The 53,850-nt window shown below is 59.0% G+C and carries 65 protein-coding genes (2 of these 65 cut by a window edge); 21 read left to right on the forward strand and 44 right to left on the reverse strand.

The genetic code is table 11. The annotated features are described in order from the left end of the window. The 12 genes from queA to glmM form a co-directional block, all read left to right on the forward strand. Positions 1-1,069 carry the 3' portion of a tRNA preQ1(34) S-adenosylmethionine ribosyltransferase-isomerase QueA gene (gene queA / locus IEW09_RS11480; protein ID WP_188554253.1) on the forward strand. It extends 35 nt beyond the left edge of the window, so 1,069 of the gene's 1,104 nt are visible here — the last part of the coding sequence; the start codon falls outside the window, past its left edge; it ends in the stop codon at positions 1,067-1,069. 50 nt (positions 1,070-1,119) lie between these two features. Then, complete coding sequence (gene polA / locus IEW09_RS11485) at positions 1,120-3,999, forward strand: DNA polymerase I (protein WP_188554254.1); 2,880 nt, start codon at positions 1,120-1,122, stop codon at positions 3,997-3,999. 5 nt (positions 4,000-4,004) lie between these two features. Next, a complete protein-coding gene (locus IEW09_RS11490; protein WP_188554255.1) occupies positions 4,005-4,751 on the forward strand; it encodes an endonuclease/exonuclease/phosphatase family protein in 747 nt (248 codons plus the stop codon). 98 nt (positions 4,752-4,849) lie between these two features. Further along, the gene (locus IEW09_RS11495; protein ID WP_188554256.1) at positions 4,850-5,581 is read left to right on the forward strand and encodes a hypothetical protein; all 732 of its coding nucleotides are present in this window, start codon (positions 4,850-4,852) and stop codon (positions 5,579-5,581) included. 52 nt (positions 5,582-5,633) lie between these two features. Next, on the forward strand, positions 5,634-6,023 hold the full coding sequence (locus IEW09_RS11500) for a hypothetical protein (RefSeq protein WP_188554257.1): 390 nt from the start codon (positions 5,634-5,636) through the stop codon (positions 6,021-6,023). A gap of 114 nt (positions 6,024-6,137) precedes the next feature. Next, positions 6,138-7,493 carry an FAD-binding protein gene (locus IEW09_RS11505; protein WP_188554258.1) on the forward strand — a complete coding sequence of 452 codons (1,356 nt, stop codon included), beginning with the start codon at positions 6,138-6,140 and terminating at the stop codon, positions 7,491-7,493. Positions 7,494-7,645: 152 nt separating this feature from the next. After that, positions 7,646-9,244, forward strand: a complete 1,599-nt coding sequence (locus IEW09_RS11510; protein WP_188554259.1) for a carboxylesterase/lipase family protein — start codon at positions 7,646-7,648, stop codon at positions 9,242-9,244. Between the two features lie 511 nt (positions 9,245-9,755). After that, positions 9,756-10,490 (forward strand): tetratricopeptide repeat protein, encoded by a 735-nt coding sequence (locus IEW09_RS11515; protein WP_188554260.1) that lies wholly within the window; start codon positions 9,756-9,758, stop codon positions 10,488-10,490. 154 nt (positions 10,491-10,644) lie between these two features. Then, positions 10,645-11,019, forward strand: a complete 375-nt coding sequence (locus IEW09_RS11520) for a response regulator (RefSeq protein ID WP_188554261.1) — start codon at positions 10,645-10,647, stop codon at positions 11,017-11,019. A gap of 19 nt (positions 11,020-11,038) precedes the next feature. Then, positions 11,039-11,263, forward strand: a complete 225-nt coding sequence (locus IEW09_RS11525) for a DUF2905 family protein (protein WP_188554262.1) — start codon at positions 11,039-11,041, stop codon at positions 11,261-11,263. A 37-nt stretch (positions 11,264-11,300) separates the two neighbouring features. After that, positions 11,301-12,854: an exodeoxyribonuclease VII large subunit gene (gene xseA / locus IEW09_RS11530; protein WP_188554263.1), complete on the forward strand. Its 1,554-nt coding sequence runs from the start codon at positions 11,301-11,303 to the stop codon at positions 12,852-12,854. A 29-nt stretch (positions 12,855-12,883) separates the two neighbouring features. Beyond that, complete coding sequence (gene glmM / locus IEW09_RS11535; protein WP_188554264.1) at positions 12,884-14,233, forward strand: phosphoglucosamine mutase; 1,350 nt, start codon at positions 12,884-12,886, stop codon at positions 14,231-14,233. Between the two features lie 94 nt (positions 14,234-14,327). Here glmM and IEW09_RS11540 read toward each other — a convergent pair whose 3' ends face one another. Then, positions 14,328-14,804: a hypothetical protein gene (locus IEW09_RS11540; RefSeq protein ID WP_188554265.1), complete on the reverse strand. Its 477-nt coding sequence runs from the start codon at positions 14,802-14,804 to the stop codon at positions 14,328-14,330. Positions 14,805-15,086: 282 nt separating this feature from the next. Between IEW09_RS11540 and IEW09_RS11545 the strand changes: the two genes are divergently transcribed. The 4 genes from IEW09_RS11545 to IEW09_RS11560 are packed head-to-tail and all read left to right on the forward strand — an operon-like array spanning position 15,087 to position 17,486. After that, positions 15,087-15,551 (forward strand): hypothetical protein, encoded by a 465-nt coding sequence (locus tag IEW09_RS11545; protein WP_188554266.1) that lies wholly within the window; start codon positions 15,087-15,089, stop codon positions 15,549-15,551. 5 nt (positions 15,552-15,556) lie between these two features. After that, entirely contained in the window at positions 15,557-15,838 is a 282-nt protein-coding gene (locus IEW09_RS11550) for an acylphosphatase (protein WP_188554267.1), read from the forward strand. 51 nt (positions 15,839-15,889) lie between these two features. Next, positions 15,890-16,423 (forward strand): adenine phosphoribosyltransferase, encoded by a 534-nt coding sequence (locus tag IEW09_RS11555; protein WP_188554268.1) that lies wholly within the window; start codon positions 15,890-15,892, stop codon positions 16,421-16,423. A 16-nt stretch (positions 16,424-16,439) separates the two neighbouring features. After that, entirely contained in the window at positions 16,440-17,486 is a 1,047-nt protein-coding gene (locus tag IEW09_RS11560) for an NAD(P)-dependent alcohol dehydrogenase (protein ID WP_188554269.1), read from the forward strand. 96 nt (positions 17,487-17,582) lie between these two features. Here IEW09_RS11560 and efp read toward each other — a convergent pair whose 3' ends face one another. The 3 genes from efp to IEW09_RS11575 form a co-directional block, all read right to left on the reverse strand. Continuing rightward, positions 17,583-18,140, reverse strand: coding sequence for an elongation factor P (gene efp / locus IEW09_RS11565; RefSeq protein WP_188554270.1), 558 nt, complete (start codon positions 18,138-18,140; stop codon positions 17,583-17,585). Positions 18,141-18,253: 113 nt separating this feature from the next. Continuing rightward, positions 18,254-19,192, reverse strand: coding sequence for a nuclease (locus IEW09_RS11570; protein ID WP_188554271.1), 939 nt, complete (start codon positions 19,190-19,192; stop codon positions 18,254-18,256). A gap of 10 nt (positions 19,193-19,202) precedes the next feature. Further along, positions 19,203-19,778 (reverse strand): anthranilate synthase component II, encoded by a 576-nt coding sequence (locus tag IEW09_RS11575; RefSeq protein ID WP_188554272.1) that lies wholly within the window; start codon positions 19,776-19,778, stop codon positions 19,203-19,205. 157 nt (positions 19,779-19,935) lie between these two features. Between IEW09_RS11575 and IEW09_RS11580 the strand changes: the two genes are divergently transcribed. Next, a complete protein-coding gene (locus IEW09_RS11580) occupies positions 19,936-20,229 on the forward strand; it encodes a hypothetical protein (RefSeq protein ID WP_188554273.1) in 294 nt (97 codons plus the stop codon). Between the two features lie 70 nt (positions 20,230-20,299). On the opposite strand, the gene infB is transcribed toward IEW09_RS11580, so the two are convergent. The 3 genes from infB to rimP form a co-directional block, all read right to left on the reverse strand. Further along, positions 20,300-23,476, reverse strand: a complete 3,177-nt coding sequence (infB, locus tag IEW09_RS11585) for a translation initiation factor IF-2 (protein ID WP_188554274.1) — start codon at positions 23,474-23,476, stop codon at positions 20,300-20,302. Positions 23,477-23,612: 136 nt separating this feature from the next. Next, positions 23,613-25,211 carry a transcription termination factor NusA gene (nusA, locus tag IEW09_RS11590; protein ID WP_188554275.1) on the reverse strand — a complete coding sequence of 533 codons (1,599 nt, stop codon included), beginning with the start codon at positions 25,209-25,211 and terminating at the stop codon, positions 23,613-23,615. 69 nt (positions 25,212-25,280) lie between these two features. Beyond that, a complete protein-coding gene (rimP, locus tag IEW09_RS11595) occupies positions 25,281-25,853 on the reverse strand; it encodes a ribosome maturation factor RimP (protein ID WP_188554276.1) in 573 nt (190 codons plus the stop codon). Between the two features lie 172 nt (positions 25,854-26,025). On the opposite strand from rimP, the gene IEW09_RS11600 reads away from it, so the two are divergent. Further along, entirely contained in the window at positions 26,026-26,844 is an 819-nt protein-coding gene (locus IEW09_RS11600) for a TIGR03435 family protein (RefSeq protein WP_229739251.1), read from the forward strand. A gap of 10 nt (positions 26,845-26,854) precedes the next feature. On the opposite strand, the gene IEW09_RS11605 is transcribed toward IEW09_RS11600, so the two are convergent. Next, positions 26,855-27,748: an alpha/beta fold hydrolase gene (locus IEW09_RS11605; RefSeq protein WP_229739252.1), complete on the reverse strand. Its 894-nt coding sequence runs from the start codon at positions 27,746-27,748 to the stop codon at positions 26,855-26,857. Between the two features lie 376 nt (positions 27,749-28,124). Between IEW09_RS11605 and guaB the strand changes: the two genes are divergently transcribed. Together guaB and IEW09_RS11615 are read left to right on the forward strand one after the other, a co-directional pair. Further along, positions 28,125-29,651, forward strand: a complete 1,527-nt coding sequence (gene guaB / locus IEW09_RS11610; protein ID WP_188554277.1) for an IMP dehydrogenase — start codon at positions 28,125-28,127, stop codon at positions 29,649-29,651. Positions 29,652-29,805: 154 nt separating this feature from the next. Further along, positions 29,806-30,312, forward strand: a complete 507-nt coding sequence (locus tag IEW09_RS11615) for a VanZ family protein (protein ID WP_188554278.1) — start codon at positions 29,806-29,808, stop codon at positions 30,310-30,312. Positions 30,313-30,322: 10 nt separating this feature from the next. On the opposite strand, the gene IEW09_RS11620 is transcribed toward IEW09_RS11615, so the two are convergent. The 5 genes from IEW09_RS11620 to IEW09_RS11640 all read right to left on the reverse strand — a co-directional run bounded on the left by IEW09_RS11620 (position 30,323) and on the right by IEW09_RS11640 (position 35,001). After that, entirely contained in the window at positions 30,323-31,297 is a 975-nt protein-coding gene (locus tag IEW09_RS11620; RefSeq protein WP_188554279.1) for a GNAT family N-acetyltransferase, read from the reverse strand. 95 nt (positions 31,298-31,392) lie between these two features. After that, positions 31,393-33,219, reverse strand: a complete 1,827-nt coding sequence (locus tag IEW09_RS11625; protein ID WP_188554280.1) for an ArnT family glycosyltransferase — start codon at positions 33,217-33,219, stop codon at positions 31,393-31,395. A 23-nt stretch (positions 33,220-33,242) separates the two neighbouring features. Next, complete coding sequence (locus IEW09_RS11630; RefSeq protein WP_188554281.1) at positions 33,243-34,238, reverse strand: DHH family phosphoesterase; 996 nt, start codon at positions 34,236-34,238, stop codon at positions 33,243-33,245. Continuing rightward, positions 34,235-34,621 carry a 30S ribosome-binding factor RbfA gene (gene rbfA / locus IEW09_RS11635; protein WP_188554282.1) on the reverse strand — a complete coding sequence of 129 codons (387 nt, stop codon included), beginning with the start codon at positions 34,619-34,621 and terminating at the stop codon, positions 34,235-34,237. The genes IEW09_RS11630 and rbfA overlap by 4 nt, the downstream gene beginning before the upstream one ends. 83 nt (positions 34,622-34,704) lie before the next feature. Next, positions 34,705-35,001 carry a DUF503 domain-containing protein gene (locus IEW09_RS11640; protein WP_188554283.1) on the reverse strand — a complete coding sequence of 99 codons (297 nt, stop codon included), beginning with the start codon at positions 34,999-35,001 and terminating at the stop codon, positions 34,705-34,707. Positions 35,002-35,247: 246 nt separating this feature from the next. Here IEW09_RS11640 and IEW09_RS11645 point away from each other — a divergent pair, with 246 nt between their 5' ends. After that, the gene (locus IEW09_RS11645) at positions 35,248-36,696 is read left to right on the forward strand and encodes a sensor domain-containing diguanylate cyclase (protein ID WP_188554284.1); all 1,449 of its coding nucleotides are present in this window, start codon (positions 35,248-35,250) and stop codon (positions 36,694-36,696) included. 40 nt (positions 36,697-36,736) lie between these two features. Here the strand turns inward: IEW09_RS11645 and IEW09_RS11650 are convergent, their stop codons facing one another. From IEW09_RS11650 to rplD, 31 genes are all read right to left on the reverse strand, one after another. Next, entirely contained in the window at positions 36,737-37,030 is a 294-nt protein-coding gene (locus IEW09_RS11650; RefSeq protein ID WP_229739253.1) for an ArsR/SmtB family transcription factor, read from the reverse strand. A 147-nt stretch (positions 37,031-37,177) separates the two neighbouring features. Beyond that, a complete protein-coding gene (gene rplQ / locus IEW09_RS11655; protein WP_188554285.1) occupies positions 37,178-37,657 on the reverse strand; it encodes a 50S ribosomal protein L17 in 480 nt (159 codons plus the stop codon). Positions 37,658-37,754: 97 nt separating this feature from the next. After that, positions 37,755-38,852, reverse strand: coding sequence for a DNA-directed RNA polymerase subunit alpha (locus tag IEW09_RS11660; protein WP_188554286.1), 1,098 nt, complete (start codon positions 38,850-38,852; stop codon positions 37,755-37,757). A 147-nt stretch (positions 38,853-38,999) separates the two neighbouring features. Next, positions 39,000-39,632, reverse strand: coding sequence for a 30S ribosomal protein S4 (rpsD, locus tag IEW09_RS11665; protein WP_188554287.1), 633 nt, complete (start codon positions 39,630-39,632; stop codon positions 39,000-39,002). A gap of 10 nt (positions 39,633-39,642) precedes the next feature. Further along, complete coding sequence (locus tag IEW09_RS11670; protein WP_188554288.1) at positions 39,643-39,918, reverse strand: hypothetical protein; 276 nt, start codon at positions 39,916-39,918, stop codon at positions 39,643-39,645. A gap of 2 nt (positions 39,919-39,920) precedes the next feature. After that, positions 39,921-40,343: a 30S ribosomal protein S11 gene (gene rpsK, locus IEW09_RS11675; protein WP_188554289.1), complete on the reverse strand. Its 423-nt coding sequence runs from the start codon at positions 40,341-40,343 to the stop codon at positions 39,921-39,923. After that, the gene (gene rpsM, locus IEW09_RS11680) at positions 40,344-40,724 is read right to left on the reverse strand and encodes a 30S ribosomal protein S13 (protein WP_188554290.1); all 381 of its coding nucleotides are present in this window, start codon (positions 40,722-40,724) and stop codon (positions 40,344-40,346) included. A 141-nt stretch (positions 40,725-40,865) separates the two neighbouring features. Next, positions 40,866-40,979 carry a 50S ribosomal protein L36 gene (gene rpmJ, locus IEW09_RS11685; protein ID WP_013581269.1) on the reverse strand — a complete coding sequence of 38 codons (114 nt, stop codon included), beginning with the start codon at positions 40,977-40,979 and terminating at the stop codon, positions 40,866-40,868. A 117-nt stretch (positions 40,980-41,096) separates the two neighbouring features. Continuing rightward, a complete protein-coding gene (gene infA, locus IEW09_RS11690; RefSeq protein ID WP_013581270.1) occupies positions 41,097-41,315 on the reverse strand; it encodes a translation initiation factor IF-1 in 219 nt (72 codons plus the stop codon). Between the two features lie 168 nt (positions 41,316-41,483). Then, positions 41,484-42,233 (reverse strand): type I methionyl aminopeptidase, encoded by a 750-nt coding sequence (gene map / locus IEW09_RS11695; RefSeq protein WP_188554291.1) that lies wholly within the window; start codon positions 42,231-42,233, stop codon positions 41,484-41,486. A gap of 2 nt (positions 42,234-42,235) precedes the next feature. Further along, positions 42,236-42,976 (reverse strand): adenylate kinase, encoded by a 741-nt coding sequence (locus IEW09_RS11700; protein WP_229739254.1) that lies wholly within the window; start codon positions 42,974-42,976, stop codon positions 42,236-42,238. Positions 42,977-42,980: 4 nt separating this feature from the next. Further along, positions 42,981-44,390, reverse strand: coding sequence for a preprotein translocase subunit SecY (gene secY, locus IEW09_RS11705; RefSeq protein WP_188554292.1), 1,410 nt, complete (start codon positions 44,388-44,390; stop codon positions 42,981-42,983). A 90-nt stretch (positions 44,391-44,480) separates the two neighbouring features. Then, on the reverse strand, positions 44,481-44,942 hold the full coding sequence (rplO, locus tag IEW09_RS11710) for a 50S ribosomal protein L15 (protein ID WP_188554293.1): 462 nt from the start codon (positions 44,940-44,942) through the stop codon (positions 44,481-44,483). A gap of 102 nt (positions 44,943-45,044) precedes the next feature. Then, entirely contained in the window at positions 45,045-45,239 is a 195-nt protein-coding gene (rpmD, locus tag IEW09_RS11715) for a 50S ribosomal protein L30 (protein ID WP_188554294.1), read from the reverse strand. A 4-nt stretch (positions 45,240-45,243) separates the two neighbouring features. Further along, positions 45,244-45,750: a 30S ribosomal protein S5 gene (gene rpsE / locus IEW09_RS11720; RefSeq protein ID WP_308420548.1), complete on the reverse strand. Its 507-nt coding sequence runs from the start codon at positions 45,748-45,750 to the stop codon at positions 45,244-45,246. A gap of 45 nt (positions 45,751-45,795) precedes the next feature. Next, the gene (gene rplR / locus IEW09_RS11725; protein ID WP_188554296.1) at positions 45,796-46,161 is read right to left on the reverse strand and encodes a 50S ribosomal protein L18; all 366 of its coding nucleotides are present in this window, start codon (positions 46,159-46,161) and stop codon (positions 45,796-45,798) included. A gap of 104 nt (positions 46,162-46,265) precedes the next feature. Next, positions 46,266-46,805 (reverse strand): 50S ribosomal protein L6, encoded by a 540-nt coding sequence (gene rplF, locus IEW09_RS11730; RefSeq protein ID WP_188554297.1) that lies wholly within the window; start codon positions 46,803-46,805, stop codon positions 46,266-46,268. 109 nt (positions 46,806-46,914) lie between these two features. Continuing rightward, positions 46,915-47,313 carry a 30S ribosomal protein S8 gene (gene rpsH, locus IEW09_RS11735; RefSeq protein ID WP_188554298.1) on the reverse strand — a complete coding sequence of 133 codons (399 nt, stop codon included), beginning with the start codon at positions 47,311-47,313 and terminating at the stop codon, positions 46,915-46,917. A 166-nt stretch (positions 47,314-47,479) separates the two neighbouring features. After that, positions 47,480-47,665 (reverse strand): type Z 30S ribosomal protein S14, encoded by a 186-nt coding sequence (locus tag IEW09_RS11740; protein WP_179489546.1) that lies wholly within the window; start codon positions 47,663-47,665, stop codon positions 47,480-47,482. A gap of 57 nt (positions 47,666-47,722) precedes the next feature. After that, a complete protein-coding gene (rplE, locus tag IEW09_RS11745; RefSeq protein ID WP_188554299.1) occupies positions 47,723-48,271 on the reverse strand; it encodes a 50S ribosomal protein L5 in 549 nt (182 codons plus the stop codon). A 96-nt stretch (positions 48,272-48,367) separates the two neighbouring features. Further along, positions 48,368-48,697 carry a 50S ribosomal protein L24 gene (gene rplX / locus IEW09_RS11750; RefSeq protein WP_188554300.1) on the reverse strand — a complete coding sequence of 110 codons (330 nt, stop codon included), beginning with the start codon at positions 48,695-48,697 and terminating at the stop codon, positions 48,368-48,370. Between the two features lie 90 nt (positions 48,698-48,787). Further along, positions 48,788-49,159 carry a 50S ribosomal protein L14 gene (gene rplN / locus IEW09_RS11755; protein WP_188554301.1) on the reverse strand — a complete coding sequence of 124 codons (372 nt, stop codon included), beginning with the start codon at positions 49,157-49,159 and terminating at the stop codon, positions 48,788-48,790. Between the two features lie 83 nt (positions 49,160-49,242). Then, positions 49,243-49,587, reverse strand: coding sequence for a 30S ribosomal protein S17 (gene rpsQ, locus IEW09_RS11760; protein ID WP_188554302.1), 345 nt, complete (start codon positions 49,585-49,587; stop codon positions 49,243-49,245). 3 nt (positions 49,588-49,590) lie between these two features. Beyond that, on the reverse strand, positions 49,591-49,866 hold the full coding sequence (gene rpmC / locus IEW09_RS11765) for a 50S ribosomal protein L29 (protein WP_188554303.1): 276 nt from the start codon (positions 49,864-49,866) through the stop codon (positions 49,591-49,593). Between the two features lie 24 nt (positions 49,867-49,890). Beyond that, entirely contained in the window at positions 49,891-50,325 is a 435-nt protein-coding gene (gene rplP / locus IEW09_RS11770) for a 50S ribosomal protein L16 (RefSeq protein ID WP_188554304.1), read from the reverse strand. Positions 50,326-50,411: 86 nt separating this feature from the next. After that, entirely contained in the window at positions 50,412-51,086 is a 675-nt protein-coding gene (gene rpsC / locus IEW09_RS11775) for a 30S ribosomal protein S3 (RefSeq protein ID WP_158910038.1), read from the reverse strand. 91 nt (positions 51,087-51,177) lie between these two features. Further along, complete coding sequence (rplV, locus tag IEW09_RS11780; protein WP_188554305.1) at positions 51,178-51,705, reverse strand: 50S ribosomal protein L22; 528 nt, start codon at positions 51,703-51,705, stop codon at positions 51,178-51,180. Positions 51,706-51,749: 44 nt separating this feature from the next. After that, positions 51,750-52,037, reverse strand: coding sequence for a 30S ribosomal protein S19 (rpsS, locus tag IEW09_RS11785; protein ID WP_188554306.1), 288 nt, complete (start codon positions 52,035-52,037; stop codon positions 51,750-51,752). A gap of 86 nt (positions 52,038-52,123) precedes the next feature. After that, on the reverse strand, positions 52,124-52,948 hold the full coding sequence (rplB, locus tag IEW09_RS11790) for a 50S ribosomal protein L2 (RefSeq protein WP_188554307.1): 825 nt from the start codon (positions 52,946-52,948) through the stop codon (positions 52,124-52,126). A gap of 99 nt (positions 52,949-53,047) precedes the next feature. Beyond that, positions 53,048-53,341 carry a 50S ribosomal protein L23 gene (locus IEW09_RS11795; RefSeq protein WP_188554308.1) on the reverse strand — a complete coding sequence of 98 codons (294 nt, stop codon included), beginning with the start codon at positions 53,339-53,341 and terminating at the stop codon, positions 53,048-53,050. After that, positions 53,341-53,850 carry the 3' portion of a 50S ribosomal protein L4 gene (gene rplD / locus IEW09_RS11800; RefSeq protein ID WP_188554309.1) on the reverse strand. It continues 168 nt past the right edge of the window, so only the last 510 of its 678 coding nucleotides appear in the window; its start codon lies beyond the right edge, outside the window; the stop codon is at positions 53,341-53,343. The genes IEW09_RS11795 and rplD overlap by 1 nt, the downstream gene beginning before the upstream one ends.

Raw genomic sequence — 53,850 nt, forward strand, 5'->3', positions numbered from 1 at the left:
AGAGCTCATCGCCCAATCGCCGCCACCGGTTCGCGGCACCAGCCGCATGCTCCGCCTCGACCGCCGCAGCGGCGAACACAGCGACGACTTCTTCCGCAATCTCCCTGACATCCTTCGTCCGGGCGACCTCCTCATCCTCAACGACAGCCGCGTCATTCCTGCGCGCCTCTACGCTACCCGAGTCGGTTTACATACCCAGCAAAGCTCACCAAGCCCCAGCGGATGCATCGAAGTTCTGCTAACACAGCACCTCGGCGGCGATGACTGGTCAGCCCTCGTTCGCCCGAGCCGCAAAGTCCAACCCGGTGAGCATCTCCACTTCCACGCCGCCAACGAAACCGAGCCACTACTCTCCGCCGAAATCCTCACCGCCGGAGAGTTCGGCGAACGCACCCTGCGCTTCGCCCCCACACCAAATTTTCAAGCCGTCCTCGAAAAGATCGGCCACATGCCGCTGCCCCCTTACATCCACCGCAGCGATACGTCCGAGGACCGCGACCGCTACCAAACCGTGTTCTCGCACGAACCCGGCTCTGCCGCCGCCCCCACCGCAGGCCTCCACTTCACACCCGAAATCCTCGCGCAGCTCAAACAAAACGGCATCCAGATCGAGACCATCACCCTCCACGTAGGCCTCGGCACCTTCCAGCCCGTCCGCGCCCAAGACCTCGCCGACATCCACCTCCACGCCGAGCACTACACCCTCCACGCCGCCACCGCCACAGCCATCAACGCCGCACTGGCAGAGGGCCGCCGCATCATCGCCGCCGGAACCACCACCACCCGCACGCTCGAGCACTGCGCTCAACTCGCTAACACCGACCCCTTCGAGCCGCACACAGGCCTCCGCCTTCACCCCCACTCCGGCTCAACCGAAATCTTCATCAGCCCCGGCCACAAATTCCGTGTCGTCAGCGGCCTGCTCACCAACTTCCACCTTCCGCAGTCCACGCTGCTCATGCTGGTAAGCGCCTTCGCCGGAAGAGAACAAGTCCTCGCCGCCTACGCTCACGCCGTCCGCGAGCGCTACCGCTTCTTCTCCTACGGCGACTGTATGCTGCTGCTCTAAATCTTCACAAAAGCACGAACCCCACCCCAACGCGCTACCATCAAACCATCATGTCCGACGCGAAAACAGAGAAGACCACCGCCGAAAAGCCGCCCATCTACCTCCTCGACAGCATGGCCTTCATCTTCCGCGCCTATCACGCCATGCAGCGCCAGCGACCCATGTCCACGCGCACCGGCATCCCCACCGCGGCGACGTATGTCTTCGTCAATATGATCAACAAGCTGCGCAAGGACTTCCAGCCCCACTACCTCGCAGCCGTCTATGACCTCTCCGGCCCCGTCTTCCGCGACGAGCGCGCCAAGGAGATGAAAGGCGTCAAAAAGTTCAACATCAAGACCCAGCAGTTCGAGGTCATCGACTACGCAGGCTACAAGGCCAACCGCGCCGAGATGCCGCAGGACCTCGCCCAGCAGCTTCCCTTCATCCGCCGCGCCCTCGAAGCCTTCCGCATCCCCATCCTCAGCTACGAGGGCTTCGAGGCCGACGACGTCATCGGCACGCTCTCCTCGAAGCTCTCCGAGCTCGGCCACAAGGTCTTCGTCGTCTCCTCCGACAAGGACATGATGCAGCTCGTCAACAACGGCGTCTCCATCCTCAACCCCACGAAAGACAACCTCATCCTCGACCCCGCCGGAGTCGAAAACATTCTCGGCGTCCCTCCCGAGCGAGTCATCGACGTGATGGCACTGCGCGGCGATGCCATCGACAACATCCCCGGCGCACCCGGCATCGGCGACAAAGGCTCGGTCGAACTCATCCAGCAGTTCGGCACCGTCGAAGCCGCGCTCGACCGCGCCGAAGAGGTCAAGAAAAAAACGTATCGCGAATCGTTACAAAATAATCGCGAAAATATTCTGCTCTCCAAAGAGCTCGTCACCATCCACACCGGCGTCCCCATCGAATTCAGCATCGAGGACATGCTCACCCAGCCTATCGACAACGCCGCCAGCCGCGAGCTCTTCTCCGAGCTAGAATTCACCACGCTGCTCAAAGAGCTGGCCCCCGCCGTCGACAACACGCCCATCGCATACATCACCAAACCAACACACGAGCAGATAGCCTCTCTCCTCACCGAAGCCCGCACCATCGACAAGGTCACCGGCAAACCCCACGGTCTCGCACTGGCCATCTTTGAAGACGCCCGAGCCATCGCCGAAGAGATCGCCGCCGAACCCAGCGAAGACTCCGCCGAACCCGAACCACCGCCCGCCGAAAACCTCTCCCTCTTCGGCGCACCCGAAGCCACAAAACCGGGTGCCCCAGGTCCCGATTCTGAGACCTGGGTTTCCACCGAGGCATCCACCGACGCAGCCTGCCAACTGGGCCTAGCCGTCGACTCACACACCGCCATCGAAGTCCCCCTCGACGCTCCCGGCATCAAGGAAGCCCTCCTCGACGCCGAGCTTCCCAAAGACGTTCACGACCTCAAAGCCGTCCACCGCGCACTCCAACCCCACGGCATCACGCTCGCCGGAGTCCGCGACGACGTCATGCTGCTCAGCTACCTCGTCAATCCAACCCACGGATCGCACACTCTCGCCGACGTCACCGCCCGCTTCACCAACCGCGCCCTCGCGCAGGTCACCAAAGGTGTCGTCTCCAAAGACCTCCTGCCCGAAGCCTCCAACGCCGTCCAACGCCTCGCTCCCATTCTCCGCGCCGAAATTGAAACCTCAAACGTTACAAATGTCTACGACACCATCGACCTCCCTCTCGTAGCCGTTCTCCTCCGCATGGAGCAAGCCGGAGTCCGCATCGATCCCACCGTCCTCAACGACATGTCCAACCGCCTCGTCATTGAGATCGACAACCTCGCCGAGCGCATCTACGCCGAGGCAGGCTCCGCCATGGGCAGCGACTCCCCGCATCGCTTCAACATCAACTCCCCCAAACAGCTAGGCGACGTCCTCTTCAACAAGATGAACCTCCCCAAGCCGATGAAGTATGGCAAGGGCAAGGTAGTCTCCACAGCACAAGACGTCTTGGAAGAACTGGCCGAAAGCCACACCACCCCGGCCCTCGTCCTCGAATACCGTCAGTTCGCCAAGCTGAAGAGCACCTATCTCGACCAGCTCCCCAACCTCGCCGATCGCGAAGGCCGCATCCACACCACCTTCAACCAGGTAGGCACAGCCACCGGACGCCTCTCGTCCACCAATCCCAATCTGCAAAATATTCCCGTCCGCACCGCTGTCGGTCGCGAGATCCGCGCCGCCTTCATCGCCGCGCCCGGCAACGTCCTCATGTCGGCGGACTACTCACAAATAGAACTTCGCCTCATGGCGCACTTCTCGCAAGACCCCCTTCTGCTCGACGCCTACCGCACCGGCAAGGACATCCACACTCTCACCGCAGCCGAGGTCTTCGGCGTCGATGCCGCGACCATGGACAAAGAAACCCGCAACCGCGCCAAGGCCGTCAACTTCGGCATCGTCTACGGCATCAGCCCCTTCGGTCTCGCCGCTCAACTTGGCATCGACCAGAAGACCGCGAAGCAATACATCGAAACCTACTTCGAGCGCTACGCCGGTGTCCGCCGCTTCATCGACGAGACCCTCGAAACCGTCCGCCGCGACCAAGCCGTTCGCACCTACTTCGGACGCGTCCGCCCCATCCCCGACATCCAATCGCGCAATCCCAACATGCGCGGCTTCGCCGAGCGCACTGCCGTCAACACGCCGCTGCAAGGCACCGCAGCCGACCTCATCAAACTAGCCATGCTCCGCATCGACCAGGCTCTCCGCGACCGCAAGCTCAAATCGCAGATGACCCTTCAGGTCCACGACGAACTCCTGTTCGACGTAGTCCCCGAAGAAGCCGAGGAGCTGCAAAAGCTGGTCAAGCACGAGATGGAACACGTGGCCGAATTCACCGTCCCCATCATCGCCGATGTAGGCATCGGCCAGAACTGGCGCGACATCAAGTAGCCGCCATGAGAATAATTACTTGGAACTGCCAAGGTGGCTTTGTAAATAAGAAGAAGGCAGCAGAGGTCTTTGCAACAGATCCTGACATTGCGATTATTCAGGAATGTTCGGAAGGAGACGCCAAACCGATTCATCATAAAGGCTATTCGAGCTTATGGTTTGGCGACGCCTCGACAAAAGGTCTAGCGGTTTTCTACAAATCTCAGTGGAAACTTCATCCACTGCCGCAGCCGAGCCATCAATGGATTGCTCCCATTGATGTAAGAGGTCCCGAAAACTTTACCTTGATCGCGATTTGGGCTTGTGCGGTAAAAGGCAATGCACGGGAGAGTTATATAGGAGTGATCCATCGCGCACTGACCGCCCATCCAGAATGGTTTGATCGTGGCCCAGTCGTTATGGCTGGTGACTTCAACAGCAATAGCCAGTTGGACAGGAAACATTCAGGCAACAATCATTCTTCTTTAGTTGCGCTGCTGGAAACTCATCAACTAATAAGTACCTATCATTTTCATCATAAGGAAGAACAAGGAAGAGAATCGCGACCTACTTTCTACCTGTACAGGCAAAGTAATACGACTCTTCATCTCGACTATATTTTTATGCCCAGCGCATGGACGGAGCGACTGAACTACTTCGAGCTGGGCGATTTTGCTCTATGGTCCAACCACAGCGACCATAGCCCGCTACTGATCGACATTGCTCCATCCGAATCTCCGAGCATCGGCCAGAACTGGCGCGACATCAAGTAAGGCCGTCGATAAAAATATTTGCTCCGTCAAAATTTCACGGGCGTCTCTGAGCAAGCCAGAGTAAGATGCTTGCCTAACAGACACCGTGAGGCGATGCCTTGGGCAACTGGAACAACTTCTCGAATACGCTGAACGGATACGGCTACTCCGTACAGATGCCGCCCGGTTTTATGTCGACGCCGCTCGACCCCATGAGCGGCGGATGCTTCGCGTGGCCTCTGGGATCAACGCCGCCGCCCGGCAGTCCTGCGCTGGTCTGGCTTCTGCCCATCATGCCCGGTTACCTGCCCGGTCTGATACAGCACTACTACAACTTCGACAACCCGATGATCGCCAACTTCAACGCGCAGAGCCTTGGCCTGATGAGCGTGACCCGCATCGCTCCCCTGCGTCAGACCACTCTGAACGGTGCCTCGGCGCTGATCCGAGAGTTCGATGCCATGTCCCTCGGTGCAGAACCCATTCGCATGAGCGCCATGCTGTTGCAGGGGCCTTACTCTGCGCTGCAATGCATCGCTGGCGTCAATCTCTATCGCTGGGTCGAGTTCGCCGGTCCTACCCTTCAGTTCGTCGCGAACGTTCAGATGAACGGAACCTATGCCACTCCGAGCCAGGTACGCACCCTCATCGATAAAAACAACCTGAACCATGTAGAGATGCAGGTGGTCAACGCCGACCAATCCCAGGTGACGCCCATCATGAACCTGCCAACCTCGGTCGGAGGAGCGCAGGTCTTCGAGATACACGTGCAGGCTGGCGGCACCATCTCCTTCGGCGACGTCAAAGGAACCAACGTTCAGATTGGCGATCACAATAGCCAGCCGCACTAGCCATACCCGGGCCCACACACAAAAAGAGAGCTGCAAAAAGGAGATCTCGATTATGTCGAACATCAAAATGGGCAACGTCTCCGGAACCAATCTTCAGGTTGGCGACAACAACACGCAGAACATCACCATCAACCAACAGGACCGCGACCAGATCGCCAGCCTGCTCAACTCCCTCCATCAGCAGATTCAGCAAGCCCCCATCCCCGAGCAGGCGAAGCAGGCGATCACGCAACAAGTGCTGCCCACCATGCAGGAGGCCGTCAAACAGCCCGATCCCAAACCCGGGCTGACACAAGGGCTGGAGCATCTCAACGCCAATCTGCAAAAGGCCAACACCGCAGCGAGTTCCGTCTCCGAAATCGTAGGAACCGTATCGAAGATCGCAGGCATCATCGGCATCGGCGTAAAGGTAGTCGCACCATTTTTAGCTGGCCTCTTGTAGATATTTCCGCGCTCACGTGCGAACTCTTCGATCGTTCCTCTATACTGGCCCACTCCTCGCAGAGATGGATGGACGGAGTCCGCAATTTAATCCCGCAACGCATTGGACAGGTGCATGAACAAGAGAGAATTCCTCAAGAGCACAGGCGCTATCATTACCGGAACCATGTTGTCTCGCATCGCCCCAGCCGAAACTACAGCCCCCGACGCCGCGCACCGCACCAACTGGTCCGGCAACCTCACGTATCACACAGATCATCTGCTCCAGCCCAAAACCGTCGAAGAGACCCAACAGGCTGTCAAGAGCTGCACCAAGCTCCGAGCCCTCGGCGCGCGCCACTCCTTCAACACCATCGCCGACAGCAACTTCAATCAGATCTCTGTCAAAGCCCTTCAGAATATGTCGGTCGATGCCAAGGCCCGCACCGTCACCGTCGGCGGCGGAGTCACCTACGGCGCACTCTCGCCGTGGCTCGACGCGCAGGGCTTTGCTGTCCACAATCTCGCCTCGCTGCCCCACGTCTCGGTCGCCGGAGCCTGCGCCACCGCGACTCACGGCTCGGGAAACAAGAATGGCAACCTCTCCACCGCCGTCGCCGCCGTAGAGATCGTCACCGCCGACGGCAACATCGTCCACATCTCCCGCGCAACGGACGGCGATCAACTCCTCGGTGCAGCCGTCGCGCTCGGCGGCCTCGGCGTCATCACCAACACCACGCTCAACGTGATCCCGCGCTTCGATATGGCGCAGGTCGTCTACGAAAATCTCTCCTTCGACCAGCTCGAGCACAACCTCGAAGCCATCTTCGGCAGCGGCTACAGCGTCAGCCTCTTCACCGACTGGCAAAAAAATCGCGCCACCCAGGTCTGGATCAAGAGCCGCCTCGCCCCCGGCGGCAAGGCCGACATGCCCGCCGAATTCTACGGCGCAACCCTCGCCAAACAAAAGCTCCACCCCATCACCGGAGCCTCCGCCATCAACTGCACCGAGCAGCAAGGCATCCCCGGCCCCTGGTACGAGCGCATGCCGCACTTCCGCATGAACTTCACCCCCAGCAGCGGCAACGAGCTGCAGACCGAATACTTCGTCCCTCGCGACAAAGGCTACGCCGCCATCCGCTCCGTCGAAGAACTTCGCGACCACATCACGCCGCATCTCTTCGTCACCGAGTTCCGCACCATCGCCTCCGACAACATCTGGATGAGCACCTGCCACAACCGCGACGCCATGACCATCCACTTCACCTGGAAACCGGAATGGCCCGCCGTCAAAAAAATCCTTCCGCTCATCGAAGCCAAGCTAGCGCCCTTCGACGCCCGCCCGCACTGGGCCAAGATGTTCACCATGCAGCCCTCGCACATCCAGAAGCTCTACGAGAAGCTGCCCGACTATCAGGCCATGCTCAAGCACTACGACCCCAACGGAAAATTCCGCAACGACTTCCTCAACACCAACCTCTTCAGTGCCTGAGCATCTCTGCCGCCAAGAATCATCTCTACCTCAAACGATCGGGTGCCCCATCCTTCGCAGCAGCATCGCGAAGGGTGGGAGCGTAGACGTTCCATCCGGCAAACACAAAGCTAAACCGTTTCTGTGGTAAGTTGGGCAGCGGAGAAAAACCGATGCCCTTGCTGCAACTGAACCGCACCCTCGCGTCTTTTGCCACCCTCCTGCTCTTTTCTCTTCCCGCCCTCGCCGCCAACCCGCTTCAGGTAAAAACCGACAAAGGAAAAGTCGAAGGCGCATACACCACCGACAAACAGGTCATCGCCTTCAAAGGCATCCCCTACGCCGCGCCTCCCGTCGGAGATCTTCGCTGGCAGCCGCCACAACCCGCCGCCAAATGGAAGGGCGTCCGCTCCGCCGCAAACTTCGGCTCGCACTGCGTCCAGTCCGGCGGCTATCCCGACATGGTCTTCCACGACCCCGGCCCCAGCGAGGACTGCCTCACCCTCAACGTCTGGGCCCCCGCCAACGCCAAGCCCGATAGCAAGCTCCCCGTCATGGTCTGGATCTACGGCGGCGGCTTCACCACCGGCGGCACCTCCGAGAACCGTCAGGACGGCCAGTTCCTCGCCCACCGCAACACCATCATCGTCTCCATGAACTATCGCCTCGGCATCTTCGGCTTCTTCGTCCATCCCGAGCTCACCGCCGAATCACCCCACCACGCCTCCGGCAACTACGGCCTCATGGACCAGACCGCCGCCGTCGAGTGGACCAAGCGCAACATCGCTGCCTTCGGTGGAGACCCATCCAACATCACCATCTTCGGCGAGTCCGCCGGTTCCTTCGCCGTCAGCACCCTCATGGCTTCCCCGCAAAGCCGCGGCCTCATCTCCAAGGCCATCGGCGAAAGCGGCGGAGCCCTCTACAGCGCTGGCCTGAGCTACCCCTCTCGCGAATCCCTCGAGCAGCGTAACGTCGAGTTCGCCCAAACCGCCTTCGGCACCTCCAAGCTCGCCGACCTGCGCAAGCTCTCCGCCGACGATCTCGTCAAAGCCGCCACCGCCAAAACCACACCGCCGCCACCGCGCTTCGGACCCGACGTCGACGGCTACTTCCTGCCCGAATCCGTCCCTGCCATCTACGCCGCAGGCCAGCAGGCCCACGTTCCTCTCCTCGCCGGTTGGAACGCCGACGAAGCTCGCGGTGCAGTTCTCTTCGCCAAGCCACCCGTCACCGCCGAAAGCTTCACCGCCCAGGCCGACAAGGAGTTCGGCGACCGCGCCAAGGACTTCCTCGCCGTCTATCCCGCCACCACCGATGCCGAAGCGCTCGCCTCCGCCGGAGACTTCGCCAGCGATCGCTTCATCGCCTTCTCCACCTGGCGCTGGATCGAGGCGCAGATCCTGACCGGCAACGCTCCCGTCTATCGCTACTTCTTCACCCTCGGCAACCCCGGCGACCAGAACCACAAGGCGGCCCTGGGAGCCTTCCATTCCGACGACATCGAGTACGTCTTCGGCACCCTCGACTCCCGCCCCGGAGCCGTCTGGCGGCCAGAAGATCGCAAGCTCTCCGACCAGATGGGTCAGTACTGGACCAACTTCGCCCGCACCGGCAACCCCAACGGTCCCGGCCTGCCCAACTGGCCCACCAGCACAGCCGACGACCAGTACCAGGTCATGCACCTCAACGCCAACCCCGAAGCTCAACCCGACACCCTGCGCCCCCGCTACCTCTTCCTCGACTCCGTCTGGGGCAAGCCAAAACCCTGATAGCTCTTTTGGTCGAGATGACGGTCATAGCGCCCCGTCATCTCGACCGCAGCGCAGCGAAGGGGGAGAATTCCTCTATTTCGCCCTTGTCTCTATATTGTCTCTTGATTCAATAACTTACGAGAATATCCTTCCAAAACACCGACAAATTTCCTGTCAAGACCCATACCCCCTTCAAATCTCACATAATAAAAGGGATAATGTTTGCAAAAGAGTTATCCTTCACCAGATAGACTGGAAGTAGTGGGAAAGATCTGGCGTCGGCAAACGGACCTAACTCTTTTCGATTCAAGACTTTACATTTTAAGTCATTTAGAATGAAGACTTTGGACCTCTAGTACACAGGGGGGTACCCTACAGAGCAGATTGACGAAGGGGATGCAAAAAGAACTACAGAATCTCGCAACCTCTTTCCCGCACTGATAGACTTAAATTCCTGCGTCGACCGTTCACGCAACCAGTTCTCTCAAAGCGGCCCGACCGTCGCGAGCAAAAAGGAAGACTCAACCAAGTGGATCAGCAGACCAAGCAAGCGCTCAAGCACGACCAGTTCATCGACACCACACAGCAGGGCCTCGAGTGGGCCAGCGAAAACCGTCAGACGGTCATCGTCGCCAGCTCCATCCTGATCGCGCTCCTCCTCATCGTGGTCGGCAGCTTCGTCATCTACAACAACCGCAGCAATGCGGCCTCCGTCGCCTTCGGCTCTGCCATGCAGGAGTACCAGACCCCGCTCGCCGAGCCCGGCCAGCAGGTTCCTCCCGGCGTCAAGACCTACGCCTCCGCAGCAGAGCGCGCCAAGGCTGCCAATCAACTTTTCATGGCTGCTGCCGATAAGTACAGCATGGAGCCCGATGGAAAGACGGCCCGCTACTTCGGCGGCCTCACCTATATCGAAGCCGGCAACAACTCTGCCGCCGAAAGCACGCTGAAGCAGGTAGCCAGCGGCTGGAACAGCGAACTGGCCTCGCTCGCCAAGCTCTCGCTCGCAAATCTCTATCGCCAGACCGGGCAGGATGCTCAGGCCGTCGATCTTTACAACGAGCTGACCGCCAAGCCCACCACCTCGGTTCCCGCCGGTCTCGCCCAGCTCCAGTTAGCGGAGATGTACGAGTCGCAGGGCAAGCCGGAGGAAGCCAAGAAGATCTACGCTAAGCTCAAGGACAAGGACAGTAAGAGCGCCGTCGGCATGCTCGCCGCGCAGAAGCTGAACCCCTCAGCCGAGCCCGCCGCCCTTCAGCGGTAACTCTTCTTTACACTCGCAATTCCACAGCAGAGGCCGCGTGGCCTCTGCTTATTCTCCGCAAAAAATATCGATATATTCATGGACAAATGCGCCTTTTCCGGCCTAAGGTGTAGGCAGAAACATGCATCCAGAAGCTATTCAAAGGGAGATCACCATGCAACGAATTCTTGTCGTTGACGATGATCGTCTGGTCGCCGACACCCTTGCGCTCATCTTCGTCAAGAGTGGCTTCGAAGCCAGGACTGCTTATTCAGCAGATCAGGCACTTGTGTCCGCGCGCTCCTTCAATCCCAACCTTCTTCTATGTGATGTCACTATGCCGGGAAGAGATGGCCTCGCACTCGTCTGCGATGTCACCCGCGAACTTCCCTCCTGCCGCATCATCGTGCTGACGGGCTTCTACTCCAATCTCAAAAACGTGCGCGAGCAATCCAATAAGCTCGCCCGTCCCGTTGGCATCCTCACCAAACCCTGTCAGCCCGCCGACCTGCTGCGCGAAGCCACCACGATGCTGGCCGCCGCTAGCTAATCAACCTGTCCTGATTCTGATGTCTGACCTTGGCCGCATCCTTATCTTCCTTGGCCTTCTCCTCGTCGTCGCGGGGCTGGCAGTTCTGGGTCTCAACCGCCTCAACATCCCGCTGGGCCGCCTTCCCGGCGACTTCAACTGGCGCGGCCGCGGCTGGTCGGTCTCCTTCCCGCTCGTCACCTGCCTCCTGCTCAGCGTCCTCCTCAGCCTTGTGCTCTGGGTCATCAATCACCTCCGCCGCTAGCTTCAACTACGCCCGCCCGCGATGCTAGACTCGGCCAATGGGCGAAAAAGAAGAGAAGCCGCCAACCCTTGCAAGCCTGCGCGCTGGCCGGGGAAGAACACGCCTCGCAAAGCCCATCCCCATACAAACCAATCTTCTCTTCACCTCCGAACCGGTAAAAGCCGACACTCAACCAGCTGCTCCACGTCCGGCCTTTGAGGACGCGAGCAGAAGCAACACAAGTCTCAAACCAATCGACGAGCCAACACCCTCGCTTCCCACCCAGCGCCGCATCTGGAGCGTCCGCGACCTCGTCATCGACATTCGCCAGCAGGTCGAAGGCGGCTACCCCGATCTCTGGGTCGAAGGCGAGATCTCCAACTTCCGCGCCGCTCCCTCCGGCCACATCTACTTCACGCTCAAGGACGGCGAAGCCCAGCTCCCCGTCGTCCTCTTCCGCCGTCAGGCCACTCTCCTCCGCTTCCGCCCCGCCGACGGCCTCGCCGTCCTCGTCCGTGGCCGCATCTCCATCTACGAGAGCCGCGGCCAGCTCCAGCTCATCGCCGAAACCCTCGAGCCTCGCGGAGCCGGAGCCCTCCAACTCGCCTTCGAGCAGCTCAAAGCCCGCCTCCTCGCCGAAGGACTCTTCGACGCCGACCGCAAACGTCCGCTCCCCGCCTTCCCGCACTGCGTAGGCATCATCACCTCGCCCAGCGGTGCGGTCATCCGCGACATCGTCAATGTCACCCGCCGCCGCCACGCCCGCCTCAACCTGCTCGTCTATCCGGCAACGATGCAAGGCACGACGTGCTGCTCCACGGTAGCCGCCGGAATCCGCTACTTCAACGAAAACCCCTCGCTCGTAGACATCATCGTCCTCGCTCGCGGCGGCGGCTCCATCGAAGACCTCTCCGGCTTCAACGACGAGTCGCTCGCCCGCGCCATCGACGCCTCTGAGATCCCCATCGTCTCGGCCATCGGCCACGAGACCGACTTCACCATCGCCGACTTCGTAGCCGACCTCCGCGCCCCCACACCCTCCGCCGCCGCCGAACTCGTCACCGCCGCGCAACATCGTATCGAAGAGCGCATCGACGCCCTCATGGCCCGCATCCACCGCGCCGGACGCTTCCATATCCTCTCCGCCCGCCAGCGCTACGCCCGCCTCTCGTCGGAGTCCGTCCTCAACCGCCTCCGCGATAGCATCAGCCGCCGCGATCAGCGCATCGACGAGCTAAGCCTTCGCCTCGAGGCCGCCGCCACGCGCCGTCTCCGCATCAACACCCAGCGCTTAGCCACACTCACCGAACGCCTCCGCCGCCAGAACATCTCCATCCGCATCGCCGCCACCCAGCGCCGCCTGCAGACTGCGACCGAGCGCCTGCTTCGCACCGCTACCCGAACCGTCTCCACCAATCAAGCTCGCCTCAGTCGCTCCACCACGCGCCTCGAAGCGCTCTCACCGCTGGCCGTTCTCTCGCGAGGCTATGCGCTCGTCTACGCTGAAAACGGCATCCTATTAAGATCGGCTGCAGACACCTCCCCAGGAGAAACCATCCGAGCCCGCCTGGCCGAAGGCACACTGACCGCAAAAGTATCGGACAATAAGTAGGACAACAAGACAACGGAGAACTGTAAGACATGAAGAAGCTCTTTGGAACCGACGGCATCCGTGGCGTTGCCGGTCAGCCTCCCCTCGACGGCCCCACCGTCCACGCCATCGGCCTCGCTCTCGCGCACACGCTCAAAGCCACAACTCCCTCGCCCCGCGTCCTGCTCGGCATGGACACCCGCGAGTCCAGCGACTCCATCGCAGCCATCCTCACCGCCGGACTCACCGCCGGAGGAGCCACAGTCGAAAGCGCCGGCGTCATCACCACACCTGCCGTCGCTTTCCTCACCCACACCCATCGCTTCGCTACCGGCATCGTTATCTCGGCCTCGCACAATCCCTGGCAGGACAACGGCATCAAGCTCTTCGGCCCCGACGGCTTCAAGCTTCCCGACACCACCGAGCTTGCCATCGAAGACGAGATCTTCCGCCACCTCGAAACAGCCGCCGCACCCTCTAACTCCATCCCGCAAGCACCCCCCGTCAACGAAGCCGACCGCGCCGAATACATCCGCTTCCTCCTCGCCGCCGTTCCCGGCCTCTCGCTCGACGGCAGGCGCATCGTCGTCGACTGCGCCAACGGAGCCGCTTCTTCCGTCGCCCCCCAGCTCTTTGCCGGACTCGGCGGTGAAGTCGTAGTCACCCACGCCAGCCCCGACGGCTTCAACATCAACGAATTCTGCGGAGCCCTTCACCCCGACGTCGTAGCCGCCGAAGTCGTCACCCAGAAAGCCTCCATGGGCATCACCTTCGACGGCGACGCCGACCGCGCCCTCTTCGCCGACGAGAACGGCCGCGTCGTCAACGGCGACGCCGTCCTTCTGCTCGCCGCCCGCGACCTGCAGCTCCGCGGCCTGCTCACCAACGACACCGTCGTCGCCACCACCATGTCCAACATGGGCCTCGAAGCCGCGCTCAAGCGCAGCGGCATCGCCATGCTTCGCGCCAACGTCGGCGACAAGTACGTCCTCGAGCAGATGCTCTCCACCGGGGCCGCACTCGGCGGCGAACAGTCCGGCCACATCATCTTCAACGGCCGCAGCACCACGGGCGACGGCCTGCTCACCGCGCTCCTCGTGCTCGACACCGTCCATCGCAGCGGCAAGACCCTCAGCGAACTCGTCGCCGACCTCAAGGTCTTCCCCCAGGTCATCGTCAACGTCAAGGTCCGCGAGAAGAAGCCTCTCGAAAACATCGCCCCCGTAGCCGAAGCCATCCGCGCCGCCGAGCAGGAACTCGCCGACTCCGGCCGCGTCGTCATCCGCTACAGCGGCACCGAAGCTCTCTGCCGCGTCATGATCGAAGCCGAATCCGAACCGCTGATGCGCCACCACGCCAACACCATCGCCGACGCCATCCGCGCCGAGCTAGGCGTCTGAAATTGTTGCAGCGTAGCTTCCTTTGTTTTGTCATTCCCAAAGGGAATCTGCGTTTTGCTCAAACCACCAGAACTACATCTGGAAAAGAACCGCTCTAAAGTGTGCCTTCCGGTTCAACAGCGGAGGTAGAACGCGAGATCCGTGCAGTGATGAGATCGACCGGACGGAGAACGAATCCCGCAATGAACCGGGGCACGCGGCGAAAGTCGTCGAGCAGCGAATGGCCTTGGCCTGTGAGGAAACCGCCGTTGCGCATGACGTGCAAATGAAAGAGTGCAGAGAGCGCAGCGAAGAGGCTGACAGCCAGTGTAGTTCTGCCTGTGGCGACGGTATGGGTAAGGTGATGAATAAACCAATCCATTACCTGGGCCAGGCCGGGAACGCCCAGAACGACGATCAGGTTTCCAAGTAGCCGCGAACGAAGTCGGAGAGCATTTTGCTGCATGCCCGCATACACCCCGGCCGTGAGCGTCACATAACCTATCTCAACCACAACGACGGGCAGAGTGCTATGAAGTCCGGTGTGGGCCATTGCCGCAAGGTAGACCAGTGAGCGGGCGGTAGCGCTCATCAGAGCACATTTCCAGTTCCAGTACGCGAAGGCTTGCTTCAAAAGGGAAGAATCCTTTGGGAACATGCTTCCATGGTCGCCGATCAGCGAGAATCGAGCGTCAAGCTCCAGTTACAGCAACGTTGAGATTAGGCGCAAACTGTATTCAGGTAGATTCCCCCTGAGCTGTATCAATCCAGTAAGCCCTTGGCAACGAAAGAACGGCAGCGAAGAGGACAGCCCCAAACAGAAGACCGCACCGCCTTGCCCATCGCTCCACCGTGAACTAATCTAGAAACAGCTATGTATGAAGACTTCAAAGTAACCGACCGCTGGACCGGCGAAGAGCTCCGCTGCCTGTGGAAAGGCACCGTCGTCGCCATCGCCACGCGCCACGCCGATGCCACCGATATCCGCTTCTCCGTCAACGGCAAGCCTCTCTGGATCGCCATGCCCAACCTTGCCTGGGTGGAGCAGAAGCGCCGCAACGGCCATGTCATCACCGACTACCTCGCCGCTCAGGCCGCTGGCCGCTACCTCAAGCACGCCATCGAGTCCGGCTACGACAACGGCCGCGAGATGTACACCATGACGGTCGAAGAGGTCCTGACCCACGCCGACGCCGTCGTGCGCGAGGTTGGCCGCACCGACAACCTGCCCAGCCTTCCCGTCATCAACGAGAACATCCAGCCCGAGCTTGAGCTGGGACGTCTCCCCGGCGACAACCAAGGTCCCGTACAGATTCCACCCGACCATATGGTCCTGTAACGTCGATGGTCTGCCACTACCTCGTCAAAGGTCGCGTGCAGGGCGTTGGCTTTCGCTGGTTCGTCCAGCGCGAGGCCGCCGAGATCGGCCTCAAGGGCTGGGTTCGCAACACCGACGAGGGCCACGTCGAGATCGTCGCAGCCGGCGACCCCGAAGATTTAACGGAGTTGAAAGAGGCACTTCGTAAAGGTTCGCGCGGCAGCCGCGTCGATGCAGTCATCGAACACCAGCTCGACGAGAGCGAAGGCGCAAATCTCGGAGAGTTCAATATTGAAGGGGCCTGGTAAAAAAGGACTGAAAAGTCAGGTTTAAAAAATAAAGGAGTCTGGAAATTAACGATGTCCTATAACTGCGAACCACTGAAGTCGCTCGTCCGCACCGTTCCCGACTTTCCCAAGCCCGGAATCCTCTTCTACGACATCACCACGCTGCTGAAGGACAAGGCAGGCTTTGCCCAGCTCATCGACGCCTTCGCCGCCTACTACATCGGCAAAGAGATCGATCTGGTTCTCGGCATCGAGGCCCGCGGCTTCATCTTCGGTCCCGCGCTGGCCTACCGCCTCAATGCAGGCTTCGTCCCCGTACGCAAGCCCAACAAGCTGCCCGCAAAGGCCGCTCGCGTGACCTACGATCTCGAGTACGGCAGCGACTCGCTCGAGATTCACCTCGACGCTATCCAGCCCGGCCAGCGCGTCGTCATCGTCGATGACCTGCTCGCCACCGGAGGCACCATGCAGGCCACCGTCCAGCTCGTCCGCCAGCTCGGCGGAGAGATTGCAGGTCTTGGCTTTGCAGTCGAGCTCGACTTCCTCAAGGGGCGTGAGAAGTTTCAGGAGTACGACGTCCTCAGCCTCTTGCACTACGACGAATAACCTCAGGAGTTTCTCGATGAAGTCTCATGGATATGCCGCACACGATAAGAAGTCGCCACTGGTTCCCTTCAGCTTCGACCGCAGAGAGCCCGGCCCGAACGATGTCGTCGTAGAGATCGCCTACTGCGGCATCTGTCACTCCGACATTCACCAGGTCCGCGACGAGTGGAACCAGTCCATCTACCCGATGGTTCCCGGCCACGAGATCGTCGGCCATGTCACCGCGGTCGGCTCAGCAGTGAAGAAGTTCAAGAAGGGCGATCTTGCCGGAGTCGGCGTCATGGTCGACTCTTGCCGCATCTGCGAGAACTGTAAGGCCGAAGCACAGCCCTACTGCGTCAAGGGCATGGTGGGAACCTACAACGCGCGCGACTACAAGGGCGAGCTTACATTCGGCGGCTACTCGAATAACATCGTCGTCGATGAGAAGTACACCTTCACTCTGTCGCCAAAGATAGATCTGGCGGCGACAGCACCGCTGCTCTGCGCAGGCATCACGACCTACTCGCCACTACGCCACTGGGGCGCGGGCAAAGGCAAGAAGGTCGGCGTCGTCGGCCTCGGCGGTCTGGGACACATGGGCCTGAAGTTCGCCCACTCCTTCGGAGCGCACGTCGTTCAGTTCACGACATCCGAGAGCAAGATCGAAGACGCCAAGAAGCTAGGAGCCGATGAAGTTGTCATCAGCAAAGATGCCAACGCCATGGCAAAGCATGCAGGCAGCTTCGACTTCATCCTCGATTGCGTGGCAGCAGAGCACAATCTAAACGACTATCTCAACCTGCTGCGGCTTGACGGCACACTCTGCTCGGTCGGCCTGCCGGAGCAGCCGCTGTCCATTGCACCGTTCGCCATTCTCGCCAATCGCCGCTCGCTTTCAGGGTCGATGATCGGCGGCATGGCCGAGACGCAGGAGATGCTGGACTACTGTGCCGAGCACAATATCGTCTCCGATATCGAGCTGACCTCCATCCAGAAGCTGCCCGAAGTCTACGAGCGCGTCGTTAAAGGCGATGTGAAGTATCGCTTCGTCATCGACATGAAGACGCTGCCCGCGCAATAAGCGACTGTTCTAAAAATTAGTTGCAAGGCTACAAACGAATGGCCGTTTTCTCTTAGAGAAAACGGCCATTCAATCTTTCTTGTACCGCAGCAAACCTTATGCGCGGCTCATGTACGCGCCTTCAGCTGTATCCACGCGAATCTTTTCGCCTTCATTGATAAACGGAGGCACCTGCACCACAAGCCCTGTCTCCAGCTTGGCAGGCTTGGTGACAGAAGACGCCGTCGCCGACTTGATGCCTGGCTCCGTCTCCACCACGGTCATCTCGACCACCAGTGGAAGCTCGATGCCGACTGCCTTGCCATCGTGGAAGCTGACGGCAATGGTGAGGTTAGGCAGAAGATAATCGACTGCATCACCCAGCGTGTCGCGCTTCAGCATGGTCTGCTCGAAGCTCTCGTCCATGAAGTAGTAGTCATCGCCGTCGTTGTACAGGTACTCCATCTTCACCTCGTCGACGATGACGCGATCGATGGGATCAGGCGAGCGGAAGCGCTCGACGAACATCGCTCCGGTACGAACATTGCGCAGCTTGGCCTGAATGAAGGCGCGAAGGTTGCCCGGCGTGCGGTGCTCGACGGAGAAGACCAGATGAAGGTCGTCTTTGAACTTGATAATCATGCCCGGTCGCATCTGCGTGGCGGGAATCGACATAAGAAAAACCCCTGATTTCTATTGTTGTATTTGAAAGTGGCAGAGTGGACAAAGCATCGCTGCCGACTCGCCCACAACCCTTTAATTGTAGCTCAGTGGGCCGTCCGTCCGGCTCAACCGCGGCCAAACAGGCGCTTAAAGAAGTGGCCAATCCAGTGGCCCACATCCGAATGATGCTGCGGCGCCGGAGTCGGCGGTTCTGCCGCCACTGGCGACGCTGCCTGAACCGTCGCTGGAGCATTCGCCTCTGCTGGCTCGCTGGGAGGCTGCGGAGCAGATGAATTGTTTCCATTAGCGTCATAGTTCAACGTCGTATCGACCTGTGCGTGAACTACACCCTGCGGAGCCTGCGGGACGGAAGCAGCAGGTGCAAGGCCATTACTGATGGCAGCCGGAAAAGGATGCTGTGCCTCCACCACCTGCTTTGTGTTGCCGCCCTTGATCGCTGCGTCCGCCAGTGAGAGCCCGGGCGCTGGAGCAGGTGGACAGCCGCAGGGAGAGCTCTCGTTGTCCACCACTTCCTTCAGGCTGCCGTGCTCAAACAGCACGTGTTGGCCTGGGCGCAGGTTGTAGCTCGCTTCACCGAACGCATCAGAGCCAGTCAGGATCGGCGCGTTCGCACCGCGGTTCTCGACGCAGGTATCGCCGTTGCTGGTGACACGAAGCATGAGGTCGAGCGGCCCGTTGCTGGCGATGCCAAACCGCAGATCAGGCGTCATGATGACATCACTGGTCGTCGCTGCCATCTGCACTTCAATCGCGCCGCGATCGAGCGAAAGCATCAGCGGCGCTGGCCCTGTCGTGCTTTTGCCTGCGGTGATGTGCAAACCGCTGGTGGCGCATACGTGGATCGAGCCGCCGCGATTCAGCGTGACATCCGCAGTATGGTCTTTCGCGGTAACGGTGGTATTGGCTACAAGAACGGCGCGGCCATTGTTGACGGTAAGCTCGCCTGCCACAGTAGCGTCCTGCACAGCCACGTTGCCGATAGGCTGCTGGGCCTGTGCGGCTCCGCAAAGTACCGCGAACAAAAGGGCCAACTGGAGCTTCATCTTCACCACGCTACATCTTCAGGAAATTCTGGATGATCTCTTTGCCGTGCACGGTCAGCACGCTCTCGGGATGGAACTGCACCCCCTCAATCGGCAGCTCGCGATGACGCAATGCCATGATGGTTTCGCCATCGGCAGTCCTCGCGGAGACCTCAAGCTCTTCCGGAAAGCCATCCTGCGCGACGATCAGCGAGTGATAGCGTGTGCAGGTCATCGCCGACGGAATGCCCTTGAAGATGGTCTTGCCGTCGTGCTCAACCTCGCTGGTCTTGCCGTGCATCAGCTTCGGAGCGCGTACGACGTTGCCGCCGAAGGCCGCTCCAATGGCCTGATGGCCAAGGCAGACGCCCAGCAGCGGAACACGGTGCTTCGCCTTGGCAAAGTGCTGAATCAGCTCGATGCTGATGCCTGCATCCTGCGGCGTGCACGGCCCGGGCGAGATCAGGATGTGGTCCGGACGCAGCGCTTCAACCTCGGCCGGGGTCAGTTCGTCGTTGCGGCGAATCACCATCTCAGCGCCGAGTTCGCCCATGTACTGCACCAGATTATAGGTAAAGGAGTCGTAGTTATCGAGCACGAAGACCATAGGATTTCTATGATTTTACGCCTTTCACAGCAAATCGTCTGAAGACCTCTCATCGCGGCCTTCTGGCTGGATTTGGCCTCCAAACAGCGGTACACTCGCCACGTGAGTTTCGAGCATGTTGCTTGAGGTCGCCAAGCCGATCGCCTTGTTGTTATGCATGCTCTCACTGTGTGCCGTCTTCCACACGGCTTTTCTGGTTCCCGCCAGCGACCTGCATCAGACGCTCCTAGACTCTCTCGAACTATTATCGCTGGCTGCCGGAATCTCGCTCATCAGCGGATTGATCTTTCGCGAATCCGTAGAAGAGCCATCGGCTGACAATAAGCGGCTCATGACGACACTTCCAGTTCAGGTCTTCTATTGGGCTACAAGCATCATGTTGCTTCTCTTCGTCTGTTGCTGGTATTTGGAGAGTCACTGCATCTTCTACCGGGATGTACGACGTTTCTGAAACTAGCCGCATTGCAATGAAAAGGCGGGACCGAAGTCCCACCTTTAGGTAGATAAAGCTACAGATTGTTTCAGGCGTTGACCGAAGTCTCGTTCGCCGTTGCAGCGGCGGCTTCGGCTGCGGCCTTCTCGGCCTTGCGTGCAGCGGCGGAGTTCTGGCCGAGTTCAGCAGCGAGCGTCTCCGTCGTGAAGGACTCGATGATGTCGCCTGCCTTGATGTCCTTGAAGCCCGCGAGATCGATACCGCATTCGACGCCCTGACGGACCTCGGCAACGTCATCCTTGACGCGCTTGAGGCTGGCGATCTTGCCCTTCCAAAGCTCCGTGCCATCGCGCAAAACGCGGACCTGAGCATCGCGCCGGATAAGGCCGTCGGTGACACGGCAACCTGCAATCTGGCCGACCTTGGTGATCTTGAAGACCTGCAACACCTCGGCGCGGCCTGCATAGTTCTCCTTGTAGACCGGTTCGAGCAGGCCATACATCGCCTTCGTGATCTGGTCCTGAAGCTCGTAGATGATCGAGTGCAGACGAATCTCGACGTTCTCGCGCTCCGCAATCTCTGCGGCCTTGCGGTCGGGACGGACGTTGAAGCCGATGATGACGGCGTTCGATGCGGACGCGAGCAGCACGTCGGACTCGGTGATGGCGCCGACGCCGGAGTGCAGGACGCGTACGCGAACCTTCTCGGTCGACATGCGCTCCAACGAGTCGGCCAACACTTCGACTGAACCCTGCACATCGCCCTTGAGGATCAGGTTCAGGTCCTTCATGCCGGCCTGCTTGATCTGTTCGGCAAGGCCCTCGAGCGAGACGCGGGAGCTCTTGGCGAGCTGCGCCTCGCGCTCCTTCATCTTGCGGTACTGAGCGATGCCCTTGGCCTTGTCGCGGTCGGCCATAACCAGGAAGGTGTCGCCAGCGTCGGGCATACCTTCGAGACCAAGAATCTCGACCGGTGTGGAGGGCCCGGCTTCGGTGATGGAGCGTCCGCGATCATCGAACATGGCGCGGATCTTACCGAAGGTGTTACCGACGATGTAGCTGTCCCCGGTACGCAAGGTTCCGTTTTGAACGAGAATGCTGGCGACGGCACCGCGGCCACGATCGAGTTTGGCTTCGATGACGGTTCCGACGGCAGGACGATCGGGAACAGCCTTGGGCGCGCTGATGTCGGCCACCAGGCAGATCATCTCTTCGAGCAGATCGAGGCCGATGCGCTTCTTCGCCGAGACCTCGACGAACTCGGTATCGCCGCCCTGGTTGGAGGGCTGGAGGCCACGAGAGGCAAGCTGCTGGATGACCTTTTGCGGATTCGCTTCGGGCTTGTCGATCTTGTTGACGGCAACGATGATCGGCACCTTGGCAGCGCGGGCGTGGTCGATCGCCTCAAGCGTCTGAGGCATAACGCCGTCATCTGCCGCGACAACCACAACAACGATGTCGGTGACCTTGGCTCCGCGAGCACGCATGCGGGTGAAGGCCTCGTGACCGGGTGTATCGAGGAAGACGATCTCGCGACCGAAGGCGGGAGAGTCGGGCTTGGTGACGTGGACCTTGTAGGCTCCGATGTGCTGCGTGATGCCGCCGGCTTCGCCAGAGGCGACGTCGGTGGAGCGGATGGCGTCGAGCAGCGAGGTCTTACCGTGGTCGACGTGGCCCATGACCGTAACGACCGGCGAACGGGCGATCTCGGCCATGCCGGTGGTGTCTTCGAGGAAGCCTTCGATGGCCTCGTTTTCCAACTGCTCTTCAACGGAGATGACCTGCGCGTCGGCGCCGAACTGGCGCGCGACGTCCTTGACCAGCTCGCCTTCGAGCGACTGGTTGACGGTGACGAAGACGCCGCGCATCAGCAGCGTTGCGATGAGGTCCTTACCGCGAACATCCAGCTTTTCTGCGAGGTCTTTAACGCTGATGCCCTCAGTGACGGTGATGGTCTTGGTGATCGGCACCGGCTCGCGGGGAATCTGCGCGCCGCCAAAACGTGATGGCGGCTGGAAGCCCTTCATCGGGCCTTCTTTGGTCTTCTCGTAGCGCTGGCCGCCGCGCCGTGATGCTGGCCGCGCTGCCGGACGCATTCCGGGCTTCTCACCCGGACCGGGCAAACCAGGAGCGGCACCGGGAGCTCCGCCGGGACGTGCGCCAAAGCCAGGACGGGCACCGAAACCGGGACGCGCTCCTCCGGGGGCAAAGCCGGGGCGTCCGGGTGCTCCGCCGGGACCGCCAGGACCACCGGGATAGCTGCGCGTCGGGTGCATAGGCCGACGCGCGCCAGGAGCGAGTGACGGTGGACGAGAACCGGGAGCACCGGGAGCCTGTGGACGCGGACGCTCAAAGATGGGACGGCTGCGAGCCGGTGCTCCGGGAGCGACTGGCGGCGCGGTATAAATGGGGCGCGGACCGGTCTGCGGCATGATGACGCGACGTGGCGGAGGGCCAGCAGGCGCGGCCGGAGCCGGAGGAGCAGCAGCGGCCTCGGCCGGAGCCTCTGAGGCGGCAACGGTAGCAGCGACGGCGGGAGCAACGGCCGGTTCCGGCGCAGGAGCCGGTGGGACAGCAGCGGGTGGGGCGACGACGACCGGGGGAGCAACAACCGCCACGGGTGGCGTTGCTGCCGCGGGCTTCGCAGCAGGAGACGCAACCACAACCGGAGGCGCGACAGCCACAGGCGGTGTCGGTACATGAGCCGCGACAGGAGGCTTCGCGATCACCGGGCCAACCGGAGGCTTGCTTGCAATCGCCGGAGCGGCAGGGGCCGCGGGAGTGATAATGTTCGCCGCCTGACGGGGTTGCGGGACGATGCGGCGCGGCGCAGGCGGTGTAGCCGGAGTTGGCGCTGGTGCAGCAGCAGCCGAGGCAGAGATGGAAACCGCAGGAGTCGCCGGTCGCGATGCCACCGGTGCAGCATGAGCAGTGGGCGGAGGCGCGGCTACGACAGCCGTGGGGCGCGGAGGCGCAGCCTTGGCAGCAGCCTCGGCCTGCTTGCGCTCGAGGATCGCCTTGAGCGCATCGCCAGGCTTGGAGATCTTGGAGAGGTCGATCTTCGGCTTGACGTCGGCCTGTAGCTTACTCGCGCTCGCGGTGCGGTTTCCACCGTTGAAGTAGTTGCGTACTTTCTCAGCCTGATCGGCCTCGATCGAGCTGGAGTGCGTCTTTCCAGTAATGCCGATCGCTTCAAGCGCATCGAGAATCGGCCTGCTCTTTACTTCCAGTTCTCGTGCCAGATCATTGATTCGAACTTTGCTCATCCGTCCCTTTTCGCTTTCCCTGCGCCCTTAGCTGTTCATATCAGCCTCATTGAGGTAGGAATCTTTGGTTGTAAGTATTATCGCTGAAATGCCTTTGGGGCGATTCAGCGAAGAATGCGTTGCATGGCTGATACGGCTAGCCACGGTCTGATCCATCGCTATCGATACCTTCGTCAGAGAACTCCTGGCTGTCGTTCACCAGAGAATCCACACTGTCGTTGTCTGACTCAATCTGCTCTTCGCGAGCGTCCGCATCGCTGAATGCGTCGCTTGCCTCATCTTCGGCTTCGGCAATCTCTTCCGAAGAGGTATCGTCCACCTCTTCAGCAGTGCCGGTCTCGGCTGCTTCCGCCAGAATTGCCTCTGGAGTCCTGGTCATAGTCTCTGCCTCCGCTTCTTCGTTTTCAGATGCAGCTTCGGCAGCTACGGGAGCTTGACCGGCAGGCCGCTCCTCGCCCTCTTCGTACTGGCCGAAGTAGTGACGGACAGCCACGGAGATCTTTTCTACGGTCTTTTCGCCAATTCCAGGCACCTCTTCGAGCTGCTCGGGGGTCATGTCGGCCAGTGCTTCTACCGTGGTGATGCCAGCGGCGATCAGCTTCTCGAGGACGGCTTCGCCAAGCTCTGTGACCTGCTCGATGGCCGTGGTCGGGCCGCCGGACATGGCCTGCATCTGCTGCTCGACCTCCTGACGCTTCTCCTCTTCACTCTTGATGTCGATCTTCCACTGCAGCAGCTTGGCGGCAAGACGAACGTTCTGGCCCTTCTTGCCGATGGCGAGCGAGAGCTGAGTGTCATCGACGATGACCTCGATCTGCTTCTCGCCGAGATCGGTGATAGAGACGCGGCTGACCTTAGCGGGCTGCAAGGCCTTCTCGGCGAAGGTAGTGATCTCATCCGAGAACTCGATGATGTCGATCTTCTCGCCGCGCAGCTCGCGGATGATCGACTGCACGCGCATTCCCTTCATGCCGACGCAGGCGCCGACTGGGTCGACGTCTTTGTCGCGGCTCATGACGGCGATCTTGGTGCGCTCGCCTGCCTCGCGGGCGATAGCCTTGATGCTGACCGTGCCGTCGTAGATCTCGGGAACCTCGGACTGAAAGAGGTTCTGCACCAGCGCCGGAGCGGCGCGGGAGACGATGACCTGCGGCCCCTTGGCGGCACGGTCGACGCGAAGGAGGACAACGCGAACGCGCTCGCCGACGGCGAACTGCTCGAGACGCGACTGCTCGCGCTTGGGCATGCGGGCTTCGGCCTTGCCCAGATCGAAGATGATGTCCATGGGCTCGAGACGCTTCACGGTGGCGTTGAGGACCTCGCCGGCGCGATGGTTGTACTCGTTGAAGACGGTGTCGCGCTCGGCTTCGCGGACCTTCTGGAAGATGACCTGCTTGGCCATCTGCGCGGCGATGCGGCCGAGCGGAGTCGTGTCTTTGTAGAAGCGGAGTTCGCCGCCAACCTCGACCTCGGGCGCGAGTTCACGGGCCTGCTCGAGCGTCATCTGGTTGACCTCGTCTTCGACCTGCTCCGGAGTCTCGACGACGGTCTTGTAGACATAGGCGCGGATCTCGCCGGTGTCGCGGTCCATCTCGGCGCGCATGTTCTCCTGCGTCCTGTAGTACTTGCGGGTCGCGAGGGCGATGGCGTCTTCAACCGCGCCTACGACGACCTCGGGCTCAATTCCCTTGTCCCGGCTTAAAATCTCAATGGATTGATACAAAGCACTTGCCATCGGTCACTTGTCCTTCACTGCCCATACTGCAGGGCCTTCTGTTGCTTATCGTTACTTTGATGCGGGTACTTAGATCTCCGCGACCAGGTTTGCCTTTTCGATATTCGCCAAGGGAATATCGACGGTTTGCTCGGTTACGGCCTTCTTTGCCTTGCCCTTTTGCTTCATGGCGGAGAGGTCGACGGTCGCCGTATTGTCGGCGAATTTGACCAGCCTGCCCTGCCATTGCCGATTGTTATTGATCGGCGTAAATGTCTGAATCTTCACCAGACTGCCTTGAAACCGGGTGAAGTCCCCTGCCCCATACAGTTTGCGCTCGAGCCCCGGAGAAGAGACTTCGAGCGTGTACTCGGCGCCGAGAATGAGGTCTTCGACGTCGAGCACGGTGCCGAAGTCCTGGGCGAACTGGGCACAATCCTCGTGGGTTACCCCTGAGAGCATCTCCACCGGAACCCCCTTGGGCAATTCGTCGGGATTCGCCGTCTCAGCCAACCGGGCACGCTCCTCCGCGTTCTTTTCGACAAAGATGCGGAGCGTGCGGAACTTGCCGCCGCCCTGAAACTCGATATCGACGATGTCGAGGTTGTGCGACGCGGCGACACGCTGTGCGGCGGCTCGAATTGTATCCAGTTTCAACGACATAGCGTTCTTCTCAGGGCCGTTTTTAAAGCAAATAAAAAGTGGGTTCTCACCCACTCATCTCTTCCGTCAATTTGCCGGTGCGCTCACGGCTGTTCGAACAACGGAACAAAAGCGTTCTGTTTGATGATACATCTCCTGTATAGGGATTTCAATGCTTGGATGGGCCTCTCTTATGAAGTTCTTCAGAACTGGACGGATTATGCGCGGTTCGTACCTTTTGGCTGTGATCGTTGGCCTGATGAGCATGTTTTTCGCCTGTGGCCAGGACAAACCTCAAGACAGGCCGGACCGGACCTTCGACGTGGCGGCGATCAGGCGCTCTGATCCGAACGTGCGTAACGGGTATATCAAGGCGATGCCGGGAGGCAACGGGTATTCGGCGCAGAACGTTCCGGTCAAGCTGATGATCAGCCTGATGTACAAGGTGCCTATGCGCCAGATCAAGGGCGCGCCGGAGTGGCTTGCTACGGATGGCTACGATGTCCAGGCCAAGTCTGACCATGCATCCAACATTGACGATCTGCATGTGATGTTTCAGAATCTGCTGGCCGACCGGTTCAACCTGAAGTTCCACAAAGAGATCAAGGAAGGCCCGGTTTATGCGCTGATGGTGGACAAATCAGGGTCGAAGTTGAAGGTCGACGAGAGTCCGCAGGATTTTTCCATCCCAATGAATGACAACGAGGATGACGTCACAGTCGGCAAGAGGGTCAATATGGAGTACTTCTGCTGGTGGCTGGGTCGGGTGCTCCACCAAGATGAGCGGCCGGTGATCGACAGGACCGGGCTGACCCAGAGCTACGATTTCACCCTGTCGTTTGCCCCGGTGCTACCGCCCAATGTCTCGCAAGAGAAGCTTCCAAACGGGTTACTGGATCGTCCGTCGATCTTTGACGCCTTGAAAGAGCAGCTTGGTCTAAAGTTAGTGGCCGAGAAAGGGCCGGTGGTGTATTACGTGATCGACCATGTCGAGCGGCCGTCGGCGAATTAGCGGGCTGGAGCTATATGGCCTGAGCGAGAAAGGGCTGGACCATCTCTGCAACCATTATTGTGGAGAGGATGTTGTAGTGTGTCGCTCCCGGCACGATACCGAGCCGGGCTACCGAACGTAGAGAACCGTCCAGTCCTGCATCGCGCTTGCCCCCACCGAGAGCTTCATAGAACACCACGATATGCTCAGGACGAATGGAATCAGCATCAGCAAAGATGAGTTCTGTAGGCGATTGAATCTGTTTTACCTGCGCCGACCAGTCGAAATTTTGTGATTCCATCTCGCCGATCTTGCGAAGCAGACTCTCCCAGTTCACCTCTGGATAGAGCTTGCCGAGCGGCGATCCTTTAATATTCTGCGCGATCTGCGCAGCATGCAGGCCCATCTGGTCAAATGCTGCATTCACCTCCGGGTATGAGGCGTCTTGCGCCATGGACGCCGATACCACAATCAGCCGTTTTACCGATGCCGGGTGTCGAATCACCGTCTGCAGGGCAACGCCGCCACCCAATGAATAACCCAGAAGATCCGTTTTCCCGAGTTTCAGATACGCGATGAGTGCAGCGATATCGTCGGCCATGGATTCAAACCGAAGAGGCCGGTCGATATCTTTCGTGTGCCCGTGCCCCTGCAGGTGCACGGCAATCACCTGCCTCGATTTGGCAAGCGCGGGCAGATTGGGACCGAATGCCTCACTCGCTTGAACTCCACCGTGCAACAGCACCAGCGGTTCCCCATCGCCATGAATCTCGTAATACATCTGCAAACCATTGACCGGAGCAAAACCTGATTTCTTATTTGGCATAATTGACCCTAAAGGCTGTGTAGGTTGCGCAAATGTAGGAAGGACGGCCACTGTGCTCATTGCCAGGCCTGCATAGGCAAGGAATTCTCTTCTTTGCATCTCATCGGTCTCCTAAACCGCCGGCAATCACGCGAGTATCGGGCCTAAGTTTTTACTTGATATGTGCTTAGGCGTCTTCGTCTGCCCATTTTTGTCGCGCTCCGTATGCTACTTTATTCGTCCGCAGGCGGCAATATCGCTTGGCAATCAGTTCGGGAAATCAACTGTTTGCGTCCCGCTCACTCCGCTCGTTGGGCTCATAACCCAAAGGTCTCGATTTCTGGGCTATTCGAATCTGTAGATTTAACCTGACCCCACTACCCCCAAAAGGGCGAAGATTTGCTCTGCCGGGTGGGCGACTCTACAATCTAGGGTAATCCTTTGGTTTTTAGGCGCAGCTCTCACTCTGGCTTATCTGCCGAGAAACATAAAAAACATGATTATTTCCCCGATTCCTGAAGCCCTCACCTTCGATGACGTTCTCCTCGTTCCGGCCTATAGCGACATCATCCCGACCCAGGTAAGCACACAGACGCAACTGACCAGGAACATCGTTCTGAATACACCGCTGGTCTCCGCGGCAATGGATACGGTAACCGAGTCGCGTCTGGCCATTGCCATGGCGCAGCAGGGAGGGCTGGGAGTCGTACACCGCAATCTCAGCATCGAGCAACAGGCAGGAGAGATCGACAAGGTCAAGCGGTCGGAGAGCGGGATGATCGTCGATCCGGTGACCATCGACCCGGAGCAGACAATTGCTGCAGCGCTGGAGGTAATGCGGCGATACAAGATCTCGGGCGTGCCGGTGACGAAGAACAAGAAACTGGTCGGCATTCTGACCAACCGTGACCTGCGTTTTGTATCGCGCACCGATCTGACCATCGATTCGGTCATGACGAAGAACAACCTCATTACGGTTCCGGTGGGAACGACGCTGGAGCAGGCAGAGCAGATCCTGCATCAGCACCGTGTGGAGAAGCTGTTGGTCGTCAACGACGACTATGAGCTGAAGGGCCTGATCACGGTCAAGGACATTCAAAAGAAGCTGAAGTACCCCAATGCGTCGAAGGACAGCCAGGGCAGGCTGCGGGTGGCGGGTGCGATTGGAGCGACGGGAGATTTTCTGGAGCGCGCTGCGGAGCTGGTAAAGGCTCGCGTGGATGCTCTGGCGATTGACTCCGCACACGGACACTCTTCGCGCGTTCTCGAAGCGGTTGCTGCGGTGAAGAAGCAGTTCCCCGACGTCGATTTGATGGCAGGCAATATCGCCACCTACGAGGGTGCGCTGGCGCTCATCAAGGCCGGAGCCGATGCAATCAAGGTCGGGATTGGACCGGGCTCGATCTGCACAACGCGCATGGTGACGGGCGCGGGCATGCCACAGATTACAGCCATCTCGGAGGCATATCGTGCCGCTAGCGAGCATGGGGTTCCAGTGATTGCCGATGGTGGGATCAAGTACTCGGGCGACGTGGCGAAGGCAATTGCCGCAGGCGCAAGCGTGGTGATGATCGGCTCTCTGTTTGCCGGGGTGGATGAGAGCCCGGGCGAGACGATTCTGTATCAGGGCCGGTCGTTTAAGGCGTATCGCGGGATGGGTTCGCTGTCAGCGATGTCGCAGGGTTCGGGCGAGAGGTACTTCCAGGGCAAGGACGATATCGATGGAGCAGCGAGCACGGAGAAGCCTGACCTGACGGCGCGTGAGGGTTCCTCGCAAAATCGGTTGTCGAAGTTTGTTCCTGAAGGAATCGAAGGGCGTGTGCCTCACCGCGGGCCGCTGGAGGCGATGGTTTATCAGTTAGTGGGTGGATTGCGGTCGGGCATGGGTTATCTGGGATGCTCGACCATTACGGACCTCCAGAAAAATGCGCGGTTTATCCGGATATCTAACGCCGGACTGCGCGAGAGCCATGTGCACGACGTGATCATTACCCGGGAAGCTCCGAACTATCATGTCGAGTAGAAACCTGTAGGCAAAACAGAATGATGGATAGGGCTTAAAGCGGCAAGAGGCGCGATAAGCCCTTTCTTATGTATGACAGGGGTCGTCTTTGGAGCGTGCAGCGCTTTGGCGCGTCCAATCACTATGGAAGTTGCCGCCGCAGGAGATGGATGGAATGAGAGATTCACAAGCCTCGAAGGTGGGAACGGCCGGGCCTACGCTGCCGATGGCATGGCTGCCGGCGGTTTTTGGATTGGTGGTGATTTCGGTGGAGTCCACGGCGCTGATGCGTGGCGCTAACACGGGTCGATGGCTGACGGATCTGTGCGAGTCGGTCTGGGGATATTCCGATGGATCGACGATCGCGACGGCAAATATCGTCCTGCGAAAGATCGGGCACTTCATTGGTTATGGAACGCTGGGCCTGCTGTTTCGCAGAGGATGGTACGCCAGCCTGCGCCGTCGATGGATGGGAACACGGAGCGACCTGCGTGCCGCGGCAATGGCATTGGCAGTGCTGAGCACGCTTCTGGTAGCGAGCCTTGATGAGTGGCATCAGTCATTTCTGTTCGGGCGCGTGAGCAGCCCGTACGATGTGCTGCTCGATACCACCGGCGCCATCCTGTTCAATCTGGCAATGCTGAAGTTTCTGGCCTGGAGGCGAACCCGCATGGTTGGGTAGCGGGACTTCCTTAGCCTTTGTTCAGAACCATCGCTTCGAAACGATGGCGGGTGAAGAAGCCGAGATCTTCGTAGAGCCGGACGGCCTGATGGTTGGCCTCGGTGACGGTCAGCGTGATGGCATTGAATCTCGACTGTGCGAGTTGTGCCATGCAGTGCTTCAGAAGCGTTCGACCGAGCTGGTGGCCGCGCATGTTTCTTGCGATGCAAAGCTGGGTGATGTGGGCAACGTCGTCGGCTACATGCGAGCAGAGCACCATGCCTATGAGGGCTTCGGTGCGAGTGTCGAGCAGTATCCATGAACTGGTGGCGTCGAAGACACCGCAGCCGGGAAAACGTACGATGTTGTGCAAGAAACGAAGAGAGCCATGGAGCGAGCAGTACTGATCGTTGATGCGGGCGTCGATGTGACCTGCATACGCCTCGTGGATGAGTTCAGCCGCAGCCTGATAGTAGTCCGGCGACCATCGACACATCTCGATATTTTGCGGAAGGACCGGGTTAGATGAGGGTGCGGCAGAGGCGGCGGGCTCGAAGTTGTACTCCATGAAGAGGCGCGGGTAGAGGGTGAAGCCCGTCTCACGGAAGCTCTGGTCGACAGAGCCAGCATCGTAGAGGAGCAGTTGCGACTCAATGCGATGGATGCCGGGAGAGTGCAGGAGCAGGTCAAGCAAAGCCTGCAGCAGGGTGTGGGTGATATGGAGAGCCTGCCGGTGATCTGCCGCGACGGCGTAGGCATCGCCAACGACTGCCTTGTTGCCTTCGTAGACACAGAAGGTAAAGCCGCAGATGCGTCCACGGTCGAGTGCGACAAAGCCGGGGAGAATGCGGGAGTCAAGATACTGAAGCAGAAGCTCCGTGGAGCCGCGATAGTTCCAGCGGAGGCGCTGCTGCCAGACCTCTGCCTCGGACTCAAGCAAGGGCCGAAGCTGGCGCGCAGAGAAGTGCCGCAGGTCGAGAATCTCGAGTTGGGTAGCGACAGGCATTTAAGCTTCTGTCGAGCTTATAGGAATTTCACGAGGGTGGGGAGTGCCGGGGGTGACGCTCGTCTCGATTTCATCCATACGAAACAGAGAGCAGCTTATTGACGGGCATAGACTTTGTAGACCTCAAGTCCCTGGGTGTCATAGAGGAAGAGCGGCTTGTAGACTCGGTTGACGAGGCATTGGTTCAGCACGGCCATGTCCTTGGTTGGAATCACAAGAATATGCTCCTGGGCGGGGACGCTGGCAGCGCAGTCTTCTTCGGTGTAATGGACGGTGGGGATGTTGCGGTAGAAGGCGAGGCCGTAATCCAGATCGCGGCGCACCTCATAGACGGCCAGAATATTCTCATTCGGCGCCAGGCGCTGGATCTCGCGGGCCAGAGGCCGGGCAGAGTAGTTCAGATCGAGATCTTTGCCGTGGAAGCCGAGCAGAAAAACAAGCGTAATGACGATGGGAATAAAAGTCGCGTTGACCAGTTGCGGCACACCCCAGCGGCGGATGATCAGGAAGACGGCCGCTCCAACAATAAGAGCCGATCCACCGGCGATGAAAAGCCACTGCGCCGAAGGAACCAGGGTCTCGTACTTCATGTGCTGGGGGGCAAGGATCAGGACGAAGACGAGGATGGCGCAGACGGCAGCGTGTGCCCAGACCAGCCAGTTCGGCAGACCGTCGCGACGGTTGCGGTGGAGATAATCAGCCGTGAGGATGGTGAGCGGTGGAATGGAGGGAAGAATATAGCCGGGAAGCTTCGATCCGGAGAAGGAGAAGAAGACGATGGGAAAGAGTGCCCAGAGAACAAGGAACTCCGGGAAGGCATCACCGGCACGCGAGTGTCCCAGATAGCGCTGAGGATTATGGCGGACCTTCCACTCGGCGATGGAGACGTCGATGGAGTCGACCAGAGCGCGAAGGGCGAGGATGGTCCAGGGCATCAGGCCGAGGATCAGTACAGCGAGATAGAACCAGAAGGGCTGATGGTGTTGATAGCGGTTGGTGGCGAAGCGCTCGAGATTATGTTCGAGGAAGAAGAGGCGATAGAAGGTTGGGTTCTTCCATTGAACGGCGATGTACCACGGAAGCACCATCACCATGTAGAGAAGAATGCCGGGAAGCCAGATGGTGCGGCGCAGTAGGGACCACTCTCGGCGAAGACCTGCGAAGAGCAGGATGGTAACAAGGGCCAGAAAGGGTGCTACCGGACCTTTGGCAAGAGTCGCCGCAGCTCCGAAGAAGTAGAGGTCGAAGAGCCAGAACTTCTTGCCGGTCTCATACCAGGCGTACCAGCCAAGCATCCCGATACAGAAGGGCGCTGCTAACTGCATGTCGGTGGAAGCCCCGCGAGCAAAGCTGAAGACAGCGAGGCTCGAGGCTGTGATGAGTGCGGCGTTGAGGTGGCCTCCAGGGCGGAATCGCCTCATGTGGAGAAAGATCAGAAAGAAAAGAGCGAAGGCTCCTGAAGACGACGGCAGCCGGGCCGACCAGTCGGAGACGCCGAACTCGCGAAAGAAACTCATGGCACGCCAGTAGTAGAGCGCGGGCTTCTCAAGCCAGGGCTTGCCGTAGAGGATGGGTGTGATGGTTCCACCGATGAGGCAGTGGAAGGAGTCATCGATAGCCTTGGGATTAAAGCTATGGGGAACCATGTCTGCGTGGAGCTGGTTGCAGACCTCGTTGTGTTGCGCGAGCATCTCGCGGGCGATCTGGGCGTAGCGTGGTTCGTCTGCGCCGACGAGGCCGAGCTGGTCGCCACCGATCAGCGGGACCAGACCGTAGAGCAGGAGAAAACCCGTCACAATGCAAAGGACTAGAAACTCGTGGGGCGACTCGGCGGCGAAGCCCTTCCAGATGCCATACAGCCACGCGATGGGTGCGCGTTCTTTCCATGCGCCGGGCGCGGCAGATTTTTGCAGATCACTCATTGGGTCAGGTAATCGAGACAAGGCTAACAGAGTCCCATGCGTAGTTGTGTGAGGATGCGCTCGGTAGCTACATCGAGCGGACCGCGAATGGTACATCCGCTGGCGCTGCGGTGACCGCCGCCGCCGAAGGACTCGGCGATCCGGGCAACATCGAGCTTGCCTTTGCTGCGAATGCTGAGACGGAACTCATTAATGTCAGGAAGCTCACGGAGGAAGACGGCGGACTCGATACCGGCGATGCTGATGAGATAGTTGACGACGCCTTCACAGTCCTCAGCGTCGGAACCGGTAAGCATCATGTCATTGCTGGTGACCCACGACCAGGCGACGTTGCCTTCGCAATGAAGATTGGAAAGGGCCGCACCAAGCAGGCGTATTTTGCTGATGGAGTTGGAAAAATAAACATCGCGAGCGATCTTTGCCGGGTTTGCGCCACGCATGGCAAGATCGTGGGCGACGGCAAAGGTCTCCGCGTTGGTGCTGGCGTAGGTGAAGCCGCCGGTGTCGGAGAGGATCGCGGTGTAAAGACACGTAGCCATGCTGGGCGTGATCTCAGCTCCGGCAGCAAGCGCGATGCGATAGACCATAGCCCCGACGGCGCAGGCATGCTCATCGATCCAGTTGACGGCGGCAAAGTGACGGCCGCTGGCGTGGTGGTCGATGTTGATGAGGGGCCGGTTTTCGTCGAGACCAAGGAGACCGGTACGGGCGATACCGTCACACTCCAACAGAATGGCTGGGATGCTGTGGTCAGCAATGTCGGCAGCAGAGGGTGTGTGGTGGATGCGGTCGACGTTGGGCAGCGTGCGATAGATGGCCGGAACCGGGTCGGCAAAGACGACGTCGGTCTGACGGCCCATCTGATCGAGAATCTCGGCTAAAGCGAGCACCGAACCAAGAGCATCGCCGTCGGGACGGGAGTGCGAGGTCAGAATGAAGCGTGGATTGGCACGAAAGGCCTCGAGAAGTGCTTCGATCTGGGCCTCATGCGTTGCTTCGTCGATCAAAGGATGCGTCATGGTTGAGATGGGGTCGCCTTCTTTTCGCGTTTACGCATACGGTTCAAGAGCTCGTCCATGCGGCCGGTCATCTTTTCAGAGCGGTCAATGGCGAAGCTGAGTTCAGGGACGTGGCGGACACCCATGCGGTCACGAAGCTGCGAACGAATATAGCCACGGGCCGAGGTGAGTGCTTCGAGGGTGGACTCTTCTTCCTGCTCGCTGCCGTGGACCGCGATGAAGACGCGAGCAGATTTGCCACCGGGAGCGAGAACTACCTCGGTGACGTGGCTGGGCGCGATACGGGGATCGGAAAGCTCGCCTTCCAGCATGGCACCGATCTCTTCGGAGAAGGTGTTGGCTACTCGGCTGCGGTGGTGCGTTCTGGCTCGTTGCTCGGGCATATATTTCTACAGGGTGAACGGTTGAGGATATCAAAGTTCAAGCGTTTGACCTAGCCCGTTCTCGATAAAAGAGAGTCTGGCACTTATTCAGGCAGAATTTCGGCATAAGAATCCATGATTTCAGCTCCCAGGCCAGCGGCCAGACGCAGCACGGCCTCGTCGATGAGCCGGATCTGGCCAGTGAGATAACTGGTGGAGGATGAGATGGCTGCGATTCCCAGCGTGGCCCGGTTCCAGACGATCCCATCGTCGAGCTCGGCGATCGAGAGGTTGAAGCCATGTCGAAGCTTATCCTTAATTGATCGAACGACTTGGCGACGGTCCTTGAGCGACTGCGCGTGAGGAATCTCCAGCTCGATGGTGAGTCTAGCTATTGGCATTGTTCCGAAGTCTTCGTCCCCCGGACAACGACAGCAAAAAGCGAGGGTTGAACTGTTAACTTTCATTGTAAAAGTACAGTGTGGGACTTATCCCTTTGCGCGCATAAGCGAAAGTGGGAACAAGGCAAATAAACCAAAGTAACTTTAACACCCGCTAACGTTGGTTACTCTCGTAAGCTTACGAAAAAGCTTATAGCATCAGGGTTGCCGTGACAGATATCCTTACTGTTGACCTGACGGTGACAGATGAGTACACGGCTAGCTGAGAACGAAAATGCCAGTCTCAAAGAGATTTGGACGCAGGAGTTACTAGACTCGCAACCGGAGCAGGAGTGCGATGAACTAGTGAAACTCGCTGCTGCAATCTGCGGGACACCGGTGGGACTGGTGACCCTGCTGGATGAGCGGCACCAATGGTTCCGATCGACCGATTGGCTGAAGCGACGGGAGACCCCACGAGAGGCCGCGTTTTGCGCGCACGTAGTGCGGCAATCGGGGCTGTTGGTCGTCACAGACTCATTCACCGATCCGCGGTTTGCCTCGAACCCATTAGTAACGAACGAGCCAGGCTTAAGGTTTTTTGCCGGGGTACCTCTTCAGACGGTGGATGGAGACTTGTTAGGTACGCTCTCTGTCATTGACATCGTGCCGCGCCTGCTCAGCGAAGAGCAAGGACACACGTTGGAGGTTCTGGGCAGGCAGGTGAGCGCGCGCTTGGAGCTGCTGTTGCAGCGTACCGCGCTGGAGCAGGCTTTGAAGGAGAAGGAAGAGGCCGCCGCGGGGCTGAGGGCGAGCGAGGAATTATTTCGTGCGTTTATGAACGCCAGCCCTTTTATGAGCTACATCAAAGACTCGGCCGGGCGGCTGCTCTTCTATAACCGCAGCTTTGCTCAACGATTCGGCGTGAGCGAGTATGCGTGGCTGGGACGCACCGACGAACAGCTGTGGCCGCGCAATCTAACAAAGTCGAGCCGCATCCACGATCTTGAAGTAATGGTTGGCGACCGGATTATCGAGAATGAGGAACAAGTTCGCGGAGCCGATGGCGTCATCCGCTCTCTGCGTTCCTTCAAGTTTCCCTGTCACGACTCGGCTGGAAATATTCTGCTGGCGGGAGTGGCGGTCGACGTCTCCGAAGAGGTGGCGCACAAGGCTGAACTGGAGCGCTACCACCGCGAGTTGGAAGAGGCCAACAACCGTCTGCGCAAGCTGGCAGTAACCGATGAGCTGACGGGACTGCGGAATCGCCGCGCATTCGAAGAGCGGCTGGTGATGGAGTTTTCGATGGCACGGCGCCGGAACCGTGAGCTGTCGGTTCTGCTGCTCGATGTGGACGACTTCAAGAAGGTGAACGACCGCTGGGGTCATGCTGCAGGCGACGAGGTACTGCGTCGCCTGGGAACGATTCTGCAGACGACGGTGCGACTACCCGATCTTCCGGCACGGTATGGCGGTGAGGAGTTTGTCGTGCTGCTGCCGGAGAGCGGTCAGGAGAGCGCCCTGGGGTTGGCCAAGCGCGTGATGTCGAGAGTGGCGATCGAGAAGTGGGAGAATGCGCCACTGACGATCAGCATCGGGATGGCTGCAATGGACGAATCTCTGGCCAATGGCTATCAGTTGGTGGAGAGAGCGGACGAGGCTCTGTACGCGGCCAAGCGCGCAGGAAAAAATCGCGTCGTCGTGTACAACGGCTGAACCTGCCGCGATAGCAGCCTACTGGCTCGCTATCTCCTCACTATATTTTGGAGAGCCGGTCAAGATACGCTTGCAGAACGTCGCGGCGCAGTGTGTAGTTGACGAACTTTCCTTCTCGCCGGACATCGACCAGACCGGCGTTCTCCAACTCTTTCATGTGGTGCGAGAGCGTTGCCGGGCTGATAGGAAGGCCGCTTCGAATATCGCCGCATGCACACGAGGCACTACATTTGCCGATCTTCTGAAGGATGTCGTAGCGGCGCGGATCTGCCAGCGCGCGGGCGATGAGGGTAAGCTGGCGGTCGGTAAGAGTCATACGCTTGGTCGCTGTCACTTGCACTCCTACTGTAATGGATGTGCCATGGGGAGGCAGCGATGTATCAATCACTGAATTGCGGCGGATAACGATAACAGAGCGTCCTTTTCAAAAAGTTGAGGCGCACCTTTCGGGTGCGCCTCAACTTCAACTCTAATCTCAGGTTTAGGGCTCAGCGTTGGGATCGGGAGCTTCGCCGGGGTTGCGCTCTTCCATCTGCTTGGCGAGCTCTTCACGCCGCTTGGTGCGGGCCTCTGCACGCTTCTGGGCCTTCTCGTTCAGCTCATGCTCTGCACCGAGAAGCTCGATGAATGCCATCTCGGCTGCGTCACCCTTGCGGGGTCCGCTGCGCACGATGCGCAGGTAGCCGCCGTTGCGGGCTCCGTAGCGGGGCGCTACCACTGCAAAGAGACGATCGACCGCATCAGGAGTCATGAGGTAGGCAGCAGCCTGACGACGGGCGTGAACATCGCCGCGCTTGCCGAGGGTAATCATCTTCTCGACCAGAGGGCGGGTGGCTTTGCACTTGGTGATGGTGGTCTCGACGCGGTCCATCAGGATGATGGAGGTGACGAGGTTGCGCAGCATGGCGCGGCGGTGGCTGGTGTTGCGGCCTAATTTGAATCCTGCATTACGGTGGCGCATTTGATCTCCTTCGACTGGGCTTTAGCCGTGAGTCGGAACTGCTGGTTGAAATGCGGAGGGACCGGGTTGAGTGGTCTCTCCGCTGTGAATCGTACGGTTAGAAGTTTTCGGGCTCGGCGGGAAGATCGAAGTCATCATCCTCGTCTTCGTCCTCATCGTCGTCATCGAAGTTGCCGAAGCTGGCGGCGAGGGTGGCTGCGGGCAGGACGGAGGTTGGTCCGGGCTGCGGGTTGCCGTGCTCGTCGATCTTCATGCCCAGCGAGAGGCCCATTTGAGCGAGGATTTCCTTGATCTCGTTCAGGGACTTGCGGCCAAAGTTCTTGGTCTTGAGCATCTCGGCTTCGGTCTTCTGGATGAGCTCGCCGATGGTGATGATGTTGGCGTTCTTGAGGCAGTTGTAGCTGCGAACGGAGAGCTCGAGCTCTTCGACAGAACGGTTGAGATTGTCATTTTGCAGCGCGGGGCCGTCGTGCAGACCGTCATGACCGGCTTCGAGCTCTTCTTCGAAGTTGATGAAGATGGTCATGTGGTCTTTGAGCAGCTTGGCAGAGAGGCCGAGTGCGTCTGCGGGAAGGACGGTTCCGTTGGTCCAGATCTCGACGGTGAGCTTGTCGTAGTCGGTGATCTGACCGAGACGGGCGGCCTCGACGAGGTAGTTGACCTTGCGGACGGGCGAGTGAACGGAGTCGACGGGAATGAAGCCGAGACCGAGATCGCTGTCGAAGTTCTTGTCGGCAGAGATGTAGCCACGGCCGCGCTTTAAGCGCATCTCCATGTCGATCTTGCCGCCTTCGGAGATGGTGCAGATGTAGACGTCCTTGTCGAGAATCTCGACGTCGCCGTCGGCCTCGATGGACCCCGAGGTGACAACACCGGCCTGGTCGGCGCGGAGGTAGAGAGCCTTGGGGCCTTCGCCGTTGAGCTTGAAAGGAATCTGCTTCAGGTTGAGGATAATGTCAGTCGCGTCCTCAACAACGCCGGTGATCGACTGGAACTCGTGCAGCACGCCTTCGATGCGAACGGCGGTGACGGCAGCGCCTTCGATGGACGAAAGCAGGGTGCGGCGGAGCGCATTGCCGATAGTGGTACCGAAGCCGCGCTCAAAGGGCTGCGCGGAAAACTTGCCGTACTTGTCGGTGAGTGTTTCGGTGTCGACTGCGAGGCGCTTGGGTTTTTGGAATCCTCTCCAAAGCATGTGGTTCTCCTTTATCCGTCCTGGCCGCGATGCATTTTGCGGACCGGCAGGTGGTTCGGTTGCGGTTAAGTTGTGGGTACTGCTGTGAGAAGAACCCCATGTCCGAAAATCCGGACATGGGGCACCCAATCTTTGTAAACAGCAAAGTTACTTGCTGTAGAGTTCGACGATCAGCTGCTCGTTGACGGGCAGGTTGACATCTTCGCGCTTCGGCAGAGCAAGAACTTTGCCGGAGAGATTGTCGCGGTTGATGTCGAGCCACTGAACTGCATTCTGACCGCTGGCAAAGTTCTTCGACTCTTCGAGAACCACCAGGGACTTGGAGCCTTCGCGGATCGCGATCTCGTCGCCGACCTTGCACTGGAAGGACGGGATGTTGACCTTGCGGCCGTTGACCTGAATGTGGCCGTGGCGAACGATCTGGCGGGCCTGACGGCGGCTCATCGCAAAGCCGAGACGGTAGCACACGTTGTCGAGGCGGGTCTCAAGCTGCTGCAGCAGGAGTTCGCCGGTGACGCCGGTGCGGTTCGAGGCCTTCTGGTAGTAGGCGCGGAACTGGGTCTCGAGCGTGAAGTAGATGCGCTTGGCCTTCTGCTTCTCGCGAAGCTGCAGACCGTAGCCAACAACCTTCTTCTGCTTCTTGGACTGGCCGTGCTGGCCGGGGGGGAAGTTGCGCTTCTCGACGGGGCATTTTTCTGAGAAGCATTTGGCTCCCTTGAGGAAGAGCTTGGTGCCGTCGCGGCGGCAGAGGCGGCAGACGGGTCCTGTGTAACGTGCCATGGTATTGCTCCTATTCTTTGGTAATTCTGGTGTCGATCGTTTTACGCGCTGGCTGCGCTTCGTCACGATCCTGTTTCACAGCAGGCTTTGCCCACTGAGGAAAATTTCTACTTGACCACCACGCAATTGCGTTCATGAGCGTGAAGGCAAATATCAAACCAATTATGGAGGGCCAGTCCGACCGGATCTGACCCTTCCACCAAACAAATACTAGAGATACGGCATTGAAGAGCAAGAAAGCGGACTTCTTACTCATCAGATCCGGGATCTCAGGAAGCCACTTCATACTTATACGCGGCGGCGCTTCGGCGGACGGCAGCCGTTGTGCGGCATGGGCGTAACGTCGCGGATGCTGCGAACCTCGATGCCTGCGGTAGCGAGAGCGCGGATCGCGGATTCACGGCCGGAGCCGGGACCGGAGACGCGCACATCGACCGAACGAAGACCGTGGTCGCGGGCTGCATTAGCAGCGCCGACAGCCGCCTGCTGCGCGGCAAACGGGGTACCCTTGCGGGAGCCACGGAAGCCGAGCGAACCACTGCTCTTCCAGGAGAGCGTGTTGCCAGCCTGGTCGGTGATGGTGACGATGGTGTTGTTGAATGATGCCTGGATGAAGACGAGGCCGAATGGAACATTCTTGCGTTCGCGCTTCTTGAACTTCTTATTCTTGCCAGGCTTGGCTGCGCCTTTGGTGTTCTGTGTCTTCGCCATTTATTTCGTCGCTTTCTTCTTACCGGCAACGGTGCCCTTGCGCGGGCCTTTGCGGGTGCGAGCGTTGGTGTGGGTGCGCTGACCGCGAACCGGCAGGCTGCGGCGATGGCGGAGACCACGGTAGGACTGAATTTCAATGAGACGCTTGATGTTCAGCGAGACATCCTTGCGGAGGTCGCCTTCGATCTGGCCCTCTTCTTCGATGACTTGACGGATGCGGTTCAGCTGATCCTCGTCGAGGGTCGCGATCTTTGCGAAGGGATCGACGTCCGCCTTCGCGAGGATCTTGGCCGCGCGCGAGTCGCCGATGCCAAAAATGTAGGTGAGACCGATGCGCGCCTGTTTGTTGTTAGGGACATCGACTCCAGCAATACGTGCCATGGGGTTCCTTTTCGGTTAGGCTCCTGGAACTGGTCGGGGAGCGGGTTGATGGTCTTCGGTTTTCCCGGCGGGTTCAACGCAAGCCTTGATTTCGGCTAACTAGCCCGCAGGGGCCGATATAAAACAGAGATAAAATTTTCTTTATCCCTGGCGCTGCTTGTGCTTGGCGTTCTCGCAGATGACGCGAACGACGCCGCGGCGATGGATTACCTTGCACTTATCGCAGATCTTCTTGACTGATGCACGAACCTTCATTTGATTCCCTTCTAAGTCGTGCCTCGGAGACGAAGCCTCTTTGGCATGTTGCATGCGCGACACGGCCAAAGCCATGCCCACAACTGATGAATACGGCTACATACAGCCGGGGATTGTCTACTTGTAGCGGTAGACGATACGGCCACGGTTGAGATCGTACGGACTGAGCTCAATCGCGACACGGTCGCCGGGGAGGATGCGGATGAAGTTTTTACGCATACGTCCGGAGACGTGCGCAAGAGCCTGATGCTTGTTTTCAAGCTCGACCTTGAACATCGCGTTCGGCAGCGTCTCAACGACAACCGCCATCACTTCAATTGCATCTTCCTTCGACAAACGATCTCCTCTGGAAAACCCGGAGCTGAACCCCGAATTTCCTCAAATACTTCAGCGTTTAGAGAACCGCTGTTTGAATCTCTTTTTAGTGGACAGACAACCACTGTTGCTGCAATTACTCATGACACACGCATCATCTCTCATCATACCCCCAAATGGGCAGATTTCCTAGCGGGTAAGCACCCGGGGACCATCTTTTGTGATGGCAACAGTATGCTCAAAGTGGGCGCTGTAGCTTCCATCGACGGTCACAGCGGTCCATCCGTCCTTCAGAACTCGAACTTCCGGGCCTCCCGCATTGATCATCGGCTCGATGGCGAGGACCATGCCTGCCTTGAGACGGGGGCCTTTTCCTGCGGTGCCGAAGTTGGGAACTTGGGGGTCTTCGTGCATGGATTTGCCGATGCCGTGCCCCACAAAGTCACGGACGACCCCAAAACCAGCGGCCTCGCACATCTGCTGAACGGCGGCGGAGATGTCGAAGAGGCGACCACCTACTTGGCATTGCTGGATGGCAGCTTCGAGCGAAGCATTGGTCACGTCAAGGAGCTTTTGCGTCTCGGGGCTGACCTTGCCTACCGGATAGGTTACGGCAGCGTCGGAGTAAAAGCCGTCAATAATGACGCCGCAGTCGATGGAGATAATGTCCCCTTCGTTGAGAACACGTTTTTCGTTCGGCATTCCATGCACGACCTCGTTATTGACCGAGGTGCAGAGCGCTGCTGGGTAGCCGTGGTAACCCTTGAATGCTGCGATTCCGCCGAGCTCCGCAATCTTGCGGACGGCGACATTCTCAAGATCCATCGTGGTAGCGCCCGGCTTAACGAAGGGCGCAATAGCATCGTGGACCTGGCGGAGGGCCTTGCCGGAGATCCGCATCTTCTCGATCTCTGCGGGCGATTTGATAAGTATGGCCATTGTTATAACTTAGGGTTCGATCCGCGCAACGCCTTCAACGCAGTGATAATGCTTTGCGATACTTCCTCAACAGCGGGCTCGCCACTGACCTCGCGGAAGCGATTGCTTGCGCGATAGTGCTCGATCACCGGTGCAGTCAGAGACTCGTACGCCTTCATTCGTTCGACAAAAGCCTCTTCCGTATCATCGCTGCGATGCTGAAGGGAACTTCCATCGATATCGCAGACGCCCGGTTTCGCCGGCGGATGCGAGTAGATGTTATAGATGTGCTTGCAGGCCAAACAGATTCGCCGCCCAGTGATGCGACGGAGCAGCTCGGCCTCATCGACGCGAATGTTGACTGCTACCAGCGGCGGTGTCTCACGGAAGATAGGAAGATGAGTGTCCAGCCACGTTGCCTGAGCAAGGGTGCGGGGAAATCCGTCGAGGATATAGCCAGCGTGGACGTCATCCGCTGTGAGGCGAGCCTGCACCATGTCGTTGACGATCTGGTCAGGGACGAGTTGCCCCTTATCCATCAACCCCTTTGCGGTCTTGCCCAGCTCGGTTCCCTTCGCAATGTTCTCGCGCAGAATATCTCCGGTAGAGATCTGCGGAATACCGAAGGTGGCCATGAGCAATTGGGCCTGCGTGCCTTTACCTACTCCGGGCGCGCCTAAAAGGAGTACCGGCCCAGGCAGAAATGTGCTGTATGCCGGGGCCGGGGAATGATGAGCTGCGGAATCGCTGGTCAATGTCGGCACTTCCCTACCAGCTCTTGCGGCCACGAATACGACCGCTCCGTGGAGAGAAGCCCTCGTAGTGGCGCATAACCAGTTGAGCTTCGATCTGCTGCACAGTATCCATCGCCACACCGACGACGATCAGAAGTGATGTGCCGCCGAAGTAGAAGCTAACACCAAGACCATTCGTTACCCAGGTCGGCATCCTGTCGAAGATTCCGCCGATCAGCCAAAGATGGTTGAAGTGAATACCGCTGATGAGCAGCATCGGGATGAGCGAGATGATCACCAGGTAGACGCCGCCAACCAGCGTGATGCGGGTGAGGACGTCGTTGATAAAGTCAGCAGTGCGCTTGCCGGGACGAATGCCGGGGATAAACCCGCCATACTTACGCATATTGTCTGCGATGTCATCGGGACGGAAGACAATCGAGATATAGAAGTAGGCGAAGAAGATAATCGAGACGCTGTAGAGGAAGACGTACCACGGCTCACCTGGTCCTAGGGCGCGGAAGAGCGGCCCGAAGAACGGCGAATCGTGCAGCGAATAGCCGAAGATGCTGGCACCAGAGAACAGCAGCGGCGCAGAGAGGATCGATGCGGCGAAGATGACCGGCATAACACCGCCGGAGTTGACCTTCAACGGAAGATGCGTCGACTGACCACCCATCATCTTGCGTCCGACAATACGCTTGGCATACTGCACCGGAATGCGGCGCTCCGCCTTTTCCACGTAGACGATGAAAGCCACAACAGCGAGCATTCCACCGATGAGAACGAGCAGGGCGAAAGGAGTGAAGGCACCCCAGGTTCTGTCCACAGCCTTCTGCCAGAGATCACCGATGCCGGCAGGCAGGCCGACGACGATACCGGCGAAGATAAGCAAGCTCATACCGTTGCCAATACCGCGTTCCGTGATCTGTTCACCCAGCCACATAACGAAGCCGGTTCCAGCAGTCAGCGTCAACACGCAGAGCGGAACGAACAGCCCCTTGGAGATGGTGACCATCGACTCGCCGGTGGAGGTATTGGTGAGGGTCAGCGCGATGGCGAAAGACTGGACAACACCCAGCATGATCGTGACATAGCGGGTCCACTGCGTAATCTTGCGGCGTCCGAGTTCACCTTCCTTCTGCAGCTTTGCCAGCGGCTCATAGATGACAGTGAGCAACTGGAAGATGATGGAGGCGGTGATGTACGGCATGATGCCGAGGGCAAAGACAGTCAGCTTGCGCAGGTTTCCGCCCGAGAAGAGGTCAACCAGCCCGAGAGATGACCCGGCGTTCTGATTGAAGTACTGCGCCAGCATGTCTGCATTGATGCCGGGGGTGGGGATGTGCGACCCGAGGCGATAGACGGCCAGCATGGCAAGCGTGAAGAGGACGCGCGTACGCAGATCGCTGATACGGAAGATGTTTGCGAATTTCTCGAACATCGGAGACTGAACCTCGGGATGAAACCTTGCTGCGGATGAACCGGCAGGCAAAGACATCTGCCCTTGCCTGCCACTGATTCTAAATGCTGCTTAGCCGATCAGGACGGCCTTACCGCCTGCCTTTTCGATCGCTTCCTGTGCCGTCTTGGAAAACTTGTGCGCGTGAACGGTAACAGCAGTCTTCAACTCACCGTTGTTGAGGACTTTGATAAGTCCCTTCTTTTTGCGCAGAAGGCCAAGAGCAACGATCTTGTCGAGCGTGAACTCGGTCTCGTTGGAGGCGGCGTTGATCTCGGCGATACGGTCAAGGCCAAGCACCTGGTACTCGACGCGGAAGATGTTCGTGAATCCGCGCTTGGGCAGACGACGGTGAAGGGGCATCTGGCCGCCTTCGAAGCCGCGCATGAGGCTCGAACCTGAGCGCGAACCCTGGCCCTTGTGACCACGGCCGGAGGTCTTACCGATGCCGGAACCCATACCGCGGCCGACGCGCTTCTTGTTCGAATTTGCCTTTTTGGGGGCGCGGAGATTGGAGAGATTACGAATTGCCATTGTTTCCTCGCTTAACGCCGGCCAGCTCGTTGGCTGGTCGACTCGCATTTAATTTGCCCTTATGGGCTTGAAATCTTGTTCCGTCGATCCGTTTGTCGATGACTACTCGACGACGCGAACGAGATGTGGAACCTTTGCCACCATGCCACGAATGGACGGCGTGTCTTCGCGCTCTACGATCTGGTTGAGACGGGTGAAGCCGAGGCCCTTGATAACGAGCTTGTGCTTGACCGGGGTGCAGATCTTGGAACGGAAGTACTGCAGCTTGATTTTGGCGGTTGTGTTGGTATCAGCCATTGGATTAAAGCTCCTCTTCTGCTTTGCCGCGCAAAGCGGCGACTTCGGCCTTGTTGCGAAGCTGGATGAGAGCATCGAAGGTGGCCTTAATAACGTTGTGCGGGTTGGCGGTGCCGAGCGACTTCGTGAGCACGTTCTGAACGCCGGCGGCGGTCATCACAGCGCGAACCGTCTTGCCGGCGATGACGCCGGTACCTTCTGGAGCCGGCTTCAACATCACCTGGCCTGCGCCGAAGTGGCCCAAGACCTGGTGAGGAATCGTGCTCTCGGTGAGGTTGACCTTATGCAGGTTCTTCTTGGCCGCTTCGATCCCCTTGCGAATGGCCTGGGGAACTTCCTTGGCTTTGCCCGAACCGTATCCGACCACGCCTTCGCCGGGATCACCGATGACGACGAGAGCGGCAAACGACATGTTCTTACCGCCTTTGACGACCTTGGTGACGCGATTGATGGAAACGACTTCATCCTTCAGGTTGAGCCGGTTCGCGTCGATTTTTTTCTTCATTGCCATAATGTCCTAATCCAGCTTTCTGGCTGCCGCTTGGGCGCCTAATCCTTAGAAATCGAGTCCAGCTTCGCGAGCAGCATCGGCGAGGGCCTTGATGCGGCCGTGATACAGATAACCGCCACGGTCGAACACAATCTTCTTGATGCCCTTCTCCTGCGCGCGCTGAGCGATAAGCTTGCCCACCTCGGCAGCGGCAGCAATGTTGCCGCCGTAGTTCTTCTCTTCGCTCTTCTTGCCCATCGAGGAGGCCGAGGCAATAGTGACGCCGTTCTGGTCGTCGATGAGCTGCGTGTAGATGTGGTTGAGCGAGCGATAGACGTTGAGACGCGGGCGCTCGGCAGTGCCGGACATCTTCTCGCGGATACGCGTGTGGACGCGCTTGCGGATAACGTTGCGTTGACGGGAGTTGATCATAATCTGCTTTCCTTCCTAGTAGCGTCGCCAGAGTGCCGACGACGTTCGGTCTTATTACGTTGCGCGGGACAGAACCGAAATCAAGGCTCTGTCCCGCGAATACTTTACTTCGCTCCGGTCTTACCAACCTTCTTCTTCAGCTTCTCACCGGTGTAGCGAACGCCCTTGTTCTTATACGGATCAGGTTTACGGAGGGCGCGCATATCGGCAGCAACCTGGCCGACCTTCTGGCGATCAATGCCGGAAACCGTCAGGTGGGTCTGCTTCGGGTCGATCGCAACTTCGATGCCCGTGGGCAGAGGAAACTCGATCGGGTGCGAGTAGCCAAGGGTGAAGACAACCATGTTCTTTCCCTTGAGCTCGACACGGTAACCGATGCCGACGACATCCAGCTCTTTCGCCCAGCCAGCGGTTACGCCGGTGACAGCATTGAAGACAAGCGCACGGGCGAGACCGTGAAAGGCAGCCTGCTTGTCATTCTGACGCTCAACGAGAAGATTGCCGTCCTTCTGGACCAGGGTGATTCCGGTGGGAAGCAGTGCGGAGACCTTGCCCTTGGGTCCTTCGACGAGAACGGTGTTGCCATCGACGGTGTACTTAACTCCGGCGGGCATAGGAATCGGCTTTTTGCCAATACGTGACATTTCTAAATCCTTCTTGTGGCTTGCGAGTCGCAGGCTCGATGCCTGTTCCACTGCAGCCGGGGAGCCTGAGGCTCAAATACAAAAACGACAAAATCTGGTTTATTTTTCTTTACCAGACTTCGCAGAGAATCTCACCGCCAACACCTTCACGGCGAGCCTGACGGCCGGTCATAACACCCTTGGGGGTGGTCATGATGGAGATACCGAGGCCACCCTGCACGCGACGAATCTCATCGCGGCCAAGGTATACGCGGCAACCGGGACGCGAGACGCGCTGCAGGTCGCGGATGACGGCTTCGTTGTTCGGGCCGTACTTGAGATAAACACGGATGACCTTCTGGCCGTTCTCTTCCGTAGGCTTGTAGTTCGCGATGTAGCCCTCTTCCTTGAGGATGCGGGCAATCTCGGCCTTGAGCTTCGAGGCGGGAACGTCAAGCTTCTGGTGGCGCGCACGGATGGAGTTGCGGATGCGGGTCAGAAAGTCTGCTACTGGATCGGTGAGGTTCATTCATTCTCCTTCATCCCCCGTTCGCTCACGAGTGTCTCTCGCGAGAACCAGCGGGGATGTTTGTTGCGGTAAATCTTCCAGACTTCTGCACCCTAAGCCGAAGCTCGAATGAGGTCTCTGAAAGGAACGTGCGGCACAAAGCCGTACGCGAGTAGATAAATCTATTCTACCAGCTTGACTTGACGACGCCCGGAATTTCTCCCTTGAGCGCAAGACCGCGGAAGCAGAGACGGCAGACACCGAACTTGCGCAGGAAAGCGCGAGGGCGGCCGCAGATCTGGCAGCGGTTGTGCTGACGGGACTTGAACTTCGGTTTCTTTGCGTCTTTGACGCGCTTTGCAGTAGTTGCCATGTTTATTCTCTATCCTTACAAACTTGTTTAAGGCCCAGAGGCCCGGCTATGTGCTGATTACGCTCCAGCGCGGAAGGGCATTCCAAAACCCTTCAGCAGAGCACGGGCTCCGTTATCGTCCTTGGCCGTCGTGACGATGGTGACGTTCATACCCTTGAGCTTGTCGACCTTTGCGTAGTCAATTTCGGCGAAGATCAACTGATCGCGCAGACCGAGGGTGTAGTTGCCACGGCCATCGAAGCTCTTCGAGGAGACGCCGCGGAAGTCGCGGACGCGAGGAAGCGCGATCGAGACGAGACGATCGAGGAACTCATACATATTGTCGCCGCGCAGGGTAACCATCGCGCCGATGGGCATGCCTTCGCGCACTTTGAAGGCAGCGATGGACTTCTTGGCCTTCGTGGTCACAGGCTTCTGGCCTGCAATGGCAGCGAGATCGGCGATGAGCGGATCCATGATCTTGACGTTCTGTGTCGCTTCGCCGAGACCCATGTTGATGACGATCTTCTCGAGCTTGGGAATCGCCATTGCGTTGGTGATGTTCAACTCTTTGGCGAGCGCTTGCTTGATCTCTTTTTCGTACTTCTCTTTGAATCGTGATGCCATGATTGCTTTTCGCTTTCTCCACGGTTGCCGGGGTGGGGTCTTCTCCGTCTACCGATGCGTGGGGTGAACCGTTGAAACAGGGTTAGTGGATAAAATTTACTTCTTCTTCTCAGCGATGTTGTTGCCGCTCGCCTTCGAGAAGCGAACCTTCTTGTCGCCTTCAAGACGTGTGCCGACGCGGGTCTTGTTGCCTTCGCCGTCGACCAGCATCACGTTCGAGATGTGGATCGGCGACTCCTGCTCGGCGATGCCGCCCTGAATGTTGCGCTGGGGGTTGGGCTTGAGGTGCTTCTTAATCATCATGACACGCTCGACGAGGACGCGGTCCCTGTCGGCGATGACGCGGATGACTTTACCGCGCTTGCCCTTGTCTTTACCGGCGATCACTTCGACGGTGTCGTTACGCTTGATCTTGATGCCTGCCATAAAACTTAGCTCCTGGCATTCAGCCTTGGCTGTTTGCTGTAAACAAATTCTCTTACATGCTGCTGTCCGGCCAGAAGCCGGGCGCTGAAACTAGATGACCTCAGGAGCAAGCGAGACAATCTTGAGAAACTTCTTCTCACGAAGCTCGCGGGCCACGGGGCCGAAGACGCGGGTGCCGACCGGCTCGTTGGCGTCGTTGATGACGACAGCGGCGTTCTGGTCGAAGCGGATATACGTTCCGTCGCGACGGCGATACTCCTTGCGTGTGCGCACGATCACTGCCTTTACTACTTTACCCTTTTTTACGGTTCCATCGGGGGAGGCTTCTTTGACCGCAGCGGTGACAACATCGCCGAGGCCGGCCTTCTTGCCGAGACCGCCACCGAGGGGCAGGATCACCTGCAACCTGCGTGCGCCGGAGTTATCGGCCACGTCAAGGATAGTTCTCATTTGTACTGACATCGTTCATCTCCTGGTGAAACGGCCTGGGGCTCGTGCCCCTTATGGCTAATCTCTTTTTATGGAGCAACAGGCTCCATGCACAGCTACTTGGCTTCTACCGCAGTCGTCTTCTCTTCGGCAAGCTGCGACAGCGAGGAGCGGCGAACGATCTCCTCAAGCGACCAGCGCTTCAGCTTCGACAAGGGACGGGCTTCGCGGATGCGAACCACATCGCCGACGCGGGCGGAGTTCTGCTCGTCGTGCGCGTAGAACTTCTTGTTCGACTTCATGACGCGCTTGTACTTCGGGTGCGCCTTGCGCATCTCGATCTCGACGACGATGGTCTTCTGCATCTTGGTCGAGACGACGAGACCGACCTTCTCGTTGCGGCGTGAGGGCTGGGCTTCGGCGGAAGTCGCGGCTGCGGTGGTGTTGGTTGTATCTGCCATGAATTAGTCCTTCTTCGCTTTCTTGCGGGCGGTGCGAGTGCTCTTGGCCGGTGCGGCATTGACGCGAACCGGAGCGGCTGCCTTCTCCGCAGCGAGGGTACGCTGACGCTCGACGGTCTTGATGCGGGCGACATCGAGCTTGAGTGTCCGCAGCTTCTTCAGGCCTTCGGTGTTGCCGAGGGTCTTCTGAAAGCGAATGCGGAAGAGCTGCTCGCCGGCCTGCGCCGCTTGCGTCTTGAGCTCGTCATCACTGAGGTTACTGATCTTTTCGAAATCCATTGTCTTTTTCCTTGACTGCTAAAACTACTTGGCCGCAACCGTCGCCTTAACATCGTGGCGCTGGACGAAGCTGGTCTTGAGCGGGAGCTTGTGGGCCGCGAGACGCATGGCCTCTTTGGCCAGCTCCGGGCTGACGCCTTCCATCTCGAACAGGATCCGGCCGGGACGAACCACGCAGACCCAGTGGTCTGGTGCGCCCTTACCTTTACCCATACGGGTTTCGGCTGGCTTCTTGGTGATCGGCTTGTCCGGAAACAGACGCAGCCAGACTTTGCCGCCACGCTTGATGAAGCGCGTCATTGCGATACGGCTGGCTTCGATCTGGCGGTCGGTAATGTAACCGCACTCCATCACCTTCAGGCCGTAATCGCCGAACGAGAGATCTGAGCCGCGCCACGCCTTGCCGCACATGCGGCCGCGCTGCTGCTTGCGATACTTGACCTTCTTTGGCATCAACATATAAAAACCCTCTTACCCTCGGGGGCTCAGGCCCCGTCGCGTTTACTCTGCGGCAGGCAACGGTTGAACCGTGCCCGCCTGAAACCTTACGACGCGAATGCGCCGGTTGTGACAACTTGGTCGCGACGCTTCTTCTGTTCGTAGATGTCGCCACGATAGACCCAGGTCTTGACTCCGATGATGCCGTAGGTGGTGTGAGCCTCGGCGAAACCGTAGTCGATGTCGGCGCGCAGCGTGTGCAACGGCAGACGGCCCTGGAGATACCACTCGGAGCGTGCAATCTCGTTTCCGTTGAGACGGCCGGAGACGCGAACCTTGATGCCCTTGCAACCGAAGCGGAGGGCAGAGTCCACGCTCTTGCGCATCGCGCGGCGGAAACTGACACGCTTTTCGAGCTGGAGGGCGATGTTCTCGGCAACCAGCTGAGCATCGAGCTCCGGCTTGTTGACCTCGAGGATATCGATGAAGACCTCGCGGCTGGTGCGCTTCTGGATGTCAGCCTTCAGCTTGTCGATCTCAGCGCCCTTGCGACCGATGATGATGCCCGGACGTGCTGTGCGAATGATGAGACGCAGCTTGTTGCCCGGACGCTCCACTTCAACGGAGCTGACGCCGGCGGCCTTCAGCTTCTCGCGCAACTCAGCCTTCAGCTTGACGTCTTCGACCAGCAGCTTGTCATAGCCGCGCTCTACGAACCAGCGTGACTTCCACGGCTTGTTGATGCCGAGGCGAAAACCATACGGATGGACTTTCTGTCCCATATCTTCCCTTTACTCCGTGCCCGTTGCCGGTTGAGCCGGTGGGCGGTGAACCAAAACTCTAAGTTTACTAGAAACGGCTACAGGAAGCTGTTTACTTTTCAGTCTTCTTGGTTGCCGTCTTCTTCGCGGCTGCCTTCTTGACTGCGGGCTTCTTCGCCGCGGTCTTGGTGGCTGCCTTCTTCGTTGTCTTCTTCGCTGCCGATGCTGGGGTGGCCTCGGCGGATGCGCTTACCGCATTGGCCGACTTCTTCTCAGCGACAGTAACGATAATGTGTGCGAGCCTGCGCTGATAGCGGAAGGCACGGCCCATTGGGGCAGGCCGGATACGCTTCATGCGTGGACCTTCGTTCGCAACCGCGGTCTTGACGTACAGGTTATCGACGTCAACATCGAGACCCTGCTCTTGCGAGACGTAGTTGGCGTTCTGGATCGCCGACCGCAGAACCTTTTCCACCACCGGAGCCATACGCTTGGTGCTGAAGTGAACGGTGTTGAGAGCCTGCTCGACGCGGAGACCCTTGATGAGGTCGAGAACGAGCTTCGCCTTCTGCGGGCTAGTGCGCTGGAACTTTGCCTCAGCGCGGAACTCTCGGATTTTCTCTGCTACTGCCTTAGCCATGATCTTCTTCCTTGAAGGACAAACAAAAACTCTGCCCGATTTTCTTATTTGGGCTTTGCGGAGGACTCAGTGGCACGCCCCGAGTGTCCCTTGAAGGTGCGGGTGGCCGAAAACTCGCCGAGCTTGTGGCCGACCATATTCTCCGTCACGTAGACCGGAATGAACTTGCGGCCGTTGTGCACTGCAATGGTGTGGCCGACGAAGTCCGGGTGAATTGTGGACCGGCGGGACCAGGTGCGGAGGACCTTCTTGTCGTTGGTCTGGTTCATGACGTTGACCTTGTTCATCAGATGATCGTCAATGAAGGGACCTTTTTTGGCAGAACGTGACATTTGCTAAGCTCCGAATTTCTTGTTGCGATGCTGGATACGACGAATCTCTTAGTTGCGAGACTTGGTGTTGCCTTACTGCGAGCGAACTACTTGCTGCGGCGGTTGACGATAAATACGTCGGTCCGCTTGTTGTTACGGGTCTTGTAACCACGTGTCGGCTGGCCCCACGGAGTGACCGGGTGACGTCCGCCTGATGTCTTACCTTCACCACCACCGTGCGGGTGGTCGACCGGGTTCATCGAGACACCACGGTTTGCAGGACGGATTCCCTTCCAGCGGTTGCGCCCGGCCTTGCCGATGGTGACATTCTCATGATCGGTGTTGCCAACTTGGCCAATCGTCGCCATGCACTCGACCAGCACCTTGCGGGTCTCGCCGGAGGGCAGCTTCAGGAGAGCATATTCGCCTTCCTTCGCAATCAGGTTGACCTGAGCGCCTGCCGAGCGTGCCATCTGCGCGCCCTTACCAGGGCGAAGCTCAATGTTGTGCACGATCGTACCGATCGGGATGTTCTTGAGCGGCAGAGCATTGCCAACCAGGATATCGGCCTCGGGGCCGCTCATGATCGACTGGCCAACCTTCAAGCCAACCGGCTGAATGATGTAGCGCTTCTCGCCATCGGCATAGCTGATAAGGGCGATGCGCGAGCTGCGGTTCGGATCGTACTCGATGGTAGCAACCGTACCCGGAATACCGTACTTCTCGCGCTTGAAGTCCACAATGCGTAGCTTCTGCTTGTGGCCGCCGCCGTGATGACGCATGGTCAGGGCACCGGAGCTGTTACGTCCGCCGGTGCGCTGCTTAACCTTAAGTAGCGGCTTATGCGGCTTGTCCGTCGTCAGGTCGTCGTTGACCAGCTTCGTCGCGAAGCGGAGTGATGGAGTAATCGGTCGAAATGATTTGATCGGCATCGTCTTTATTCCCTTGCCTGTAGCGCTTCTGAATCTCTCAGTGACGCTTCGGTTCCTGAAAATCTGTTGCGTGCGGCGGCTGTTTCCTTACCGGTCGCGTTAGAGGCTGTTGATGTAGTCCGGCATCTTCTCGCCCTCTTTGAGGCGAACGTAAGCCTTCTTCCAGTCAGAGCGATAGCCGGCGAACTTGCCACGGCGGCGCTCCTTACCTTCAACGGTTGCGGTACGGACTCCCGAGACCTTCACCTTGAAGAGGGTCTCGACAGCCTGCTTGACTTCGGTCTTGGTGGCCTTGACGGCAACCTCAAAGACGAGCGTGTTCTGGGTCTCTTTGACGCCCATTCCCTTCTCGGTAATGAGAGGGCGGCGAATTACGGTATAGAGGGTTGGCATTACGCAACCTCCTTCTGGGCAGCGGCTTTGCTGCGCTTCGATACAAACTTCTTGAGCGTCTCCTGCAGGGCCTCAATGGCATCCTTCGAGAAGACGGCATGCTCGTAGCGGAGCAGGTCGTAGGGGTGAACCTCAGAGCTGAGCACAAGCTCAACGCCTTCGAGGTTGCGCGAGCCGAGGTACAGCTTTTCGTCGAGCTTACGGCTGCTCTCAACCAGCAGAGTCGTCTTGCCTGCTTCGAGCTTGTTCAGCGCCGTGCGGAAGAGCTTGGTCTTGGCTTCAGGAACTTCAAAAGAATCCACAACCGTGAACTTACCGTCCGCAATCTTGGCAGCGATGGCCGAGCGGAGCGCGCCCATCAGCTTCTTCTGCGGGAAGGCATACTCATAGCTGCGGGGCTGAGGTCCATGGACCGTACCGCCGCCGCGCCAGAGCGGAGTGCGGATCGAGCCGACGCGAGCGCGACCAGTTCCCTTCTGCTTCCAGAGCTTCTTACCGGCGCCCGAGAC

The organism is Edaphobacter dinghuensis, from assembly GCF_014640335.1.
Taxonomy (GTDB): domain Bacteria; phylum Acidobacteriota; class Terriglobia; order Terriglobales; family Acidobacteriaceae; genus Edaphobacter; species Edaphobacter dinghuensis.

Excerpts from the sequence above, each read along its gene's own strand:
- IEW09_RS11500 (WP_188554257.1), top strand. The coding sequence starts at position 5,634 with ATGTCGAACATCAAAATGGGCAACGTCTCCGGAACCAATCTTCAGGTT.
- efp (WP_188554270.1), bottom strand. The coding sequence starts at position 18,140 with ATGTCGATTCCCGCCACGCAGATGCGACCGGGCATGATTATCAAGTTC.
- rpsH (WP_188554298.1), bottom strand. The coding sequence starts at position 47,313 with ATGAACCTCACCGATCCAGTAGCAGACTTTCTGACCCGCATCCGCAAC.
- IEW09_RS11550 (WP_188554267.1), top strand. The coding sequence starts at position 15,557 with ATGGTCTGCCACTACCTCGTCAAAGGTCGCGTGCAGGGCGTTGGCTTT.
- IEW09_RS11615 (WP_188554278.1), top strand. The coding sequence starts at position 29,806 with ATGAGAGATTCACAAGCCTCGAAGGTGGGAACGGCCGGGCCTACGCTG.
- IEW09_RS11670 (WP_188554288.1), bottom strand. The coding sequence starts at position 39,918 with ATGAAGTGGCTTCCTGAGATCCCGGATCTGATGAGTAAGAAGTCCGCT.
- rpsS (WP_188554306.1), bottom strand. The coding sequence starts at position 52,037 with ATGTCACGTTCTGCCAAAAAAGGTCCCTTCATTGACGATCATCTGATG.
- IEW09_RS11605 (WP_229739252.1), bottom strand. The coding sequence starts at position 27,748 with ATGCAAAGAAGAGAATTCCTTGCCTATGCAGGCCTGGCAATGAGCACA.
- IEW09_RS11510 (WP_188554259.1), top strand. The coding sequence starts at position 7,646 with ATGCCCTTGCTGCAACTGAACCGCACCCTCGCGTCTTTTGCCACCCTC.
- polA (WP_188554254.1), top strand. The coding sequence starts at position 1,120 with ATGTCCGACGCGAAAACAGAGAAGACCACCGCCGAAAAGCCGCCCATC.
- IEW09_RS11660 (WP_188554286.1), bottom strand. The coding sequence starts at position 38,852 with ATGCTTTGGAGAGGATTCCAAAAACCCAAGCGCCTCGCAGTCGACACC.
- glmM (WP_188554264.1), top strand. The coding sequence starts at position 12,884 with ATGAAGAAGCTCTTTGGAACCGACGGCATCCGTGGCGTTGCCGGTCAG.
- rbfA (WP_188554282.1), bottom strand. The coding sequence starts at position 34,621 with ATGCCCGAGCAACGAGCCAGAACGCACCACCGCAGCCGAGTAGCCAAC.
- rpsM (WP_188554290.1), bottom strand. The coding sequence starts at position 40,724 with ATGGCACGTATTGCTGGAGTCGATGTCCCTAACAACAAACAGGCGCGC.
- rpmC (WP_188554303.1), bottom strand. The coding sequence starts at position 49,866 with ATGGATTTCGAAAAGATCAGTAACCTCAGTGATGACGAGCTCAAGACG.
- IEW09_RS11520 (WP_188554261.1), top strand. The coding sequence starts at position 10,645 with ATGCAACGAATTCTTGTCGTTGACGATGATCGTCTGGTCGCCGACACC.
- rpmJ (WP_013581269.1), bottom strand. The coding sequence starts at position 40,979 with ATGAAGGTTCGTGCATCAGTCAAGAAGATCTGCGATAAGTGCAAGGTA.
- rpsQ (WP_188554302.1), bottom strand. The coding sequence starts at position 49,587 with ATGGCAGATACAACCAACACCACCGCAGCCGCGACTTCCGCCGAAGCC.
- IEW09_RS11645 (WP_188554284.1), top strand. The coding sequence starts at position 35,248 with ATGAGTACACGGCTAGCTGAGAACGAAAATGCCAGTCTCAAAGAGATT.
- guaB (WP_188554277.1), top strand. The coding sequence starts at position 28,125 with ATGATTATTTCCCCGATTCCTGAAGCCCTCACCTTCGATGACGTTCTC.
- IEW09_RS11560 (WP_188554269.1), top strand. The coding sequence starts at position 16,440 with ATGAAGTCTCATGGATATGCCGCACACGATAAGAAGTCGCCACTGGTT.
- rimP (WP_188554276.1), bottom strand. The coding sequence starts at position 25,853 with ATGTCGTTGAAACTGGATACAATTCGAGCCGCCGCACAGCGTGTCGCC.
- rplV (WP_188554305.1), bottom strand. The coding sequence starts at position 51,705 with ATGGCTAAGGCAGTAGCAGAGAAAATCCGAGAGTTCCGCGCTGAGGCA.
- IEW09_RS11575 (WP_188554272.1), bottom strand. The coding sequence starts at position 19,778 with ATGGTCTTCGTGCTCGATAACTACGACTCCTTTACCTATAATCTGGTG.
- IEW09_RS11625 (WP_188554280.1), bottom strand. The coding sequence starts at position 33,219 with ATGAGTGATCTGCAAAAATCTGCCGCGCCCGGCGCATGGAAAGAACGC.
- secY (WP_188554292.1), bottom strand. The coding sequence starts at position 44,390 with ATGTTCGAGAAATTCGCAAACATCTTCCGTATCAGCGATCTGCGTACG.
- rplQ (WP_188554285.1), bottom strand. The coding sequence starts at position 37,657 with ATGCGCCACCGTAATGCAGGATTCAAATTAGGCCGCAACACCAGCCAC.
- IEW09_RS11580 (WP_188554273.1), top strand. The coding sequence starts at position 19,936 with ATGCTCTCACTGTGTGCCGTCTTCCACACGGCTTTTCTGGTTCCCGCC.
- rpsC (WP_158910038.1), bottom strand. The coding sequence starts at position 51,086 with ATGGGACAGAAAGTCCATCCGTATGGTTTTCGCCTCGGCATCAACAAG.
- IEW09_RS11505 (WP_188554258.1), top strand. The coding sequence starts at position 6,138 with ATGAACAAGAGAGAATTCCTCAAGAGCACAGGCGCTATCATTACCGGA.
- IEW09_RS11525 (WP_188554262.1), top strand. The coding sequence starts at position 11,039 with ATGTCTGACCTTGGCCGCATCCTTATCTTCCTTGGCCTTCTCCTCGTC.
- IEW09_RS11640 (WP_188554283.1), bottom strand. The coding sequence starts at position 35,001 with ATGCCAATAGCTAGACTCACCATCGAGCTGGAGATTCCTCACGCGCAG.
- IEW09_RS11555 (WP_188554268.1), top strand. The coding sequence starts at position 15,890 with ATGTCCTATAACTGCGAACCACTGAAGTCGCTCGTCCGCACCGTTCCC.
- rplF (WP_188554297.1), bottom strand. The coding sequence starts at position 46,805 with ATGTCACGTATTGGCAAAAAGCCGATTCCTATGCCCGCCGGAGTTAAG.
- IEW09_RS11600 (WP_229739251.1), top strand. The coding sequence starts at position 26,026 with ATGAAGTTCTTCAGAACTGGACGGATTATGCGCGGTTCGTACCTTTTG.
- IEW09_RS11545 (WP_188554266.1), top strand. The coding sequence starts at position 15,087 with ATGTATGAAGACTTCAAAGTAACCGACCGCTGGACCGGCGAAGAGCTC.
- IEW09_RS11570 (WP_188554271.1), bottom strand. The coding sequence starts at position 19,192 with ATGAAGCTCCAGTTGGCCCTTTTGTTCGCGGTACTTTGCGGAGCCGCA.
- IEW09_RS11740 (WP_179489546.1), bottom strand. The coding sequence starts at position 47,665 with ATGGCAACTACTGCAAAGCGCGTCAAAGACGCAAAGAAACCGAAGTTC.
- rpsD (WP_188554287.1), bottom strand. The coding sequence starts at position 39,632 with ATGGCACGTTACACAGGACCCGTCTGCCGCCTCTGCCGCCGCGACGGC.
- rplO (WP_188554293.1), bottom strand. The coding sequence starts at position 44,942 with ATGGCAATTCGTAATCTCTCCAATCTCCGCGCCCCCAAAAAGGCAAAT.
- infB (WP_188554274.1), bottom strand. The coding sequence starts at position 23,476 with ATGAGCAAAGTTCGAATCAATGATCTGGCACGAGAACTGGAAGTAAAG.
- rpsK (WP_188554289.1), bottom strand. The coding sequence starts at position 40,343 with ATGGCGAAGACACAGAACACCAAAGGCGCAGCCAAGCCTGGCAAGAAT.
- rplN (WP_188554301.1), bottom strand. The coding sequence starts at position 49,159 with ATGTCAGTACAAATGAGAACTATCCTTGACGTGGCCGATAACTCCGGC.
- nusA (WP_188554275.1), bottom strand. The coding sequence starts at position 25,211 with ATGGCAAGTGCTTTGTATCAATCCATTGAGATTTTAAGCCGGGACAAG.
- rplB (WP_188554307.1), bottom strand. The coding sequence starts at position 52,948 with ATGCCGATCAAATCATTTCGACCGATTACTCCATCACTCCGCTTCGCG.
- map (WP_188554291.1), bottom strand. The coding sequence starts at position 42,233 with ATGGCCATACTTATCAAATCGCCCGCAGAGATCGAGAAGATGCGGATC.
- IEW09_RS11630 (WP_188554281.1), bottom strand. The coding sequence starts at position 34,238 with ATGACGCATCCTTTGATCGACGAAGCAACGCATGAGGCCCAGATCGAA.
- rpsE (WP_308420548.1), bottom strand. The coding sequence starts at position 45,750 with ATGGCAATGAAGAAAAAAATCGACGCGAACCGGCTCAACCTGAAGGAT.
- rplP (WP_188554304.1), bottom strand. The coding sequence starts at position 50,325 with ATGTTGATGCCAAAGAAGGTCAAGTATCGCAAGCAGCAGCGCGGCCGC.
- rplR (WP_188554296.1), bottom strand. The coding sequence starts at position 46,161 with ATGATCAACTCCCGTCAACGCAACGTTATCCGCAAGCGCGTCCACACG.
- rpmD (WP_188554294.1), bottom strand. The coding sequence starts at position 45,239 with ATGGCTGATACCAACACAACCGCCAAAATCAAGCTGCAGTACTTCCGT.
- rplX (WP_188554300.1), bottom strand. The coding sequence starts at position 48,697 with ATGGCAGGCATCAAGATCAAGCGTAACGACACCGTCGAAGTGATCGCC.
- IEW09_RS11620 (WP_188554279.1), bottom strand. The coding sequence starts at position 31,297 with ATGCCTGTCGCTACCCAACTCGAGATTCTCGACCTGCGGCACTTCTCT.
- xseA (WP_188554263.1), top strand. The coding sequence starts at position 11,301 with ATGGGCGAAAAAGAAGAGAAGCCGCCAACCCTTGCAAGCCTGCGCGCT.
- rplE (WP_188554299.1), bottom strand. The coding sequence starts at position 48,271 with ATGGCATCACGATTCAAAGAGAAGTACGAAAAAGAGATCAAGCAAGCG.
- IEW09_RS11795 (WP_188554308.1), bottom strand. The coding sequence starts at position 53,341 with ATGCCAACCCTCTATACCGTAATTCGCCGCCCTCTCATTACCGAGAAG.
- IEW09_RS11490 (WP_188554255.1), top strand. The coding sequence starts at position 4,005 with ATGAGAATAATTACTTGGAACTGCCAAGGTGGCTTTGTAAATAAGAAG.
- IEW09_RS11540 (WP_188554265.1), bottom strand. The coding sequence starts at position 14,804 with ATGAGCGCTACCGCCCGCTCACTGGTCTACCTTGCGGCAATGGCCCAC.